Annotated in this window: 61 protein-coding genes and 2 pseudogenes (1 of these 63 only partly in view); 42 read left to right on the top strand and 21 right to left on the bottom strand. The window is 72.2% G+C overall.

The window, feature by feature from the left end:
• Nucleotides 1-305: 305 nt before the first annotated feature.
• From I8N68_RS22050 to mshC, 4 genes are all read left to right on the top strand, one after another.
• On the top strand, nt 306-1,019 hold the full coding sequence (locus I8N68_RS22050; RefSeq protein WP_200213413.1) for a histidine phosphatase family protein: 714 nt from the start codon (nt 306-308) through the stop codon (nt 1,017-1,019).
• 112 nt (nt 1,020-1,131) lie between these two features.
• Nucleotides 1,132-1,719, top strand: coding sequence for a DUF3090 domain-containing protein (locus tag I8N68_RS22045; protein WP_200213412.1), 588 nt, complete (start codon nt 1,132-1,134; stop codon nt 1,717-1,719).
• Nucleotides 1,716-2,534, top strand: a complete 819-nt coding sequence (locus tag I8N68_RS22040; RefSeq protein ID WP_200213411.1) for an SCO1664 family protein — start codon at nt 1,716-1,718, stop codon at nt 2,532-2,534. Before I8N68_RS22045 ends, I8N68_RS22040 begins: the two co-directional genes overlap by 4 nt.
• A 67-nt stretch (nt 2,535-2,601) precedes the next feature.
• Nucleotides 2,602-3,840 (top strand): cysteine--1-D-myo-inosityl 2-amino-2-deoxy-alpha-D-glucopyranoside ligase, encoded by a 1,239-nt coding sequence (gene mshC / locus I8N68_RS22035; protein ID WP_200213410.1) that lies wholly within the window; start codon nt 2,602-2,604, stop codon nt 3,838-3,840.
• 108 nt (nt 3,841-3,948) lie between these two features.
• Here the strand turns inward: mshC and I8N68_RS22030 are convergent, their stop codons facing one another.
• Together I8N68_RS22030 and I8N68_RS22025 are read right to left on the bottom strand one after the other, a co-directional pair.
• Nucleotides 3,949-4,740, bottom strand: coding sequence for a GntR family transcriptional regulator (locus tag I8N68_RS22030; protein ID WP_200213407.1), 792 nt, complete (start codon nt 4,738-4,740; stop codon nt 3,949-3,951).
• Nucleotides 4,741-4,867: 127 nt separating this feature from the next.
• A complete protein-coding gene (locus I8N68_RS22025; RefSeq protein ID WP_200213404.1) occupies nt 4,868-5,737 on the bottom strand; it encodes a PAC2 family protein in 870 nt (289 codons plus the stop codon).
• A 260-nt stretch (nt 5,738-5,997) separates the two neighbouring features.
• Between I8N68_RS22025 and metH the strand changes: the two genes are divergently transcribed.
• Nucleotides 5,998-9,513 carry a methionine synthase gene (gene metH, locus I8N68_RS22020; RefSeq protein WP_200213401.1) on the top strand — a complete coding sequence of 1,172 codons (3,516 nt, stop codon included), beginning with the start codon at nt 5,998-6,000 and terminating at the stop codon, nt 9,511-9,513.
• Nucleotides 9,514-9,590: 77 nt separating this feature from the next.
• Here the strand turns inward: metH and I8N68_RS22015 are convergent, their stop codons facing one another.
• From I8N68_RS22015 to I8N68_RS22005, 3 genes are read right to left on the bottom strand one after another with little or no spacing between them, the layout of a single operon-like run.
• Entirely contained in the window at nt 9,591-9,791 is a 201-nt protein-coding gene (locus I8N68_RS22015; RefSeq protein ID WP_200213399.1) for a hypothetical protein, read from the bottom strand.
• Nucleotides 9,792-9,835: 44 nt separating this feature from the next.
• Complete coding sequence (locus tag I8N68_RS22010) at nt 9,836-10,912, bottom strand: tyrosine-type recombinase/integrase (RefSeq protein ID WP_200213396.1); 1,077 nt, start codon at nt 10,910-10,912, stop codon at nt 9,836-9,838.
• Nucleotides 10,913-10,915: 3 nt separating this feature from the next.
• Entirely contained in the window at nt 10,916-11,587 is a 672-nt protein-coding gene (locus tag I8N68_RS22005; RefSeq protein WP_200213393.1) for a helix-turn-helix domain-containing protein, read from the bottom strand.
• A 124-nt stretch (nt 11,588-11,711) separates the two neighbouring features.
• On the opposite strand from I8N68_RS22005, the gene I8N68_RS22000 reads away from it, so the two are divergent.
• The 14 genes from I8N68_RS22000 (at nt 11,712) to I8N68_RS21940 (ending at nt 18,745) form a co-directional block, all read left to right on the top strand.
• Nucleotides 11,712-11,897 carry a helix-turn-helix transcriptional regulator gene (locus tag I8N68_RS22000; protein ID WP_200213391.1) on the top strand — a complete coding sequence of 62 codons (186 nt, stop codon included), beginning with the start codon at nt 11,712-11,714 and terminating at the stop codon, nt 11,895-11,897.
• A 97-nt stretch (nt 11,898-11,994) separates the two neighbouring features.
• A complete protein-coding gene (locus tag I8N68_RS33985) occupies nt 11,995-12,180 on the top strand; it encodes a hypothetical protein (protein ID WP_200213389.1) in 186 nt (61 codons plus the stop codon).
• Nucleotides 12,177-13,301 carry a ParB/RepB/Spo0J family partition protein gene (locus I8N68_RS21990; protein WP_200213387.1) on the top strand — a complete coding sequence of 375 codons (1,125 nt, stop codon included), beginning with the start codon at nt 12,177-12,179 and terminating at the stop codon, nt 13,299-13,301. The genes I8N68_RS33985 and I8N68_RS21990 overlap by 4 nt, the downstream gene beginning before the upstream one ends.
• A gap of 224 nt (nt 13,302-13,525) precedes the next feature.
• Nucleotides 13,526-14,896, top strand: a complete 1,371-nt coding sequence (locus I8N68_RS21985) for a YfjI family protein (protein ID WP_200213378.1) — start codon at nt 13,526-13,528, stop codon at nt 14,894-14,896.
• Nucleotides 14,893-15,102 (top strand): hypothetical protein, encoded by a 210-nt coding sequence (locus I8N68_RS21980; RefSeq protein WP_200213376.1) that lies wholly within the window; start codon nt 14,893-14,895, stop codon nt 15,100-15,102. The genes I8N68_RS21985 and I8N68_RS21980 overlap by 4 nt, the downstream gene beginning before the upstream one ends.
• Nucleotides 15,099-15,590, top strand: a complete 492-nt coding sequence (locus tag I8N68_RS21975; RefSeq protein WP_200213374.1) for a hypothetical protein — start codon at nt 15,099-15,101, stop codon at nt 15,588-15,590. The genes I8N68_RS21980 and I8N68_RS21975 overlap by 4 nt, the downstream gene beginning before the upstream one ends.
• A 26-nt stretch (nt 15,591-15,616) precedes the next feature.
• Complete coding sequence (locus I8N68_RS21970) at nt 15,617-15,952, top strand: hypothetical protein (RefSeq protein ID WP_200213371.1); 336 nt, start codon at nt 15,617-15,619, stop codon at nt 15,950-15,952.
• Nucleotides 15,949-16,083 carry a hypothetical protein gene (locus I8N68_RS33690; protein WP_267909635.1) on the top strand — a complete coding sequence of 45 codons (135 nt, stop codon included), beginning with the start codon at nt 15,949-15,951 and terminating at the stop codon, nt 16,081-16,083. Before I8N68_RS21970 ends, I8N68_RS33690 begins: the two co-directional genes overlap by 4 nt.
• A gap of 178 nt (nt 16,084-16,261) precedes the next feature.
• Complete coding sequence (locus tag I8N68_RS21965) at nt 16,262-16,513, top strand: hypothetical protein (protein ID WP_200213369.1); 252 nt, start codon at nt 16,262-16,264, stop codon at nt 16,511-16,513.
• Nucleotides 16,510-16,827 carry a helix-turn-helix domain-containing protein gene (locus tag I8N68_RS21960; protein WP_200213367.1) on the top strand — a complete coding sequence of 106 codons (318 nt, stop codon included), beginning with the start codon at nt 16,510-16,512 and terminating at the stop codon, nt 16,825-16,827. Before I8N68_RS21965 ends, I8N68_RS21960 begins: the two co-directional genes overlap by 4 nt.
• Nucleotides 16,827-17,225: a capsid cement protein gene (locus I8N68_RS21955; protein WP_200213364.1), complete on the top strand. Its 399-nt coding sequence runs from the start codon at nt 16,827-16,829 to the stop codon at nt 17,223-17,225. The genes I8N68_RS21960 and I8N68_RS21955 overlap by 1 nt, the downstream gene beginning before the upstream one ends.
• Complete coding sequence (locus I8N68_RS21950) at nt 17,222-17,431, top strand: hypothetical protein (RefSeq protein WP_200213362.1); 210 nt, start codon at nt 17,222-17,224, stop codon at nt 17,429-17,431. The genes I8N68_RS21955 and I8N68_RS21950 overlap by 4 nt, the downstream gene beginning before the upstream one ends.
• Nucleotides 17,424-18,302, top strand: coding sequence for a hypothetical protein (locus tag I8N68_RS21945; RefSeq protein ID WP_200213360.1), 879 nt, complete (start codon nt 17,424-17,426; stop codon nt 18,300-18,302). The genes I8N68_RS21950 and I8N68_RS21945 overlap by 8 nt, the downstream gene beginning before the upstream one ends.
• Nucleotides 18,302-18,745: a hypothetical protein gene (locus tag I8N68_RS21940; protein ID WP_200213358.1), complete on the top strand. Its 444-nt coding sequence runs from the start codon at nt 18,302-18,304 to the stop codon at nt 18,743-18,745. The genes I8N68_RS21945 and I8N68_RS21940 overlap by 1 nt, the downstream gene beginning before the upstream one ends.
• A 564-nt stretch (nt 18,746-19,309) precedes the next feature.
• On the opposite strand, the gene I8N68_RS21935 is transcribed toward I8N68_RS21940, so the two are convergent.
• From I8N68_RS21935 to I8N68_RS21925, 3 genes are all read right to left on the bottom strand, one after another.
• The gene (locus tag I8N68_RS21935) at nt 19,310-19,672 is read right to left on the bottom strand and encodes a hypothetical protein (RefSeq protein ID WP_200213356.1); all 363 of its coding nucleotides are present in this window, start codon (nt 19,670-19,672) and stop codon (nt 19,310-19,312) included.
• Nucleotides 19,669-20,211: a hypothetical protein gene (locus I8N68_RS21930; RefSeq protein ID WP_200213354.1), complete on the bottom strand. Its 543-nt coding sequence runs from the start codon at nt 20,209-20,211 to the stop codon at nt 19,669-19,671. The genes I8N68_RS21935 and I8N68_RS21930 overlap by 4 nt, the downstream gene beginning before the upstream one ends.
• A gap of 328 nt (nt 20,212-20,539) precedes the next feature.
• Nucleotides 20,540-21,454 carry an arylamine N-acetyltransferase family protein gene (locus I8N68_RS21925; RefSeq protein WP_200213352.1) on the bottom strand — a complete coding sequence of 305 codons (915 nt, stop codon included), beginning with the start codon at nt 21,452-21,454 and terminating at the stop codon, nt 20,540-20,542.
• A gap of 226 nt (nt 21,455-21,680) precedes the next feature.
• Between I8N68_RS21925 and I8N68_RS21920 the strand changes: the two genes are divergently transcribed.
• On the top strand, nt 21,681-22,163 hold the full coding sequence (locus tag I8N68_RS21920; RefSeq protein ID WP_200213350.1) for a hypothetical protein: 483 nt from the start codon (nt 21,681-21,683) through the stop codon (nt 22,161-22,163).
• 359 nt (nt 22,164-22,522) lie between these two features.
• On the opposite strand, the gene I8N68_RS21915 is transcribed toward I8N68_RS21920, so the two are convergent.
• Both I8N68_RS21915 and I8N68_RS21910 read right to left on the bottom strand, forming a co-directional pair.
• On the bottom strand, nt 22,523-23,299 hold the full coding sequence (locus tag I8N68_RS21915) for an SDR family NAD(P)-dependent oxidoreductase (RefSeq protein WP_200213348.1): 777 nt from the start codon (nt 23,297-23,299) through the stop codon (nt 22,523-22,525).
• 12 nt (nt 23,300-23,311) lie between these two features.
• Nucleotides 23,312-23,512: an NADPH-dependent FMN reductase gene (locus tag I8N68_RS21910; protein ID WP_234040329.1), complete on the bottom strand. Its 201-nt coding sequence runs from the start codon at nt 23,510-23,512 to the stop codon at nt 23,312-23,314.
• Nucleotides 23,513-23,529: 17 nt separating this feature from the next.
• Between I8N68_RS21910 and I8N68_RS21905 the strand changes: the two genes are divergently transcribed.
• On the top strand, nt 23,530-24,066 hold the full coding sequence (locus tag I8N68_RS21905; protein WP_200213347.1) for a MarR family winged helix-turn-helix transcriptional regulator: 537 nt from the start codon (nt 23,530-23,532) through the stop codon (nt 24,064-24,066).
• Nucleotides 24,067-24,172: 106 nt separating this feature from the next.
• The gene (gene mug / locus I8N68_RS21900) at nt 24,173-24,781 is read left to right on the top strand and encodes a G/U mismatch-specific DNA glycosylase (protein WP_307812921.1); all 609 of its coding nucleotides are present in this window, start codon (nt 24,173-24,175) and stop codon (nt 24,779-24,781) included.
• A gap of 254 nt (nt 24,782-25,035) precedes the next feature.
• On the opposite strand, the gene I8N68_RS21895 is transcribed toward mug, so the two are convergent.
• Nucleotides 25,036-25,851, bottom strand: a complete 816-nt coding sequence (locus I8N68_RS21895) for a class I SAM-dependent methyltransferase (RefSeq protein WP_200213345.1) — start codon at nt 25,849-25,851, stop codon at nt 25,036-25,038.
• 73 nt (nt 25,852-25,924) lie between these two features.
• Between I8N68_RS21895 and I8N68_RS21890 the strand changes: the two genes are divergently transcribed.
• The 3 genes from I8N68_RS21890 (at nt 25,925) to I8N68_RS21880 (ending at nt 27,826) form a co-directional block, all read left to right on the top strand.
• On the top strand, nt 25,925-26,137 hold the full coding sequence (locus tag I8N68_RS21890) for a hypothetical protein (RefSeq protein WP_234040328.1): 213 nt from the start codon (nt 25,925-25,927) through the stop codon (nt 26,135-26,137).
• A gap of 166 nt (nt 26,138-26,303) precedes the next feature.
• Nucleotides 26,304-27,053: a neutral zinc metallopeptidase gene (locus tag I8N68_RS21885; RefSeq protein WP_307812920.1), complete on the top strand. Its 750-nt coding sequence runs from the start codon at nt 26,304-26,306 to the stop codon at nt 27,051-27,053.
• 125 nt (nt 27,054-27,178) lie between these two features.
• Nucleotides 27,179-27,826, top strand: coding sequence for an HAD family hydrolase (locus tag I8N68_RS21880; protein ID WP_200213344.1), 648 nt, complete (start codon nt 27,179-27,181; stop codon nt 27,824-27,826).
• A 56-nt stretch (nt 27,827-27,882) separates the two neighbouring features.
• Here the strand turns inward: I8N68_RS21880 and I8N68_RS21875 are convergent, their stop codons facing one another.
• From I8N68_RS21875 to I8N68_RS21865, 3 genes and pseudogenes are all read right to left on the bottom strand, one after another.
• Nucleotides 27,883-30,438, bottom strand: coding sequence for an ABC transporter permease (locus I8N68_RS21875; RefSeq protein WP_200213343.1), 2,556 nt, complete (start codon nt 30,436-30,438; stop codon nt 27,883-27,885).
• The gene (locus I8N68_RS21870; protein WP_200213341.1) at nt 30,438-31,205 is read right to left on the bottom strand and encodes an ABC transporter ATP-binding protein; all 768 of its coding nucleotides are present in this window, start codon (nt 31,203-31,205) and stop codon (nt 30,438-30,440) included. The genes I8N68_RS21875 and I8N68_RS21870 overlap by 1 nt, the downstream gene beginning before the upstream one ends.
• Nucleotides 31,206-31,689: 484 nt before the next feature.
• Nucleotides 31,690-31,995 (bottom strand): annotated as a pseudogene (locus tag I8N68_RS21865) (glycogen debranching N-terminal domain-containing protein); the annotation flags it as partial.
• Here I8N68_RS21865 and I8N68_RS33050 point away from each other — a divergent pair.
• Nucleotides 31,995-32,348, top strand: a pseudogene (locus tag I8N68_RS33050) (glycogen debranching N-terminal domain-containing protein); the annotation flags it as partial. The pseudogenes I8N68_RS21865 and I8N68_RS33050 overlap by 1 nt on opposite strands.
• 53 nt (nt 32,349-32,401) lie before the next feature.
• On the opposite strand, the gene I8N68_RS21855 reads toward I8N68_RS33050, so the two are convergent.
• From I8N68_RS21855 to I8N68_RS21845, 3 genes are all read right to left on the bottom strand, one after another.
• Complete coding sequence (locus I8N68_RS21855) at nt 32,402-33,088, bottom strand: response regulator (protein WP_200213337.1); 687 nt, start codon at nt 33,086-33,088, stop codon at nt 32,402-32,404.
• Between the two features lie 93 nt (nt 33,089-33,181).
• The gene (locus I8N68_RS21850) at nt 33,182-33,361 is read right to left on the bottom strand and encodes an ATP-binding protein (protein ID WP_200213335.1); all 180 of its coding nucleotides are present in this window, start codon (nt 33,359-33,361) and stop codon (nt 33,182-33,184) included.
• A gap of 100 nt (nt 33,362-33,461) precedes the next feature.
• On the bottom strand, nt 33,462-34,376 hold the full coding sequence (locus I8N68_RS21845; protein ID WP_200213333.1) for a RecB family exonuclease: 915 nt from the start codon (nt 34,374-34,376) through the stop codon (nt 33,462-33,464).
• Nucleotides 34,377-34,457: 81 nt separating this feature from the next.
• Between I8N68_RS21845 and I8N68_RS21840 the strand changes: the two genes are divergently transcribed.
• From I8N68_RS21840 to I8N68_RS21830, 3 genes are all read left to right on the top strand, one after another.
• A complete protein-coding gene (locus I8N68_RS21840; protein WP_372433789.1) occupies nt 34,458-35,612 on the top strand; it encodes a site-2 protease family protein in 1,155 nt (384 codons plus the stop codon).
• Complete coding sequence (locus I8N68_RS21835; protein WP_200213330.1) at nt 35,609-36,613, top strand: tRNA (adenine-N1)-methyltransferase; 1,005 nt, start codon at nt 35,609-35,611, stop codon at nt 36,611-36,613. Before I8N68_RS21840 ends, I8N68_RS21835 begins: the two co-directional genes overlap by 4 nt.
• Before the next feature lie 200 nt (nt 36,614-36,813).
• Nucleotides 36,814-37,386, top strand: coding sequence for a hypothetical protein (locus I8N68_RS21830; protein WP_200213328.1), 573 nt, complete (start codon nt 36,814-36,816; stop codon nt 37,384-37,386).
• Between the two features lie 73 nt (nt 37,387-37,459).
• Here the strand turns inward: I8N68_RS21830 and I8N68_RS21825 are convergent, their stop codons facing one another.
• Nucleotides 37,460-37,756: a ferredoxin gene (locus I8N68_RS21825; RefSeq protein WP_200213326.1), complete on the bottom strand. Its 297-nt coding sequence runs from the start codon at nt 37,754-37,756 to the stop codon at nt 37,460-37,462.
• 177 nt (nt 37,757-37,933) lie between these two features.
• Between I8N68_RS21825 and arc the strand changes: the two genes are divergently transcribed.
• The 3 genes from arc to I8N68_RS21810 all read left to right on the top strand — a co-directional run bounded on the left by arc (nt 37,934) and on the right by I8N68_RS21810 (nt 41,732).
• Nucleotides 37,934-39,715, top strand: coding sequence for a proteasome ATPase (gene arc / locus I8N68_RS21820; protein ID WP_200213324.1), 1,782 nt, complete (start codon nt 37,934-37,936; stop codon nt 39,713-39,715).
• A gap of 180 nt (nt 39,716-39,895) precedes the next feature.
• Entirely contained in the window at nt 39,896-41,413 is a 1,518-nt protein-coding gene (gene dop / locus I8N68_RS21815; RefSeq protein WP_346118877.1) for a depupylase/deamidase Dop, read from the top strand.
• A 106-nt stretch (nt 41,414-41,519) separates the two neighbouring features.
• Nucleotides 41,520-41,732, top strand: a complete 213-nt coding sequence (locus I8N68_RS21810) for a ubiquitin-like protein Pup (RefSeq protein ID WP_200213315.1) — start codon at nt 41,520-41,522, stop codon at nt 41,730-41,732.
• Nucleotides 41,733-41,784: 52 nt separating this feature from the next.
• Here I8N68_RS21810 and I8N68_RS33045 read toward each other — a convergent pair whose 3' ends face one another.
• On the bottom strand, nt 41,785-42,246 hold the full coding sequence (locus I8N68_RS33045) for a hypothetical protein (protein ID WP_234040370.1): 462 nt from the start codon (nt 42,244-42,246) through the stop codon (nt 41,785-41,787).
• On the opposite strand from I8N68_RS33045, the gene I8N68_RS33040 reads away from it, so the two are divergent.
• The 6 genes from I8N68_RS33040 (at nt 42,133) to I8N68_RS21780 (ending at nt 46,694) form a co-directional block, all read left to right on the top strand.
• Nucleotides 42,133-42,441 carry an endonuclease VII domain-containing protein gene (locus tag I8N68_RS33040; protein ID WP_234040356.1) on the top strand — a complete coding sequence of 103 codons (309 nt, stop codon included), beginning with the start codon at nt 42,133-42,135 and terminating at the stop codon, nt 42,439-42,441. The genes I8N68_RS33045 and I8N68_RS33040 overlap by 114 nt on opposite strands.
• Nucleotides 42,360-43,199: a proteasome subunit beta gene (gene prcB, locus I8N68_RS21800; protein ID WP_200213313.1), complete on the top strand. Its 840-nt coding sequence runs from the start codon at nt 42,360-42,362 to the stop codon at nt 43,197-43,199. The genes I8N68_RS33040 and prcB overlap by 82 nt, the downstream gene beginning before the upstream one ends.
• 61 nt (nt 43,200-43,260) lie before the next feature.
• The gene (gene prcA / locus I8N68_RS21795; RefSeq protein ID WP_200213311.1) at nt 43,261-44,094 is read left to right on the top strand and encodes a proteasome subunit alpha; all 834 of its coding nucleotides are present in this window, start codon (nt 43,261-43,263) and stop codon (nt 44,092-44,094) included.
• 304 nt (nt 44,095-44,398) lie between these two features.
• A complete protein-coding gene (gene pafA, locus I8N68_RS21790; RefSeq protein WP_200213309.1) occupies nt 44,399-45,757 on the top strand; it encodes a Pup--protein ligase in 1,359 nt (452 codons plus the stop codon).
• Nucleotides 45,758-45,815: 58 nt separating this feature from the next.
• On the top strand, nt 45,816-46,010 hold the full coding sequence (locus I8N68_RS21785; protein WP_200213307.1) for a hypothetical protein: 195 nt from the start codon (nt 45,816-45,818) through the stop codon (nt 46,008-46,010).
• Nucleotides 46,011-46,145: 135 nt separating this feature from the next.
• Nucleotides 46,146-46,694 carry a carboxymuconolactone decarboxylase family protein gene (locus I8N68_RS21780; protein ID WP_200213429.1) on the top strand — a complete coding sequence of 183 codons (549 nt, stop codon included), beginning with the start codon at nt 46,146-46,148 and terminating at the stop codon, nt 46,692-46,694.
• Nucleotides 46,695-46,703: 9 nt separating this feature from the next.
• Here I8N68_RS21780 and I8N68_RS21775 read toward each other — a convergent pair whose 3' ends face one another.
• Nucleotides 46,704-47,789, bottom strand: a complete 1,086-nt coding sequence (locus I8N68_RS21775; protein WP_200213305.1) for a DUF3866 family protein — start codon at nt 47,787-47,789, stop codon at nt 46,704-46,706.
• Nucleotides 47,790-47,832: 43 nt separating this feature from the next.
• The gene (locus I8N68_RS21770; RefSeq protein ID WP_200213303.1) at nt 47,833-48,834 is read right to left on the bottom strand and encodes a cation diffusion facilitator family transporter; all 1,002 of its coding nucleotides are present in this window, start codon (nt 48,832-48,834) and stop codon (nt 47,833-47,835) included.
• 151 nt (nt 48,835-48,985) lie between these two features.
• Here I8N68_RS21770 and I8N68_RS21765 point away from each other — a divergent pair, with 151 nt between their 5' ends.
• From I8N68_RS21765 to tatA, 4 genes are all read left to right on the top strand, one after another.
• Entirely contained in the window at nt 48,986-49,984 is a 999-nt protein-coding gene (locus tag I8N68_RS21765; protein WP_200213301.1) for a helix-turn-helix transcriptional regulator, read from the top strand.
• Complete coding sequence (locus I8N68_RS21760; protein ID WP_200213299.1) at nt 49,981-50,988, top strand: helix-turn-helix transcriptional regulator; 1,008 nt, start codon at nt 49,981-49,983, stop codon at nt 50,986-50,988. The genes I8N68_RS21765 and I8N68_RS21760 overlap by 4 nt, the downstream gene beginning before the upstream one ends.
• Nucleotides 50,989-50,998: 10 nt before the next feature.
• Nucleotides 50,999-51,247, top strand: coding sequence for a hypothetical protein (locus I8N68_RS21755; RefSeq protein ID WP_200213298.1), 249 nt, complete (start codon nt 50,999-51,001; stop codon nt 51,245-51,247).
• Nucleotides 51,248-51,462: 215 nt separating this feature from the next.
• A protein-coding gene (gene tatA / locus I8N68_RS21750) for a Sec-independent protein translocase subunit TatA (protein WP_200213296.1) crosses the window boundary here: on the top strand, nt 51,463-51,566 show its beginning. Its footprint extends 226 nt past the window's final position; only the first 104 of its 330 coding nucleotides appear in the window; its start codon is at nt 51,463-51,465; the stop codon falls past the right edge of the window.

The raw sequence follows: 51,566 nt of genomic DNA, 5'->3' as shown, positions 1-51,566 counted from the left end.
GAAACCGGACATCCGACGCACAGGGCTGTCCGCTGGTCCGCCGGACCGGACAGCCGGCACCGGATCGACGATCTGCCGGTAGCCACGGCCGATTGGCCCCGTACCCCCGGAATCAACCTGGCGCGCACGGACGAACCCGGACCAGGTCAGGGCTGGGGGCGACCGTCCCCGGCGTAGGGATCAAGCCTGACCGCCCGAAGCCGGGGACGGTCGCCCCCAGCCCCCCACCGCAACCACAACCACAAACGCCACCGCAAACCCACGAAACGCACCGCAACCGCAACCGCGCCCCCGCACGCCCTAGGGTGGTCACCGTGGCGACCCTTCTCCTTCTGCGACACGGCCGGACCACCGCGAACGCCGACGGCGGCCTGGCCGGCCGGCAGCCGGTCGAGCTGGACGAGACCGGTCGCGCCCAGGCCACCGCGGTGGGGGAGCGCCTGCGTGGTCTTCCCCTCGCGGCGGTGGTGACCAGCCCGCTGATCCGTTGCCGGCAGACGCTCGGGCTGGCGCTGCCCGAGGCGGAGCCGGTGGTGGAGGAGGGGCTGATCGAATGCGGGTACGGCAGCTGGGAGGGGCAGCCGCTGAAGAAGCTGGTTAAGGAGCCGCTCTGGCCGGTGGTGCAGCAGCATCCGAGCGCGGCGGTCTTCCCGGCGGGGGAGTCGATGGCCGCCATGTCGGCCCGGGCGGTGGGAGCGGTGCGGGCGTGGGACGCCCGGGTCAGCGCCGAGCACGGGCCGGAGGCGGTCTGGCTGGCGTGCAGCCACGGCGACGTGATCAAGGCCATCGTGGCGGACGCGCTGGGCGTACACCTGGACCTTTTCCAGCGGATCGTGGCCGACCCGGCGTCGGTGACCGCGATCCGGTACACGCCGTTGCGGCCGTTCCTGGTCCGGTTGAACGACACCGGCGGGGACCTGGCCGGGTTGGTGCCGCCGCCGCGCAAGCGGCGCCGGCGGGCCACCCGGGCGACGGAATCCGACGCCGCGGTGGGCGGCGGCGCGGGGGCCGCCCGGTGAGCCCCGCCGCCACGCCCGGCGCGGCGCCGCGCCGCTGGCGGCGTTTCGCCCTCGGCGGAACCACCTGCGGTGCGGTGCGCGACGCTTCCACGCGCCGGATAGGGTCGTGGGTATGACCCACCAGGTGCACGCCTTCGAGCCGCCCGAGCGGTTCGTCGCCGGGACCGTCGGCCCGCCGGGGGAGCGCACGTTCTTCCTCCAGGCGCGCGGCGGTGGCCGGCTGGTCAGCGTCGCGCTGGAGAAGGTCCAGGTGTCCCTGCTCGCCGAGAAGCTGGAGGAGTTGCTCTCCGAGGCGCAGCGCCGGTTCGGCGTGGAGCTGCCGGAGGCGACACCGACGATCGTCGGCGACAACGACCCGCTGGACACCCCGGTCGACGAGGAGTTCCGGGTCGGCACCCTGGGCCTGGCCTTCGACGTGGACACCGCCACCGTGGTGATCGAGGCGATCGCCGTCGGCGAGACGGAGGCCGAGGTCGAGCTGGGTGACGTGGCGGACGACGAGGACGACGACGAGGAGCCGGAGGAGCCGGACGAGGATCTCGACCGGCTCCGGGTACGGCTGACCCCGGAGGCCACCCGCGCGTTCATCGAGCGGGCCCGCCGGGTCGTCAACGCGGGCCGTCCGCCCTGCCCGCTCTGCGGTCAGCCGCTGGATCCGGCCGGCCATCTCTGTCCGCGGCACAACGGTTACCACCGGTGACCTCGTCGGAACTCCAGCCCCGACAGGACGGCGCCACCGCTCTCCGCCTGCTCGTCGACGGTGAGCTGGACCTGGAGGGGCGGTTGGTCGACGCCTCCAACACCACCCTGCGCGGCATCCTCGCCCTCGATGGGATGACGGTCCGCTGCGTCTACAAGCCGGTGCGCGGCGAGCGGCCGCTGTGGGACTTCCCGGACGGCACGCTCGCCGGCCGGGAGGTCGCCGCCTACCTGGTCTCCCGGGCCACCGGATGGGACCTGGTGCCGCCGACGGTGCTGCGGGACGGCCCGTTCGGTCCTGGCTCCTGCCAGCTCTGGATCGACGAGCCGGAGGACGCCGAGCCGCTGGTCGGCTTCGTGCCGGCCGCCGCGGTGCCGCCGCGCTGGTTCCCGGTCGCCGCGGCCCGCGACGACGACGGCGCCGCGTACGCGCTGGCGCACGCCGACGACCCCCGGCTGGCCCGGCTCGCCGTCCTCGACGCGGTGCTGAACAATGCCGACCGCAAGGGCGGCCACGTGCTGGTCGGTCCGGAAGACCGGATCTACGGGGTGGACCACGGGGTGTGCTTCCACGTCGAGGAGAAGCTGCGCACGGTGCTCTGGGGCTGGGCCGGCCGGGAGTTGCCGCCGGACGCGATGGAGATGCTCGACGGGCTGGCCGGTCAGGTTGCCGGCCCGCTCGGTGCCGAGTTGGCCGACCACCTGACGATCAGCGAGGTCGCCGAGCTGGCCGCCCGGGTCGACCGGCTGCGGGAGACCCGGCGGTTCCCGCTGCCGCCGGAGGAGTGGCCGGCGATGCCCTGGCCACCCATGTGAGCCGTTGTCGCGTTGATCACTCCCGGGGCGGCTTCGGGCGGGTGGGCGGCTCGTTAGGCTGATGGTCATGGAGTCTTGGGCGGGACACGAGGTGCCACGGCTGCCGGGCGAGGGCGTGCCACTGAACTTGTACGACTCGGCGCGGCAGGGCGTCGAGGTGAGCCAACCCGCCGGCACCGCCTCGATGTACGTCTGCGGCATCACCCCGTACGACGCCACCCACCTCGGGCACGCCGCCACCATGATCACGTTTGACCTGGTGCAGCGGATGTGGCGGGACGCCGGCGTGACCGTGCGCTACGTGCAGAACGTCACCGACATCGACGACCCGCTGCTGGAGCGCGCCAACCGCGACGGCGAGGACTGGAAGGTCCTGGCGATGCGGGAGACCGCGCTGTTCCGGGAGGACATGGAGGCGCTGCGGATCATCCCGCCGGCGCACTACGTCGGCGCGGTCGAGTCGATCCCGGACATCGCGGAGAAGGTTCTCGTCCTGCTCAAGGAGGGTGCCGCGTACCGGCTGGACGACGGCACCGGCGACGTCTACTTCGACACCAGCGCCGCCCCGCGGTTCGGCTACGAGTCCAACCTGTCCCGCGAGCAGATGCTGGAGATCTTCCCGGAGCGCGGCGGCGATCCGGACCGGGCCGGCAAGCGGGATCCGCTCGACCCGTTGCTGTGGCGGGGCGTCCGGGAGGGTGAGCCGTCCTGGCCGGGCGGCGAGTTGGGCGCCGGGCGTCCCGGCTGGCACATCGAGTGCGCGGTGATCGCGCTGAACCTGCTCGGCGAGCGGATCGACGTGCAGGGCGGCGGCAACGACCTGATCTTCCCGCACCATGAGTTCTCCGCCGCGCACGCGGAGCGGCTCACCGGCCAGGCGCCCTTCGCCGACCACTACACGCACGCCGGCATGATCGGCCTGAACGGCGAGAAGATGTCGAAGTCCAAGGGCAACCTGGTCTTCGTCTCCCGGCTGCGCGCCGACAAGGTGGACCCGATGGCGGTCCGGCTGGCCCTGATCAGCGGCCACTACCGCGCCGACCGGTCGTGGACCGATGACCTGCTCACGGCCGCGCAGGAGCGCCTGGCCCGCTGGCGGCGGGCCGCCGCCGCCCCCGCCGGGCCGTCCGGGGCCGAGCTGCTGGCCGGGGTACGCGCCCGCCTGGCCGACGACCTCGACACCCCCGGCGCCCTCGCGGTCGCCGACGCCTGGGCCACCCAGGCCCTCGCCGGCGTCGCCGACGACGCCGAGGCCCCCGCCCTCTTCGCCAGCACCGTGGACGCCCTCCTCGGCATCCACCTCTGACCGACCTACCCGCCGCCCCGTTCGCGGCGACCATGGACTTGGCGCAGTCGGTTCGGGCGGCGTGCGGCTTCCGTCCGGTGCCACAACTACATGGCCGACCGTGGGGGGTCAGCCGAGGATGAGACCGGGGTCGGGGTCCGGGTCGGCCGCGGGGGCGGGGATCTTGTACTCCTCGGTGAGGGTGGTCATCGGGCCGGGCCAGGTGGCCTGGGCCACCTCGATCGGCTTGCGGTGGGTGTCGTAGGCGACGTGCAGCAGGTGCAGCACGGGGGTGTCGGGGCGGATCTGCAGGATCTCCGCCTCCTCCCGGCTGGGCTGCCGGGCGCTGATGGTGTCGGTGGCCGTGGCGTACCGGCGGCCGGTGACCTCCTCGGCCTCCTGGTAGAGCGGCCGGCCGAACGCCTCGGCCCGCTCCAGGGAGGTGCCGGCGGTGTCGGCCGGCAGGAACCAGGAGGCACCCACCTCCACCGGGGAGTCCTCGGTACGCACCAGGTGGCGCCGGCAGAGCAGTTCGGTGCCGTCGGAGACCCCGAACGCGTCGGCCACCTCCGGCGGGGCCGGGGCGCGGCCGACCGAGACGAGCTGCTGCTTGTACCGGGCGGCCAGGTCGGTGTGGTAGCCGCGGAAGCCGCCGTACCGGCCGCGGGAGAGCCGGTTGAGCCGGCGCCGGGTGCCCCGGACGTACGTACCGGAGCCGGGTTTGGTGATCAGGATGCCCTCGACCCGCAGCTGGTCGACGGCGCGCTGCACGGTCTGCTTCGCGACGCCGAACATCTCGGCGATGGCCGGGATGGACGGCAGCCGCTCGCCCGGCCCCCAGTCGCCGCGGCGGACCTGGGCCTTGAGCTGCGCGGCGATCTGCCGGTGCGGGAACTCGGCCGCGCCGGGGTTGATCTGCATACCCGCCTCCTCATGACAGCTAGGTTCCTAGGATGCCCTAGCGGAGGTGACGCCGCACCCCGGACACGCGCACGAAAAAGCCGGGCCCGGACAGCTGTCCGGGCCCGGCTACGTCGGGGGAGGGGCGCTACCAGGAGCCGGCGGTCGGGCCGGCCGAGCCGCCGCGGCGGCGCAGGTACTTCTCGAACTCCTGGGCGATCTCGTCGCCGGTCAGCGGGGTGATGCCGGCGTCGCCGACCCGCTCCTCGAGCTCACGGACGTACTCGCCCAGCTCGGCGTCCTGCTCGGCGGCACTGCGCACCCGCTGCTCCCACTCGGCGGCCTCCTCGGCCAGGTCGGACATCGGCACCGGCAGGTCGAGTACGTCCTCGACCCGGTGCAGCAGCGCGAGGGTCGCCTTCGGGCAGGGCGGGTTGTTCGCGTAGTGCGGCACGTGCACCCAGAACGACACCGCGTCGACCTCGGCCCGGGTGCAGGCGTCGTGCAGCACCCCGACGATGCCGGTCGGCCCGTCGTACCGGGTGGGGGTGAGCTGGTAGCGCTGGGCGGCCTCGGCGTCGGACGCGCTGCCGCTGATCGGCAACGGCCGGGTGTACGGCACGTCGGCCAGCAGGGCGCCGAGCAGCACGACGCGCTCGACCTCCAGGCTGTGGCAGATCTCCAGCACCTGCTCGCAGAAGGTCCGCCAGCGCATGCTCGGCTCGATGCCGCGGATCAGCACCACGTCGCGCTCGGTGCCCTCCGGGCTGGCCACCATGAACCGGGTCGTGGGCCACTCCACCCGGCGGGTCTCGCCCTCGGCCATGGTGATGGTCGGCCGGCTCACCTGGAAGTCGTAGAAGTCCTCCGGGTCCAGCTCGGTCACCTGCCGGGCCTGCCAGACCTGCTCCAGGTGCTCCACGGCGGCGGTGGACGCGTCGGCGGCGTCGTTCCAGCCCTCGAAGGCCGCGATGGCGACCGGGGACCGCAGCACCGGCAGCCCGTCGAACTCGGTCACGCCGTCACCTCACCCTGCTCGTCCGGAGCGGCGTCGGGCCGTTGCCCCGACGTCCGCCCGCCGGGCACGGTGGTGTCCCTGATGTCCTTCACGTCCGTCAGCCTACGTGCCGGTGCGGGATGCGGCCCGCCGGCCGCGCCGGTCGACGATCGGACCAGCCGCCCGAAACGGCCAGAGCGGGTGGGGTGATCCGCCTGACAGTATGTGGGAAGGCCAGCATGGCTCGACCAGCGCGCGAGACGTCGCACTAACCTGGCTCTGTGCGGACTTCGTTGCTCGATGTGCTGGCCGACCGGATCCTCATTGCCGACGGGGCGATGGGGACGATGCTCCAGGCTGCCGACCTGACCCTCGACGACTTCGAGGGCCTGGAGGGCTGCAACGAGATCCTCAACGTGAGCCGCCCGGACGTGGTGCGCGGCGTGCACGAGGCGTACCTGGCGGCCGGCGCGGACTGCGTGGAGACCAACACCTTCGGCACCAACCTGCCCAACCTCAGCGAGTACGGCATCGCGCACCGGATCCGGGAGCTGGCCGAGGCCGGGGCCCGGATCGCCCGGGAGGCCGCCGACGCGTACGGCACGCCGGAGCGGCCCCGGTTCGTGCTCGGCTCCATCGGGCCGGGCACCAAGCTGCCCACGCTCGGGCACGCCGCGTACGCGAGCCTGCGGGACGCGTACCAGGAGAACGCCGCCGGCCTGATCGCCGGCGGGGCCGACGCGCTGATCATCGAGACGTCCCAGGACCTGCTCCAGGTCAAGGCGGCGGTCGTCGGGTCGAAGCGGGCGATGACCGAGCTGGACCGGCGGGTGCCGATCATCTGCCAGGTGGCCGTCGAGACCACCGGCACCATGCTGCTCGGCAGCGAGATCGGCGCCGCGCTGACCGCGATCGAGCCGCTCGGGGTCGACCTGATCGGCCTCAACTGCTCCACCGGCCCGGCCGAGATGGGTGAGCACCTGCGCTACCTGTCCCAGCAGTCCCGGGTCCCGCTGTCGGTGATGCCGAACGCCGGCCTGCCGGTGCTGACCGCCGACGGGGCGTACTTCCCGCTGAGCCCGGTCGAACTGGCCGACGCCCTGGAGCAGTTCGTCACCGACTACGGGGTCTCCCTGGTGGGCGGCTGCTGCGGCACCACCCCGGAGCACATCCGGGTGCTGGTCGAGCGGCTGCACGGCGCCACCCCGGTCGCCCGCGAGCCGCGGCACGAGGCCGGCGTCTCCTCGATCTACCACCCGGTGCCGTTCGCCCAGGACGCCTCGGTGCTGATGGTGGGGGAGCGGACCAACGCCAACGGCTCGAAGGCGTTCCGCGAGGCGATGCTCGCCGCCGACTGGCAGGCCTGTGTGGAGATCGCCCGCAGCCAGGCCCGGGACGGCTCACACCTGCTGGACCTCTGCGTCGACTACGTCGGTCGGGACGGCACGCGGGACATGCGGGAGCTGGCCGGCCGGTTCGCCACCGCCTCCACCCTGCCGATCATGCTGGACTCGACCGAGCCGGCGGTGATCGAGGCCGGGCTGGAGATGCTCGGCGGGCGCTGCGTGGTCAACTCGGTCAACTTCGAGGACGGCGACGGTCCCGAGTCGCGCTACGCCCGCGTGATGCCGGTGGTCGCGGAGCACGGCGCCGCGGTGGTCGCGCTGCTCATCGACGAGGAGGGCCAGGCCCGCACCAGGGACTGGAAGGTACGCGTCGCCGCCCGGCTGATCGACGACCTGACCGGCCGGTGGGGGATGGACCGGTCGGACATCCTGATCGACGCGCTGACCTTCCCGATCGCCACCGGTCAGGAGGAGACCCGCCGCGACGGCATCGAGACGATCGAGGCGATCCGGGAGATCGCCGCCCGCTACCCGGGGGTCAACTTCACCCTGGGTATCTCGAACGTCTCCTTCGGGCTCAACCCGGCCGCCCGACAGGTGCTCAACTCGGTCTTCCTGCACGAGTGCGTGCGGGCCGGCCTGACTTCCGCGATCGTGCACGCCAGCAAGATCCTGCCGATGTCGAAGATCCCGGACGAGCAGCGCGAAATCGCCCTCGACCTGGTCTACGACCGTCGCCGCGAGGGCTACGACCCGGTGCAGCGGTTCATCGAGATCTTCGAGGGGGTGGACGCCGCCTCGGCCCGCGCCACCCGGGCGGAGGAGCTGGCCGGGCTGCCGCTGGACGAGCGGCTCAAGCGTCGCATCATCGACGGCGAGCGCAACGGCCTGGAGGCGGACCTCGATGCGGCGATGGCCGGTGGGCGGGCCCCGCTGTCGATCATCAACGACATCCTGCTGGACGGGATGAAGGTCGTCGGCGAGCTGTTCGGGTCCGGGCAGATGCAGCTGCCGTTCGTGTTGCAGTCGGCCGAGGTGATGAAGACGGCGGTGGCCTACCTGGAACCGCACATGGAGACCGCCGAGGACGGCGGCAAGGGCCGCATCGTGCTCGCCACCGTCAAGGGCGACGTGCACGACATCGGCAAGAACCTGGTCGACATCATCCTGTCCAACAACGGCTACGAGGTCGTCAACATCGGCATCAAGCAGCCGATCAACGCGATCCTGGACGCCGCCGAGGAGCATCGGGCCGACGCGATCGGCATGTCCGGCCTGCTGGTCAAGAGCACGGTCATCATGAAGGAGAACCTGGCCGAGATGGCCAGTCGCGGGGTCGCGGAGCGCTGGCCCGTCCTGCTCGGTGGGGCGGCGCTGACCCGCGCGTACGTCGAGGACGACCTGCGGTCGGTGTTCCCGGGGCAGGTGCACTACGCCCGGGACGCGTTCGAGGGGCTGTCCCTGATGGACCGGGTGATGACGGCCAAGCGCGGCGGCGCGCCCGTGGTGGACCCGGAGCGGGAGGCGGCCCTGGCTGCCCGGCGCGCGCGGCGGGAGAAGCAGCGCGCGATGGTCAGCGACGTGCTGCCGGAGCTGGACGACGCCACCGTGCGCTCCGACGTGGCCGCCGACGTGGCGGTGCCCACCCCGCCGTTCTTCGGCACCCGGGTGGTCAAGGGCGTGCCGCTGGCCGACTACGCGGCGCTGCTCGACGAGCGGGCCACCTTCCTCGGCCAGTGGGGGCTGCGCGGCGCCCGCGGCGGCCAGGGACCGTCGTACGAGGAGCTGGTGGAGACGGAGGGTCGGCCGCGGCTGCGATACTGGCTGGACCGGCTGATCGCCGACCAGGTCCTCGAGGCCGCGGTGGTGTACGGCTACTTCCCGGCGTACTCCGAGGGCAACGACCTGGTGGTGCTGGACGAGAACGGCAACGCGGAGCGGGCCCGGTTCTCCTTCCCCCGGCAGCGGCAGGAGCGGCGGCTGTGCCTGGCCGACTTCTTCCGTCCGAAGGGCGACGAGCTGGACGTGGTGGCGTTGCAGCTGGTCACCGTCGGGCAGCCGATCAGCGAGTACACGGCGAAGATGTTCGCCGCCAACTCCTACCGCGACTATCTGGAGGTGCACGGGCTCTCGGTGCAGCTCACCGAGGCCCTGGCGGAGTACTGGCACCGGCGGATCCGCACCGAGCTGACCCTGCCGGGTGGGCGGACGGTGGCCGAGGACGACCCGGCGGACCTGGCCGGCCTGCTGCGCACCGACTACCGGGGCTGCCGGTACGCGTTCGGCTATCCGGCCTGCCCGGATCTGGAGGACCGGGCGAAGATCGTGAAGCTGCTGGGCGCCGAGCGGATCGGCGTGCAGCTGTCCGAGGAGTTCCAGCTGGTGCCGGAGCAGGCGACCGACGCGATCGTGGTGCACCACCCGGAGGCGAACTACTTCAACGCCAAATAGGCGCTGCGGGCGGCGGACGTGCTCTGACCTGCATCATCGGAGATCACGCTCCCTAGCTTGGGCACCTGGTGGGCACATCAGCGGTTGAGGTGCGTCTCGATCTCGTCGAGGGTCATCCCCTGCTCGGGGGTCTGCATCGCGGTCGTGTTGGCGTCGGCGAGCCAGTACTTGCCGTAGTCGACGGCCCGCGGGTCGCGCCGGCGCGACTTCGTGAGGGTGAGCCCCTGCCGCTCCGCCATCCGCCGGAGCCGATTCTCCCGGACTTTGTCATCGGTCATGCTGCAAAGTGTACCGCAAGTGATGCCAGAGTCAATGCCGGAAGCTATGCGCTACGCCGGAACACGTCGTCGATCGCCTGCCGGGTCCGATCCTCATCGCTGGGCCACATGTGGCTGTAGACGTTGAGCGTCATCGCCGCGTTGGCGTGGCCGAGCCGGTCGGCTACCGCCTTCGGGTTGTGGCCGGCGCCGATCAGGACGCTGGCGTAGAAGTGCCTCAGGTCGTGGCAGGTCGCGTCGGGTAGCCCGGCCGCGGCCCGGGCCGGCGCCCAGACGTCCCGGTTGAACCGGTTCCGGTGCAGTGGGCGGCCGTCATCGTCGCGGAACACGTACGCGTCCCGCCCGGCCGGGTAGGCCTCGAGGTGCGCCGCCAGGGCGTCGACGACGACCCGGCCGACGGGCAGCGTTCGGTAGCTCGACCGGTTCTTCAGCGGCCCCGGCTCGACCGCCCCGCCCGGGCCCGGTTGCACCTGCCGCTCAACGGTCAGCGTGCGGCGTAGGAAATCGACGTCGGCGACCTGGACGCCGAAGAGCTCACCCTGCCGCAGTCCGGTCGCCGCCCCGACGACGACCAGGGCGCGGTACCGGGGCGGCGTCGCCCCGGCCAGCTGGTCGACCTGCTCCACGGTCAGCGGCGTGATCTGCTTACGGGGTAGCTCGGGAAGCTTGATCCGGTCGCACGGGTCGTACGGGATCAGCCGGTCGCGCACGGCGGCCGACAGGATCGCCCGCACGGTTGCCCACAGCGGCCGGACCGACCCGGGGGACAGCGGCAGGCCGGTCACGAACGCCTGCAGCTCGCTGGCCCGTATCTGCGCCAGCTGCCGGGCGCCCAGCGCCGGGTAGACGTGGTGGGTCAGCTGTGACCGGGTGCGCGCCGCGGTGTTCGGCCGGTGCGGCTGCATCGCCCGCCAGCGCTCGGCGTACGCCTCGAAGGTGGTCCGCCCCGCGGCCGGGTCGATGTAGGTGCCGCTGTGCAGCTTGTGCTCGACCTCGGCGCGGAACCTGTCAGCGTCAACTTTGCGGCCGAACCCGCGCTTGCGCTGCTTGCCGGCCTCGTCGCGCCAGCGGACCACGTACGGCGTCTTGCGCCGGGTCGGATCCTTCTCCACGGTGGCCACGGCTCAGCCCTCCGTCGGCTCGAAGATCACGAGGCGGTCCGGGTACTTCGACATCTCCAGCTCGCGGATCGTCTCGACCCACTTGCGTGGCATGCCGGGCGGCGTGACGTCGTTGACAACCATGTCGTCAAGCGCGCCAGCGAGATCGCGTAGCGCATCGGCGTGCGCCGCCCGCGCGGCAGTGATGGCGGCCTCGTCGCCGGCGTATTCCGCAGCCCGGAGGTCGCTGCTCGCGCGGGTCACAGCCTCAGCGCGGCGCTGCTCATGCTGGTACAGGAACACGGCGGTTCGTGCGCGCTCGTACTCGGTGACCCGGGTTACCACGGTCTCGCCCTGCTGGGTGCGCACCAGCGGCGGTTCCTGCCCGGTGACCCACCGCCACACCAGCCAGGGATGCAGCTCGACCATCGGCGCAACAGCGACGTCGGCCCCTGACTCCAGATCAACGAGCAGCAGCGGCGGCGGCACGGCTAGGGCGTGGGCCAGCTGTAGCCACTCGTCGAGACTGACGCCCCGGTCACCGTTCTCAATCTTGGAGATGGCGACCCGGCTCAGCGTGCCGCCGATCTCGGCAATCCGGTTGGCAAGGCCCTGCGCCGACAAGTTGCCGCGGCGCTCTCGCCATTTCCGGACCTGCTGTCCGAGCACCTCGCTCGGCCGCTTCCCATCGCTCACTACGGCGCTCCCTGTTCGAATTTAGAGCAACGGTAGCAGGGGTTGTTGCAAGACGCTAGGCGATCGCATAAGGTCACGTCAGTTGTTCGGTTCTCTACGCCGAATGTTCGGAATCGGAGCAGTAATGACACGTAGACCGCTCGCCTCTGCGGATGAGGTTGCCGAGTTCCTCGGCGTGCCGGTGGCGACCCTCTACCAGTGGAGGCACCGGGGCGTCGGCCCGCGCGGTGCGCGGATCGGGCGGCACCTGCGGTACCGCTGGGATGACGTCGAGAAGTTCTTCGACGACCAGGCCAAGGCGGCTGCCTGAGATGACCGAGACGCAGAACCGCCCCCGGGGGACGCACCCGGGGGCGACTCAAGAGGCCGGCGAAGCCATCAGCAGAAAGCCTACTCATCGGGCCCGCGTGATCGCCATAGGGCGACACCGCCGGCACTGCCGGGCGTTCGACCGGTGGGCGCTGGACTACTACGGCGAAGAGCTGTGCGCGCAGTACGGCATCACCGCCGACGCGCGGAATCCGGAGCCGTACGCGGCCGGCGGCATGACCCTCGGAGTGGCGGAGCGCGAGTTGGCGGGGGTGGCAGCGTGAGCACCGATGTGTCACGTGACACGGTTCCGGTCGCGCTGATCGACCCGGACCCCGACCAGCCGCGTCGGCATTTCGATCCGGCGGGCATTGCCGAGCTCGCGGAGTCGATGCGGACCACCGGGCTCGCCGAGCGGATCCTGGTCCGCCCGGCCAGCGAGCGGTACGTGATCGTTTGCGGCGAGCGACGGTGGCGGGCCGCCCGGTCTCTCGGTTGGGTAACCATCCCGGCCGACGTCCGTGACGTCGACCCGGCCGACGTGCCGTACCTGCAGCTCGCGGAGAACATCACCCGGTCGTCGCTGTCCCCGATGGAGGAGGCCCGGTCGTTCCGGGTGCTGCTGGACCGGGGCGACACTCAGCAGTCCCTCGCCGCCCGGATCGGCAAGGACCGGTCCTACGTCGCGCAGAAACTTCGCCTGCTCGACCTGCCGGCGCCCCTGGCGCTGCTCGTCGACCGGGGCGCCCTGTCGGAAGGGCATGTGCGGCAACTGCTGCGCATCCGCGGGATGTACAAGAGGCACACGATCGGCGGCCCGGTCACCGCGACCGGCTCTTGGGCGTCGCTGTGGGCCGAGACGACCACACTCGAGGCCCGGCGCGCTCTCGGTTTCCAGCTGCTCCGCGCCGCGCGTCCGGTCGACTGGCCGGCCGGCTACCCGTTCGAACCGCGCACGGAGGTCGTGTTCGACGCGATCAACAGCCTGTGCACCGAGGTGGAGCGGGTTGGACCGGACTATCCGCGGTGGGTGCTGCCGGCGTTCTACTTCGCCGTGCTGACCGTGGAGGCCAAGGTGTCGGTGGCCAACCTCGACCGGTTGGTCGACTGCTGGATTGACATGATCCACGCGGCGCTGATCTACGTGCGGGACCTCCACGCGGAGGAGCCCGTCGGTGGGTCCACCCACGGGGCGCGGGCCCGGCTGCTCTGGTGGGGACACCGGGCTGACCTACGGCACGCCGGGCTGCTCGACGACAACGTGCATATCTCGCTCGCCGACACGCTGCCCGCGATGAAGGGCGGCACCATCGCGCTGCCGTCGGAATGCCAGCCAGGCGGCCCGCAGGAGCAGGCGTACGCGGATCTCACCGCGCGGATCATCGAGCTGGGCGGTGGAGAGTGACCCACCCCGACTGCCCCCGGTGCGGCGTGACGCTCGACCCCGACGGGTCCTGCTTCAACTGCGCCACCGACCCACCGGGACCACCGGCCGGGCTTCTCCGCGGCGCCGCGGAAAAGTCGCCACCCTCGGATTGCCCCGGCTGGCCGACCCCGGAACGCATCGCCAATAACGCCAAAACTCCGCTTCCGGCTTCCGTCGGCCGGGGGCCAGCCCGGCTCTGGGCGATGGTCGACGCCGTCGCCGAGGCCTACCAGGTCCCGCGGGACCTGCCGCTCCTGCTGGTTCTGGCAATATTGGCAGCCTCCGTCGGGGGTCGCAGACGCGTACGAGTCGCCCCGGACTGGATCGAGGTCCTGTCGATCTACTCCGCCGCCGCTGTGCCGTCCGGCGAGCGGAAGTCACCCGTCCTGGCCGTGCTGTCGGCGCCGCTGCTGGCCGTCGAGCGGGACCTGGCCGAGAAGATGGCACCGGAGGTCGCCACCCAACGCGCGCTCCGCGACCTGCGCGCCGCAGCCGTGGAGAAGATCAAGCGCAAGGGCGACACCTCCGCCTCCGCGATCGCCGACCTCGAGGCCGCGGTCCAGGAGCTGGAGACCACGGTGGTGCCGGCGATCCCGCGACTGCTCGCCGACGACTCGACGCCGGAGGCGATGGCCCGGCTGATGGCGGAGCAGGGTGGCCGGCTCGGCGTGCTGTCCGCCGAGGGCGGTCTCTTCTCGACGCTCGCCGGCCGGTACTCCAGCGGCATCCCCAACCTGGACCTCGTGCTCAAGTCTTGGTCTGGTGACTTCTGCCGGGTGGACCGGATCAGCCGGGAAACCATCACCCTGACGGAGCCGGTGCTGTCCATCGGGCTGGCGGTGCAGCCGGACATCCTCGCCACCCTGGCCGAGGGCAAGAACTTCCGCGGCTCCGGCCTGCTGGCCCGGTTCCTGTACGCCATCCCGCACTCGCTGGTCGGTAGCCGCAACGTCGACCCGGCCCCGCTGCCGGAGCAGGTGGCAGCCGACTACGCCGCCGCCGTGGACCGGCTCGCCCGGACCGTGCACGGCGGCGGGACCGTCGACATGAAGCTGACCGAGCCGGCCCGCGCGGTGCTCAACCGGCTCCGGCAGCACCTCGAACCGCGGCTGCACCCCGACTACGGGGACCTCGCCAATATCGCCGATTGGTCGAACAAGCTGCCCGGCCAACTGGTCCGCGTCGCCGCGCTGCTCACCCTGTTCTCCGACCCCGACGCGGTGGAGGTCGGCGAGCAGCAGATGCAGGAAGCGGCCACCCTCGCTCCCTACCTGATCTCGCACGCGCTGGCCGCGTTCGATCTCATGAGCGGACGCCGTAGCCCACTAGAGCCGGCCCGCGCGGTGCTGCGCTGGATCGGCAAGAAACGGCTGAGCACCTTCTCGGTCCGGCAGGCGTGGCGGGACCTGTCCGGCCAGACGTGGGCCACCGACACGGACGCGATCCGCGACGCCATCGTCGACCTGGTCGACCTCGGCTGGCTACGCCTCGCCGACTCGCCGGAACCCCGCGGCCCCGGCCGCCCGAGCGAGCGCTACGAAGTCCACCCCCTGGCCGTGAAGGAGACCCCGTGAGCAACCGGAAGAAGATCCGACCCACCAACCCCGCCTCGGCGCTGATCCGTGCCCAGGACGGCGCCCGCGTCCCCGGCGGGTGCAACACCTGCGACGCCTACCAGGTCGTCCGGGCCGACCACTACGGACCCGACATGCACAGCATCGCCATTCACCACGACGACTGGTGCCCCACCTACCGAGCCATGGAGGGGCGGACCCGATGACGACCACTTGCTGCGGCCAGCGGATCCCCGGTACCGCCGGCGGCCCGCTGGTCCTCGCCTGCCAGCTCTGCCCGCACTCGCCGACGTACTGGAGAGGTCCCGACGCCCGCCAGCCAGTGCCGCCCGCCGACGAGCGGCCCGCAGTCCCCGCCGCAGAGCAGCCCGCCCGTGTGCTGCCCGCTGCGCCCAACCCGCCTGCCGTCCAGCCGGGCCGATGCGGTGCCGGAGTCACCCCGTGCGGCACCGCTCCCGCGCGGCTCTACCCGTGCGGCTGGCGCTGTGAAGAGCACCGGCCGAGCAACCCGCGACCCGAGAAGGTGCCGCCCTGCTGTCGGGGCGCTGAGGACGGCGCGTGCGAGCAGCACCGCCAGCAGGCCCGGGTGCTCGGCCACCGTGGACTCCGGCGCCGCGCGCCCGCCCAGGGCAACGTGGTGCTCGGCGACCCGGGCACGGCCAAGCCGGCGGCGGACGGGCCGGAGGCGGCGTGACTCACAAGGACGGAGCTACCACGCGCATGCCTGACGCCCTGGACCTCAGCGACTCAGAGCTGATCGAACGTGCCGCTGACCTGCTCTACGAAGCGGCGGACCCACGGGCGACCCCGTGGCCGGACCCAATGACGCTGGGGCGTCTCCGTAGCCGGCTGCGCGGGCTCGCCGATCACCTGGCCAGCGGGCACACCCTGATTCGCGCCACCGAGCTGACCGCCGCTCTCGCCAAGCTGACGCCGTGCGCGGACTGCGCCGGTGGTCTCGGTGTCCACGTCGAGCCGGACGGCGAGTGGACCGCGGTGGTGCTGCACAGCGTGCCCTGCCCGGTCACCGCCACCGACACGCCGGTGACGTCGTGACCCCGGCCGCCGGACTCGCGGACTCGGTGCGGCAGCTGCGCGCCGACCTGGCCGCCGTCCGCCGCGATCTCGACGCGGCGCTGACCCGACTTCGCGACGCCCGGGCCCTGCTCTCCGGAGTGACCCGATGATCGCCAGAAAATCCAGCCGGGCGGAGAGCCGGACCCCCGACGCCCCTGACTTTTTGCCGTGGCACCAAGGACCCCTTTTTTTCGGGGCCGCCGAATCTTCGGCAGGGCCGACCGCTGGGACCCCCGACGCAGGGGTCTCGCAGGATGTACGGGTTCCACATTTCAGAGGAGAGCAACCATGACCGACTCCACGAACAACGACGAGACCACGGCGGTCATGCGGGCCGCGCTCGGCGCTGCGGCGGAAATCACGCTCGGCGATTCCGACCCGGACGTCATCGCCGCCTTCGCCGAAACGGTCCCGGCGCACCGTCGGGAGGCGTTCAATCTGTTGGTCGCGACCTTTCGTGACAACTTCAAGCTGCACGGGCCGGAGTACCTCCGGCGGCAGGGCCTGGCTACGGCCCGGCGGGAGGCAGGGTTGCCGTGAGCACGGTCTCGCCCCGCACCGCCGAGTTGTGCACGATTGCGCTGCGGAAGGTGCTCACCCTGGCCGCGCCGCGGCGCAACGGCCGGCCGCTACCGGAAGACATCGTCCAGGCGTTCGCCGAGCTGGACGCCGCCTGTTCCGCAAACGGCACCAAAGTAGACACTCCGGTGCCCGCGCTGGGACGGTACGAGTGCGTCGCCGATGCCGCGCAGAGGCTGGGAATCACGCCCCGCGCAGTGCGCAAACGGTGCGCGGCCGGCACCCTGCCGGCTCGCCACGTCGGCCGCGTCTGGCTCATCGAGAAAGGTGCCTGATGCCCGTTGCCTCCGCGTGGATCGTCCGCCACGCCAACCATCTGCACGAGGGCGTCGAGAACGTCTACTCGGGTCTGACCGCCTCGGCGACAATCACCGCCGACCAAGTCCTGGCGGTCACCGGCAGCGGCACCGTCGGCCCGGCCGGCGCGGCCAGCGCGGCCGTCGTCGGCATCGCGATCAGCGGCGCGGCCAGCGGCGCGCCGGTAACCATGTTCGCCCCCGGTGGCGTCTGGTCGAGCACGGCGTCGGGTGGCATCACCGCTGGCACCAAGCTCGTCTCCGGCGCCGCAGGCACCGTGGCCACGATCGGCGCCAACACCTTTGAGAAGATCATCGGTACGGCGCTGGACACCGTGTCGAACGGCCAGACCGTGCGGTGGACGGTGACGCTATGAGCGACACCACGCCCAAGCGCTACCGGGTGATCAAGCCGATGGTGAACGTCCGCGTCGCCGGGAACATGTTCCCGAACGCCCGCGGGCGCGCATCCGCCTGGACCCAGTTCGGCTACTACGAGAACGCTGTCCTGCCCACGGACGTGCACCCCGACGACATCGAGCGCCTGCTCGCCGAAGGCTTCCTAGAGGTCGTCGATGGCTGACCTGCCCGGCGTCGAGCTGGCCCGCCCCGGCACCTGGCCGCTGGCGACCGGCAAGACGGAGTTCACCGTCGACCACCTCAAGGACGCGGCGCAGTTCTTCGCCGCCACCGGAGAGCAGGCCATCCCGGTCAAGCTCGGCCACCGGGACGACCGGTTCTCCGGAGAGCCGAGTTTCGGGAGCGTGCGGAACATCCGCTACGCCGAAGACGACCGCGGCCCGGTGCTGCTCGGCGACCTGACCGACATGCCGCAATGGCTCGCCGCCGCCGCGCCGAAACGCTGGCCGAACCGCTCCATCGAGGGCTGGTCGAACTTCGAGCACGACGGGAAGACGTACCAGCTGGTCCTGACCGGGCTTGCGCTGCTCGGCGTCGCCCCGCCGGCCGTGCGCAACATCCGCAGCCTGCGTGACCTGAAGGTGGCGCTCGCGGCGTCGGCCGCGCAACGCATCATCGCCACCGCCCCAGGGGCGGACGAACCAGTGGAAGGGGTCGACGTGGACCCGGAAGACACCCAGCAGACGCCCGAGCCGGAGGAGGCGCCCAGCTCGATCACCATCGACGCCGCCACCTGGGCCGAGCACCAGGAGCGGATGCAGTTCCTCGAAGCTCAGGCCGCGACAGCAGTCACCGCAGAGCGGGATCAGTTCCTGGCCCAGGCCGTGAAGGACGGCCGGATCTCGCCGGCGCAGAAGCCGAACCTGGCGCGACTGTGGGACCTGGACCCGTCCGGCACCCGGTCGGCGATCCTCGCGCTGGCGAAGAACACGATCCCGGTGATGGCCTCCGGCTACGACACGGGCGCCGAAGACGAGGAGCGGGACGAGTACGCCGGTCTGTTCCCGCCCACCTACGGCCGGCGGAGGCGATGATGGCTGACAACTTCCTACTGCCCGGCGAAGACTGGATCGGCTGGGCTGTGCGTACCGGCCGCTTCCGCCCCGAACGGGCCGAGCACTGGCGCGGCAAGCTGGACCGCGAACGGCAGCACATCGAGGCATCCGGGGGCGACACGGCGCAGAGCCGGGTGGTGGAGGAGATCCGACAACTGCACCCGGTCTACGCCTCAGCCCAGCAGGCCCCGCCCGGCACGGTGCCTACCCGTGCCGCTGCTGCCGCCGCTGCCACATCCGGCACGCCGCGCACCGACGCCCTGCTGCGTGCGGTCTACGGGCCGACCCGCGAGCAGGTCTACGCCGAGCAGGACGCCGCGCTCGAGGCCCGGCTAGCGGAGCAGGCAGAGCAGGAGCCCATCGCCGCCAGCGCCGGTCTCCTGACCGACGACGAGTACCGCTCGCTGTTCGGCGACGAGTAAGGGCGCCGGCCCGGTGCAGTGCGCGTCAACGTCACCCAGGCCCTGCCGGTTCGGCACCACAGGGCGATGCGAGCTGGGGACGAAGCCGGGGAGCGGTCCCTTCCTTTCGCCGCCCTGATCCGAGCTGCGCCACCGCACCGGGCCGATGGCCCTCACCGTGACGTGACGTGACCGGGAGCGTGACCGGCCATGATCAAAAATCCAGGCCGGGAGGCAGCTTGACCCCCGCGCCGGTCAGGGCGCCTCTCCCCGAGAGCTCAGGTCACGCTAATTCCGGAATTCCAGTTCCGGTATCAGGGGGTATGTCACCCAGCGTGACCCCCACCCCGCCCGGCGGGGGGAGATGCCCCTGATGGCGGCGGGGGGCAAGATCCCCGCCGGGTTGATCTTTTTCCGGTCACTTACCGTGACCCACCCGAGAGGATGTGAGCCGGTGCGGCACCCCGGCCAGCCACGCCCAGGCGGACCGCCGGCACCGACCGGGCCGGCCGGGCCGCGACCACGGCGCTGAGACGCGAGAAGGGGCGACCGGTGGGCAAGCACCGGTCGCCCCTTCGGCTTCGGTCAGTCCTGCTCGCCGCGCAGGAACCTCTCGACCTCGTCGACCAGCTGCTCAGGGTCGGCGACCGGTAGCGGCGTCGCCCCGGCCTCGTCAGCCAGGTCGAGCAGGTCATCGGCCCGCGACTGCCGGGTGAGTTCTTGCATCGGGCCCGGGTCGCCGTCGTCCGCCGCCCTGACCGCCTCGACAAGCCGCTGCAACCCGTCATGGAGGAGTTCCTGCCGCTTGCGCTCGGCGACCTGGCCGCACTCGTACGCGACGTCGAACGTCTGGTCGAGCTCCTTGTCGGTGTACATCCGCCGGGCACGGGCCCGCTGCGCCGGGCGGCGGGTGGTCGGCGGACGCCACCAGCGCTCCGGGCGGCTCACCGGTGGCCGCCCTTGCTCGCGTCGATCAGGGTCGCCAGCCGGTATCGCAGCGTCCGAGCCTGGCCGATGCTCAGCAGCAGGTGCACCGCGACCGGCTCGGCCGCCCCGGCGCCGTCGATCCCGGTCAAGCTGATCTGCGGCTCGGCCGCCGGGTGGACGTTCTGCACCAGGGCGACGTCGACGATGACCGCCTCGGGTGAGCCGGTGTCGACGTTGCGGGCCGGCGACCGGTGCTCGCCCCGGCGCTCGCAGTCCTTCCGGTCGCACCAGCGCGGGTGCCGGTCGTCGCTGGCCAGGTTGCCCGTCGGGTAGATGTGAATGCTTCCGCACGCCCGGTCGATGTCGGGCGCCATCGGCACGACGTGCGCCTCCATGTCGGCCGCCTCGATGGCCGTCACGGCGTCCGGGGCGTGGTCGGTGCAGCTGTAGATCGAGGCGTCGAGAGAGCCCTGCTGCGGGCCGGCGACGATGGTGAAGGCCTCGATGCGCACGGCGGCCGGCCGGCCGCACTCGGGAAGCCTGAACGGTAGATTCGTCATGGGTCAGGACTCGCTTCCTGATCAAGGGCCCGGCCGGAGCTGCAATCTCCGAGTCCGGGCCCGCCTACGTTGGCGGGTCGGTGGGCACATCTTGGGCACATGCCACCGAGAAACGCCGAAAGTTGCTGAAAGTCAGTGAGCGCCGTTTGTGCTGCTCACAGGCCCTATGCGGGCCATCGCCGCAGGTCCCGGACTTGCCGGGTTCTCTTCAACGCCAAGTGATCGCCGCAGGTGCTCTGACCTGCGGTGGAGCACCCGGAAGGGCCCTGTTTCGCATGATCATGCCGTCTCCACGCTCATGTGGCTCGCATGACCGGCAGGGCAGGGCCTACGCAACCTGATCTGTCTGAGCGGCCACCCACTGCTCGTGCGCGGCGCTCACCCGGACCCACAGCCGGGCGCGCGCGTCCCGGTCCACGTCCGGCAGCCGCAGCCCAAAAACGTCCGCGAGCACAGCGAACCACTCGCCCTGGCTGTCGAGGATCCTCGGGGTCCGCCCGGCCGCGTCGAGTCGCTCGAGCACCCGCCCGCGCAGCATGTCGACGCCGCGCTCGTCCTGCCGCCCGAATGTCAGCTTCCGCACGAACCCGGAATCGGGCGAGGTGGAAAGGTGCCGGTGTGCGGCGGCGAACGCCTCGATGCTCACCGGTTCCGGCGCGAACACCATCGACGAGAACACTCCGCGCACGTCGTGGACGAACCGCCAGCCTCCCGCTCGCGCCGCCCACGGCTCGAGTCGGTAGGTGAACGGGCCCTGCTGGCTCACCGCTGCACGCAGCGGCATCGGCTCGTGCGGCGCGTCGACCAGGCCCAGGTCCACGAACCAGGTCTCGCCCTCGCAGCGCACCACCAGCACCTGATGGTTGATATCCAACCCCGGTGCGTCCTCGTCGGGGCCGGGCCCGCGCACGTCGCCGATATGCCGGGTCACCTCGTACCCGAGGCAGGCCAGCAGCGTGCCGAATGCGCCGTTGAGATGGAAGCAGTATCCGCCGCCACCACGGACAATCCGGGCGATCGACTCGACCGGATCCACGGTGGTCGGCCGTTCCAGATGGATCTCGAGAGTGTCGTAGGGGATGCGCTCCCGGTGCGCACGGTGAGCGGCGAACAGCCACGCCACGTCGGGGCGCGCGGGCCGCTCAAGCCCGAGCCGGCCCAGATACCCGGCGACGTCCGCGCGTGGATCGGCAGGGACGGTCAGGGCCGGGATCGGGGTCGAGGTCGGGGAGATCACGGTCATGTGCCGAGGTTATAGCAGCGCGCCGTTGACGGCCGCCGCCGCGATACTGACCGCGGGCCCTGCGCCGGGGACCTTCTGATCGCATCAAAGGCAAGGGCAGCCTGCGCCAAACAAGCGTTCCCCAAGGCTCGAACACAGCCTTCGGCAGCAGGCGTGCCGGGTCTGGTGCGAAGATGTCCTCCGCCTGGCGGAGGACAGCGGGTGGCGGGTTGGAAGGGGTGCGGGAGTGAGATACGTCAGCGTGGAGCGCACCCGGGACGGGATAACCCTCGACCCTGCAAAGTACCTGCGGCGGCTGCCGTCGTTGGCTGACTCGTTGCCGGAGGGGGCCAGGAAGTTCGCCACTGACGCGGACCACTACGACTTCTTCTGTCAGCGGTGCGTCAAGGACCTCAAGCCCGCTCGACTAATGTCCGGCCAGACGGGTGGGAGCCGCTGGCTCGAGCTGCATCTGCGGCACAACTGCTGGAAGCACGAGGAAGACCTGACGATCCGCTACAGCGGCGTGCAGAGCCTGACGGTCGAGCCCGCCGATGGTGGGCTGGGCGTAGCCCAGCTCCAGGACGTGATGTTGGACGAAGTGCTGCCGGACAAACTCGGGTGGCGGCACGAGATTGTCTGCCTCGCCGGGTCGCTGATCGTGACGAGTCAGGATCTGACCGCTACCTGGTTACCCGCCAACTGCCCGGAGCGCGAGCCGAGTCGATGAAAGGCCCCCGCCGACGTCCCCCGCCGGTCGGGCCCGCGCGTAGTTTTCGGGGTGCCGGAAGGGCAGCCGCAAGAGACAGGACTGTTGACTGGCGAGGGGCGGCCCGGCACCAGGAGAGGCATCCTGGTCCCGGGCCGGGATCGGGGCTGAACAGTCCGTCGCCCGGATTCCGGACGTCGAACTCGATCGGTACGTCGCCCGGCTGGAGGCGAAGCCGTAGGGCTGGTCGTGAGTCTCGCGCAGCTTCCTGAGCCGTCCCGCCTGTTCTGACCGTCGTGATCGATGCGCAGGGGTGAGAGCGGCGCTGGCGTATGGACGCGGGGAGCGGGCGTTCGGAGCGAGCGTGCGCCCGGTGGGGATCAGGTGAAGCTGGCGCCGCCGTCGACGAGCAGCGACTGGCCGTTGATGTAGGCGCCGTCGTCGGAGAAGAGGAACGCCACCATGGCGGCGAGGTCCTCCGGCTTGCCCAGCCGCGGCGAGCGTACCGTCGCGAGAGTTTGCGCCCGGTACTCCTCGGTGGTGGCGCTGAGGGCGGCGCCGGTGAGGATCACGCCGGGCGACACGAGGTTCGTGCGGACGCCGTGCTTACCGCCCACGGTCGCGGTGTGGCGGGTCAGACCGATCAGCCCACTCTTGGCGGCCTGGTAGGCGACCTTGTCGGCCTCGCCCAGCCACACCGCGCTCGACATCGTGTTGATGATGGAGCCGGAGCCCTGCTTGATCATGATCGGCAGGGCGTGCCGGACACCGTACATGTAGCCGGTGAGGGTGACGTCGATCGTGTGCTGCCAGACGTCGAGCGGCAGCGAGGTGACGTCACTGTCGCTGTCCCGCCCGATGGTGTTCGGCGAGAGATCTGCGGCCACGTTGAACAGGCCGTGCAGGCCACCGAACCGCTCGACGGTGAAGGTGATCAGCTCCCGGTAGGACTGCTCGTCGGAGATGTCGAAGCCCCGCGCCACGGCTGTTCCGCCGGCCGAGGCGATGCCGTCGACCACGGCCTGGGCGGCGGCCTCGTTCAGATCCGCCGCAACGACCAGCATGCCTTCCTCGGCGAGGCGGATCGCTGTCGCGCCGCCGATGTTGCCCGGCGCCGCACCGGCGACGATGGCAACCTTGTCCCTGAGTCCACGCATTGTCGTCTTCCCTTACTTGTCGAGTTCAGTTGGGCCCTGGCGGGCCGGCGGATACACCTCGTCCAGGTGCGGCAGCTTGTAGTCGACGAGTTCGAACTCGTTAGCCGTGCGCTGCTTGGCGACCTCGTACACCCACTGAGCCACGGCCGCGCCGTTACGTCCCGGCCGGGTGCTGCCGATGATGATTCCGATCCTGGTCACTTGCTTGGACAAGCAAGTAAAGTAGGGTTATGTCCACCATCACATCGAACTCGACGCCGACCCCGGAAGGGGTGAAACCGCTCAACCCGGACGAAGAGGCCGTCGTCCGGTCCCTCAATCGCGTCATGTACGCCCTGCCCCGGGCCATCGACGCCGAGATGATCCGCGAGCAGCGGCTCCCGATCATCGAGTACCTGGCCCTGATGCACCTCTCCGAGGCCCCCAACCGGCAGTTGCGAATGAGCGAACTCGCCACCGCCTGCGAGATGTCGCTCAGTGGCATGAGCCGCGTGCTGCACCGGCTGGAAGGCCAGGGGCTCATCCAGCGGGTCAGGTGCGAAGAGGACGGCCGCGGCTGGAACGCCGTCCTCACCGACGCCGGCCTCGGCCGCCTACAACAGGCCTGGCCCACCAGTCTCGCCGCGGTGCGCCGGCACTTCCTCGACCACCTCACGGGCATCGACCTCGGACAGCTGTCCAGGGCCCTGCAGAACGTGGCCACCTCAACCAACGACGCGCCACGCCCAAGCGGTAACGGCCCGTCGCCCGGACAGTCCGCCGACTAGCCGCACCAGCCAGGCGATGCCTGACAGAGCAGCACCGGCGCGGACCCCACCGTCGACTTCAGGGCCAGGACATCCCAGCCGGACCGCGTACGGCAGGATCGGTGGCGTGGACGCCGACGGCCTCAGCGGTCCGCCGCCGGGCGCCGTTCCGGCGGCGGGACCGTTCCGGCGACCCACCCGGGCGGAGGTGGCGGCGGCGGTCGGCCGGGGGCTGGTCGACGTGATCGGCCCGGGGCTGACGGTGTTGTTCTGCGGGTTCAACCCGGGCCTCTACTCAGCCGCCGTGGGGGAGCACTTCGCGCGGCGGGGCAGCCGGTTCTGGCCGGCCCTGCACGGCTCCGGTTTCACCGATCGCCAGGTGCACCCGTGGGAGCGCGACGAGTTGCTGCGGCAGGGCATCGGCATCACCAGCCTGAGCAACCGGGCCACCGCCCGCGCCGACGAGCTGACGGCGGTGGAACTGGTGGCCGGGGTGGTACGGCTGGCGGCCAAGGCCGAGCGGTACGCGCCGCGCTGGGTGGCCATCCTCGGGGTGACCGCGTACCGGATCGCCTTTGAGCGACCACGAGCCGTGCTGGGCCCGCAGCCGGACCGGCTGGGCCCGGCCCGGGTGTGGGTGCTGCCCAACCCCAGCGGGCTGAACGCGCACTTCCCGCTGCCGGCGCTGACCGCCGAGTTCGCCGCGCTGCACCGCGAGGCGACGCGACCGCGGTAGACGGCGCACGCCGGTGACGATCTGAGGTCGGTGGCGGGCGGCCCCGACGGTCAGGGGCTGGGCGGCCGCCAGCGCGGCCGTCCGGACCGCGTCGCGGTGGTGGATCTCGCCGGGCCGGCCGGACATGGCGTCGTAGTCGCGCTGGGTGCCGTACAGCATGATCAGGTACCTGACGATCGCTCCTCTCGGCCGGCGTCCGTCGGGAACGTCGGTGCCGAGGAGCCGCACCGGACATCCCCGAGACGAGGCGGCGTTCAGGCCACCCGGGCGGAGGCCAGCAGCGCGGCGGTGGGCAGCGCGAGCTGCCCGTCGGCGTCGCGGTACCGGGCGGCGAGCCGGTCGTACTCGCGGCGGATCCGGGCCCGGACCGCTGCGGGCTGCCGCTCCAGCAGCAGCCCGATCGTGGCGATGCCGTTCGCCGGCCCGGCCCACCAGTCCTCGGGGTCGGGGTGGTGCACCCAGGTCACCGTCGTGCACCGCACGTCGGTCAGCCCGGCGCCCGCCAACAGTGCGGTCAGCCCTTCCTCCGTACGCGGGAAGTCCCGCTCGGGCGCCAGCCGCGGCAGGTCCGGCGGCGGGGTCACCTCGGCGGCCGCGATGATCTCACCCCAGAGTCGTTGCAGCGGCGGGTGCGGGGACGGCCAGATGGTGACCGCGACCCGCCCACCGGGCCGCACCACCCGGCGCAGCTCCGCCGCCGCGGCGGCCGGGTCCCCGACGTGGTTGAGCACGAAGTTCGCCACGGCACAGTCGAAGCCGCCGGCCGGGAACGGCAGGTCCGGCAGGGTGCCCTGGCGGACCTCCGCGCCGCGGGCGTGGCGCTGGGCCGCGTCCAGCATGGTCGGTTCGGCGTCGACCGCCACCACCTCGGCGCCGCGCCGCAGCGCCCGCGCCGCGACGGTGCCCGGCCCGGTGCCGACGTCGAGCATTCGCCGTCCGGCCCGCACCGCCGCCGCGTCCAGCAGGCTGTCCGCCGGGTACGCGCACAGCCGGCCGAAACTCCGCTCGTACGCCGCCGTCCGCCCGGCCCACCGGGACCGCTCGTGCGAGTCGAAGTCGTTGTCGATCATGGCGGACACGGTAGCCGCCCGGGTCCGGTTCGGTCGTCCCCGCGACGGGCGGCCCTGTTCTACCGTTGGTGCGATGACGACCGTCCTGGTGGTTCTCGTGGTGGTGGCGGTGCTGGTCGTGGCGATGCTCGGGTACGTCGCCTGGCGCGACCGTGGTCGGCGGATGGCCGGCGACGACCCGGCGCGCGTGCGGGACGCCGAGGTCCGCCGCCACCGGTACGAGGCCGAGCGGCACGGTTCGCAGGGCGACCTCTGGCAGCGCGGCCACCAGGACTCCTCACCCTGAACGGAGCCGGTCCCGGTCGCTGGCGACCCGGCCACGGCCGCGGCTGCACCGGCCGTTGTCGGTGGCCGGGTGAACGATGGCCCGTCGTAGCGCGTGATCAACGGATGGCATTAGCGGTGCGCCGTCGGGGTACTGCGCACGCAGGGACGAGGCCCGGGAGGCAACCGTGGGGGAGAGCACGCGACGTCGGCAGCGGAGCCTGCTCGCCGGTCTGCTGGTGGCGGTGGTGGTGGCGGCCGGCTGCATGGGCGGCGGGCTGGACCAGGGCGAGCCGCAGCAACCGGGCCCGGAACAGACCGGCGCGCCCGCCTCGCCGGGCGCGCCGACCACCCGGGCGGAGGGCACCACCAGCGTCGCCGAATTCAAACAGGACTTCAGCGACGCCGTCGGCAGCGCCGCGAGCTACTGGACCGCCCAGTTCCGGGCCTCCGGCAAGCGGTTCCAGCCGGTCCGGCGGGTCGTCCCGTACACCCGGGACGGGGAGGTCTCCTGCGGCGGGCAGCCGCTGCCGCGCAACAACGCCGTCTACTGCTCGGCGGGGGACTTCATCGCCTACGACGTGAACTGGTCGGTGGGGGCGTTCCGGCAGATCGGCGATGCGTTCCTGTTCTACCTGCTCGGTCACGAGTACGCCCACGGCGTGCAGGTCCGCCTCGGGATCCGCTACAACTTCACCATTCAGCAGGAGCTGCAGGCCGACTGCATGGCCGGGGCGTACCTGGGCGACTCGGTGCGGAGCGATGCGTTGACCCTGCAGGAGGGCGACCTGGAGGAGTTCCGGGAGGGGCTGCTCGCGGTCGGCGACGACCCGGACCAGCCGTGGTTCGCCGAGGGCTCGCACGGCACCGCCGAGCAGCGCACCGACTCGTTCTTCCGCGGCTACGAGAAGTCCCTGGGCGCCTGCGGCCTGAGCTGACCGTGATGATGCCGCAGGTCACGCCGGGCGGTACGGCGCGCGGCGGGTGCGGCCCGGCTGAGAGGATCGGTCGGTAGGTCCCACCCGTTCAGGAGGCTCCGCTGAGCAGCAAGCATCCCGCCGCCGTGCTCTTCGACATGGACGGCACCCTCGTCGACAGCGAGAAGCTGTGGGACGTCGCGTTGCAGGAGCTCGCGGCGGTGTACGGCGGCAGCATGTCCGACGCGGCGCGCAGGGCGATCATCGGCACCAGCATGGCGGACTCCATGCGGATCCTGCACGGCGACCTCGGCCAGCCGGAGCGCGATCCGGAGGTGAGCGCGGCCTGGATCAACGCCCGGATCCTGGAGCTGTTCCGCACCGGTCTGCGGTGGCGGCCGGGCGCGATGGCGCTGCTGCGGGCGGTGCGGGCGGCGGGCATCCCGACCGCCCTGGTCACGTCCAGCGGCCGACCGCTGGTCGAGGTGGCCCTCGACACGCTGGGCCGGGACAGCTTCGACGCGGTGGTCTGCGGCGACGAGGTGGACGCGGCAAAGCCGCACCCGGAGCCGTACCTGACCGCCGCTCGGCTGCTGGGCGTGCCGATCGGCCGCTGCGTGGCGATCGAGGACTCGCCGACCGGGGTGGCCAGCGCCCTCGCGGCGGGGGCCGCCGTGCTGGCCGTACCGGCGGAGGTGCCGCTGCCGCCGACGGACGGCGTACACCAGTTGGAAAGCCTGACCGCGGCGGACCTGGAGCTGCTGGCGGCGCTGCTCGGCGAACCGCCCGCCTGACCGTGCCGCGAAGGGGGCCCCGCCGACCGGCGAGGCCCCCTTCATCGTGTGCGGGGTCAGTCGTGGGCGATGGCGCCCAGCACGTTGATCCGCGCGGCGCGCACCGCGGGCAGCACCGCGGCGATCACGCCGATGATCGCGGCCAGGACGAGGAAGACCGCCATCTGGCCCCAGGGCAGGATCAGGTCGGTGATGCCCTCGTCCTTGAGCGCCCGGACCACCGCGGCGCCCAGGCCGGTGCCGACCACCACGCCCAGCAGCGCCCCGAAGATCGAGATCACCACCGCCTCGACGGTGATCATGCGCATGGTCTGCGCCCGGCGCAGCCCGATCGCCCGGAGCAGGCCCAGCTCGCGGGTCCGCTCCAGCACCGACAGGGCCAGGGTGTTGATGATGCCGAGCACCGCGATCACGATGGCCAGCGCCAGCAGGATCTGGATCATCCGCAGCGGGGTGTCCAGCTGGCTGGTCTGCTGTTTGATGAACGCGTCCCGGTCGGCCACCGACACCTCGGGGCTGTCGGCCAGCAGCGTCTCCACCCGCGGCTGCACGTCGGCGACCTTCGCGCCGGGCGCGAGCTGCACGAAGCCCTGGATGGGCTGCGGGATGGCGAAGTCGGCGGCCGCCTGCGGCGGCAGCAGCACCGGGTTGGTCAGCTCGGAACTCTCGTAGATGCCGCTGACCGTGTACGTCCGGGCCTCGCCTCGGGACAGCTGCACCGTGACCTGGGAGCCGACGGACACGTTGCGCGACTTGGCGGTGTCGGAGCTGAACAGCATCTGGTCGGGGCCGAGCCGGCTGATGTCACCGGCGGTGGCCTTCGCGCCGAAGATCCGCTGCAGCGCGGCGACGTTGCTCGATGCCGCCACCCAGGTACGGGTGCCGTTGACCGTGCCCATGTCGCCGTACTCGCCGTCGACCAGCTGCACGCCCGGGATCGCCGCGGCCTGCTCCAGCACCGCCGGGTCGAAGCTCGGCGGGCGCGGCCCGCTCTGCGCCCCGGAGATCACCAGTTCGGCCTTGATGGTGTCCGCGGCCAGCTTGCTGATGCTGCCCTTGGCCGAGTCGAGGATCACCGTCACCCCGGTCACCAGGGCGATGCCGACCATCAGCGCGGCCGCGGTGATCGCGGTGCGGCGCGGGTTGCGGCCCGAGTTGAGCCGGCCCAGCTTGCCCGGCACCGACCAGGAGAAGAGCGCGCCGAGCAGGGAGACCACCGGGCGGCTGATCAGCGGGGTCAGCAGCGCCACCCCGATGAAGGCGAAGAGCACGCCGCCGAGGATGGTGGCCAGGGTGTTGTCGCCGGCGTGACCGTCCAGGCCGAGGAAGAGCAGGGTTGCCCCGATCGCGGTGACGATCCCGCCGGCCACCGTGACCTTGGTCAGCGGGCGGTCCGGGGTGGCCACGTCCTGCATCGCGGCGATCGGCGGGATCCGGGACGCCCGCAGCGCGGGCAGCAGCGCCGCCACCACGGTGATCACCAGGCCGACGCCGAAGGCGCCGATCACCGCCGCCGGTGGCACGCCGAGCCCGGCCAGGCTCAGCCCGCCGGCCAGCTTGCCGAACAGGTACGCCAGCAGCGCGCCCACGCCGATGCCGGCGGCCAGCCCCAGTACGGAGGCGATCAGGCCGACCGCGATGGCCTCCAGCACCACCGAGCCGATGATCTGCCGCCCGCTCGCCCCGATGGCCCGCATCAGGGCCAGCTCCCGGGTGCGCTGGGCGACGATGATCGAGAAGGTGTTGAGGATCAGGAAGGTGCCGACCAGCAGCGCCACCGCGGCGAAGCCGAGCAGCACTTTGTTGAAGAAGGAGAGGGCCTCCTTCAGGCTGGCCGCCTGGTCGGCGGCGGCCTGCTCGCCGGTCTTCACCTCGTAGCCGGCGCCCAGGGCGGCCGACACGTCGTCGCGCAGCCGCTCGGCCGACACGCCGTCCGCGGCCTGCACGCTGACGCTGCTGAACGTGTCCGGCTTGCCCAGCATCAGCCGCTGCGCCACCGGGGTGGTGAAGACGACCTCGTTCACCCCGCCCATCGAGTCCCGGCCACCGCTGTAGCCGAAGACGCCGACGATGGTGAACTCCTTCTTCGGCTCCAGGGTCAGCACGCCGACCCGGTCACCGACCTTGACCTTCGCCGCGTCCGCGAGGGCCTGGTTGATGACGATCTCGTCGTCGGCCCGGGGCTCCCGGCTGCCGTCGCGGAGCTGGATCAGGTCGTTCTCGCCGACCCAGTTCTCGCCCAGCTGCGGCGGACCGAACGAGGTCACCACCTTGCCGTTGCTGCCGATCAGCCGGGCGCCGTCGGCGTTGACCAGGCCGGTGACGTCCGTCGCGGCCGGCACCTTCGCCTTCACCTGGTCGACCACGGACGCCGGCACCGGGGCGGCGACCTGCTCGCCCTCGGCCTCGCTGAGCTCGACCTTCGGCTTCGCCGAGACGATCACGTCGATGTTCGAGTACCCGTCGGCGAAGACCGCGTCGAACGAGCGGCCCAGGGTGTCGGTCAGCACGAACGCGCCGGAGACGAACATGACGCCCAGCACGACGGCCAGGCCGGACAGCAGGAGGCGCACCTTGCGCGCCAGCAGGCTCTTCCACGTGGCGCGGAACATCAGCGCGCCACCTCGGTGGGAGTGTCGAGCTTCTTCATGGTGTCCAGCACCGTGTCGGCGGTCGGCTCCACCAGCTCGGAGACGATCTGCCCGTCGGCCAGGAAGATCACCCGGTCGGCGTACGCGGCGGCGGTCGGGTCGTGGGTGACCATCACGATGGTCTGGCCGTGCTCGCGGACCGAGTTGCGCAGGAAGTTGAGCACCTCCGCACCGGAACGGGAGTCCAGGTTGCCGGTCGGCTCGTCGGCGAAGATCACCTCGGGGCGGGCGACCAGGGCCCGCGCGCAGGCCACCCGCTGCTGCTGGCCGCCGGAGAGCTGCGCCGGCCGGTGCTTCAGCCGGTCCCGCAGGCCGACCGTGTCGATCACCGTGTCGTACCAGGCCGGGTCCGGCTTGCGGCCGGCGATCGACAGCGGCAGCAGGATGTTCTCCTGGGCGGTGAGCGTGGGCAGCAGATTGAACTGCTGGAAGATGAAGCCGACCTTGTCCCGGCGCAGCTTGGTCAACCCGGAGTCGCCGAGCCCGGTGACCGTCGTCTCGCCGATCGAGACGGTGCCCCGGGTCACCGAGTCCAGGCCCGCCAGACAGTGCATCAGCGTCGACTTGCCCGAGCCGGACGGCCCCATGATCGCGGTGAACCGGCCGCGCTCGAACTCCGCGGTCACCCCCCGCAGCGCGGCGACCTGCGCCTCGCCGCTGCCGTACAGCTTCCACACGTCGTTGGCCTGGGCCGCGGCCTGCGCCTGCGGACCCACCGTCGCGGTCACGTCATTTACCTCTTCCGTCTGCCTGCTCTGTCCGCACCGCCCCCGCTGGTCGGTGCGGCCGTTCCCATCTTCGGCGCTGCGGACGGCCGTTTCGTCCACCCCCGGACGTATCCGGTGCCGGAGATCCTGCTGCGGGTCGGCCCCGATGCCCGCTCAGGGTTGCCCCTGACCCGCCGGCCGGTCGATCGACTTCCCGGCCGGCGGGACACCGTCGCCGCCGACGCTAGGACCTGACGTCGCGTCATGGTCAACCGCGCCAGGCCGCCCGTGGTCACGGTAGGTGACGACCGCAACAGCGCCGTCGTCCCGCGGCGCGGACTGCGGTACCGGTCGTGCCACCCCCCGCGGCGCGTCGGGGGTGGTTACGGCGAGTGCCGCTGGGGAGACGCCGACAGCGTGCTCTGGTGGACGCGGGGGAGCCAGGTACGCCGTGGGGCTGCGCCGGACGGGCCACCGGACGGAACACGCGGCCGGTGACCCGCCATCATCTCGGAGCGGTCAGTTTCGGGTGGGCGCGCCCGAGGGCGCCGGCCCGGCCCCACCGTCCGGGGATGTCGAGCAGCTCGATGCGGCCAATGCTCAAAGGCACGGCCGGCCTGGTCACCAGGTGGTTCCCGCGGGGCTCCATGCCGAGCATGGTCCGCAGCAGCAACAGGGGGGTGCCCGTGGACCACGCCTGCGGACTGCACGCCGTGGGGTACAGCACGGGATAGCGGGTCAGCGTCCGGTCGTATCCGCCGAAGGCCTCCGGCAGCCGGCCCTGGAAGAACTCGGCGGCGTCGATGATGCCTTCGCCGCTACGGCTTCACCGACGAGGCCGGACGCATCGCCGAGGGCATCATCGACGCGTCCCGGCACTTCCAGGGGAGCCTGCCGGAGGCCTTCGGCGGCTACGACCGTGAGCTGATCAGGCTCCCCGTCACGTATCCCGCAGCGAGCAGCCCGCAGGCCATGGCCACCGGAGCGCCCCTGCTGATGGTCCGCACCCTGCTCGGGCTCGAGCCGTACGGGGAGGATCTGGTGGTCGCGCCGGCGCGGCCCGAACGGTTCGGCCGAATCGAACTGCTCGACATTCCAGGGCGGTGGGGGCGGGTCGACGCCCTCGGAAGCGTGGATCCCGAACGGAGTAACCAGGCCGGATGATGAGCCAGACGGCATCACGCTGACCACTGCGGATGACCCGGGGCGAGGAAGCCTCACTGCCGGGGACGCACCAGCCCCGACTCGTACGCCAGCACCACGGCCTGCACCCGGTCGCGCAGCCCCAGCTTGGTCAGCACGTGACCGACGTGGGTCTTGATGGTGGTCTCGCTGACCGACAGCGCCCGGGCGATCTCCGCGTTGGACAGCCCTCGGGCGACCTGCACCAGGACCTCCCGCTCCCGCTCGGTCAGCGCGCTCAGCGCCTTCGGCGCTCTAGCCGCCGGGTCCGGCAGCACGTCGGCGAACCGGTCCAGCAGCCGCCGGAGGATCCGCGGCGTCACCGCGGCCTCCCCGGCGGCCACCGTGCGGATCGCCGCGACCAGGTCCTCGGCCGGCACGTCCTTGGCGAGGAAGCCGCTCGCCCCGGCGCGCAGCGCGCCGACCACGTACTCGTCGAGGTCGAACGTGGTGAGGATCAGCACCCGCACCGGCAGCCGGGCGTCGACGATGGCCCGGGTCGCCGCCACGCCGTCCATCCGCGGCATCCGGATGTCCATCAGCACGACGTCCGGCAGCAGCCGCCGGGACAGTTCCACCGCCTCGAGGCCGTCCCCGGCCTCCGCGACGACGTCCAGGTCGTCCTGCGTGCCGAGCACCATCCGGAACCCGCTACGCAGCAGCGGCTGGTCGTCGGCGAGCAGGATCCGCACCGGCCGTGCCGGCGTCGCGCTGTCGGTCATCGGATCTCCCGTCGTGCTGCTCGTGCCGCTCCGGCCCGCCGTGGCGGTGCCGCGGTCCCCGCGACCGGGCGCGTGCGGCGCGTGCTCGGCCGGTCACGCGGACACCGCCCCGACCTGCTTCACCGGGATGCTCGCAGAGACCCGGAAGCCGCCGCCCGGCCGCGGACCGGCCCGCAGGATCCCACCGTAGAGGGCGACCCGCCCCCGCATGTCGACCAGTCCGTGCCCGATCCGGTCGGGCGCCGGGGCCGGGCGCCGGGTTGCCGTGCCCACGGCCGTCAGCCCGATCCGGTCACACCGGAGCGCCGGCCGCCGCCCGGCGGGACCCGTCGTCGCCGCTGCCGAACCCGCCCCTCCTCCCGGGGAGGGAGACTCACTCGTCCGCGCCCGGGGCGACCGGCCCGGAGCGGGCGTCGCGCAGCGGGTCGGTGGTGGCGGTGACCGGGAAAGGCGGCGGGGTGCCGCCGAAGCTCGGGCAGTGCGCCTGATGGCTGCACCAGTCGCAGAGCCGGCTGGGCCGGGGCCGGAAATCCTGGCGCGCGGTGGCCTGCTCGATGGCCTGCCAGAGCGCCACCACCGTGCGCTCGAAGCGCAGCAGCTCCTCCGCGTCCGGTGTGTAGTCGCAGATCTCGGCGTCCTTGAGGTAGAGCAGCCGCAGCACCCGCGGCACCACCCCCCGGGTGCGCCACAGCACCAGGGCGTAGAACTTGAGCTGGAACAGCGCCCGCGCCTCGAACGCCTCCCGGGGCGCGCCGCCGGTCTTGTAGTCGACCACCCGCAGCGCCCCGTCCGGGGCGACGTCGAGCCGGTCCAGGTAGCCCCGGATCAGCAACTCGTCGTCGACCACCGCGGAGATCAACGCCTCCCGCTCGGCCGGCTCGAGCCGGCGCGGGTCCTCCACCGCGAAGTAGCCCTGCAGCAGCCCGGCGGCCGAGCGGAGGAACTCCGCGACGCCCGCGGCGTCGCCCTCGGCGAACAGGCCCGCCAGCTCCGGCTCCTCGGTGACCAGCCGGTCCCACTGCGGGGCCACCAGGTCGCCCGCCGACTCGGGCGTGCGGGCCGCCGCCGGCAAATCGAACAGCCGCTCCAGCACGGCGTGCACCAGCGTGCCCCGGGCCTGCTCCACCGTGGGCCGCTCGGGCAGTCGGTCGATGCTGCGGAACCGGTAGAGCAGGGGGCAGGTCTTGAAGTCCGCCGCCCGTGACGGCGACAGCGACGCCCGCACCGTGGGCGGCACCACCGCCGGGGCCGGGGGGTCCTGCGTGTCGATCACCGGTTCCGCCGTCATGTCCGGAAGGTTAGGGCACCGGTGTGACAGGGCGGCCGTCGCCGCACCGGCGCATGATCGCCGCCGCGTAGCATCGGTGCGGTGCAGCAGCCGTCCCGACCACCACGCCGGCGCGGGCGCCGACCCGGGCTGACCGTGGGCCGGGTGTTCGGGGTGCCGCTGCACCTGGACGCCTCGATGCTCCTGCTCACCCTGGTGGTGACCGTCGCGTACGCGGCGCTGGTCCGCCGCCAGCTCGACCTCGGCCCGGTCGCCGGCTATCTCGTCGGTGCCGGTTTCGTCGTCTCCCTGCTCGGCTCGGTGCTGCTGCACGAGCTGGGGCACGCGCTGACCGCCCGTCGGTACGGCATCGGTGTGCGCGGGATCACCCTGGAGCTGCTCGGCGGATACACCGAGCTGGACCGGGACGCGCCCAGCCCCCGGGTGGAGCTGCTGGTCTCGCTCGCCGGCCCGGCGGTCTCCGCGGTGCTCGGCGTCGCCGCCGTCGCGGCCACCCTCGCCCTGCCCGACGGCACCCTGGCCGACCAGCTCGCCTTCCAGGTCGCGGCGAGCAACGTGGTGGTGGCGATCTTCAACAGCCTGCCCGGGCTCCCGCTCGATGGCGGCCGCGCGCTGCGGGCAGCGGTCTGGGCGCTCACCGGGGACCAGCACCGGGGCACCGAGGTGGCCGGCTGGGTGGGCCGCGCGGTCGCCCTCGGCACCCTGGCCGTGGTCGTGCTGCTCACCCTGCGGCGGGCCCTGCCCCCGCTGCTGCTGCCGTTGCTGCTGCTGGTGGCGTTCACCCTGTGGCGGGGCGCCGGCCAGTCGATCCGGCTGGCCCGGATCAGCCGCCGCCTGCCGCTGATCGACCTGGCCCGGCTGGCCCGGCCGGTGCTGCCGGTGCCCAGCGGCACCCCGCTGGCCGAGGCCGAGCGCCGCCGCGCCGAGGGTCCGGCCCCCGGCGCCGCGCTGGCCGTCGTCGACTCCGCCGGCCGGCCGGTCGCCCTGGTCGACCCGGCCCGCGCCGACGCCGTACCCCCGGAACGCCGGCCCTGGCTCGCGGTGGACGCGGTGGCCCTCGGCCTGGATACGCTCCCGACGCTGCCGGCCGGCGCGGACGGGGAGCGGGTGATGCGCACCGTACGGACCCACCCGGGCGCACAGTACGTCGTGACGGCAGGCGAAGATGTCGTCGGCGTTCTGCACATCGCGGATCTGGCGCAGCTCCTGGAACCCAAACGGAAGATGAACACGTGACCGCACAGCCCTCCACCGTCCCGGCCGATCCCGCCGTCCCGGCGCTGCCCCCCGTTCACCGGGGGCCGTTCCGCCCCGGCGACCGGGTGCAGCTGACCGACCCGAAGGGGCGGATGCACACCGTGACGCTGGAGCCCGGCAAGGAGTTCCACACCCACCGCGGGATCCTCAAGCACGACACACTGATCGGCCTGCCCGACGGCAGCGTCGTCACCACCACCGGCGGCGGTACCGCCTTCCTGGCGCTGCGCCCGCTGCTGTCGGACTACGTGCTCTCGATGCCGCGCGGCGCCCAGGTGATCTACCCGAAGGACTCCGCGCAGATCGTCGCGATGGGCGACATCTTCCCCGGTGCGAAGGTGCTCGAGGCCGGCGCCGGCTCCGGCGCGCTGTCCTGCTCGCTGCTGCGGGCCGTCGGCACCGAAGGTGAGCTGCACTCCTTCGAGGTGCGCGACGACTTCGCCCAGATCGCCAAGCGCAACGTCGAGGCGTTCTTCAACGGGCCGCACCCGGCCTGGCGCCTGCACGTCGGCGACGTCGCCGAGTGCCAGGAGACCGGCTTCGACCGGATCATCCTGGACATGCTCACCCCGTGGGAGACCCTCGACATGGTCGAGCGGGCGCTGGTGCCCGGCGGCGTCTTCATCGGCTACGTGGCCACCACCCCCCAGCTGTCGGAGCTGGTCGAGGCGCTGCGCGAGCGCGGTGGCTGGACCGAGCCGCGGGCCTGGGAGTCGCTGGTGCGCGACTGGCACGCCGAGGGCCTCGCCGTCCGCCCGGACCACCGCATGATCGCGCACACCGCGTTCCTGGTCTCCGCGCGCAAGCTCGCCCCCGGGGTCACCGCGCCACCGCGCCGTCGCAAGCCGAGCAAGGGCACCGAGGCGTACGTCCAGCGCCGGGACGCGCTGCGCGCGGCCGAGGCGGCCCGCCAGGCGGCGACCGCCCAGGTCACCGGCGTCGAGCCGACCGGCCCGGTGGAGGAGCTGGACCAACCGTGACGGGGTGGTGGGGCGACCCGGCATGAGGCAGGCGATCATGTGTCGCGGCGCGGACCGGCGCCGGGACGACACCGAACGGGCGGAGACGGTGGCATGAGCGAGCGGATCGGGGCGTGCGGCCGGGCCCGGCCCCGCGCGGGCCTCGGCGGCGGTGACGACCGGCGTGGTCGGCCGCCCGGCGCGTGGCCGGGAGCGGCGGCATGAGCAGCCCGAGCTTCGGCAACGGCGACCTGCCCGCGGTGTTTCCCGACTGGTCGCCGTACACCGACCTCGAGTCGGCGGCGCGGGCCTACCTGCGCGACCCCGACGTGGCCCTGGAGGCGCTCGGCGGGGTGCTGCGCGGCGCCTCGGTGCTCGGCTTCACCCTGGAACGCTTCGTCAACGAGGTCAACGGGGTGTGGCAGGAGGTCGTCGTCTGCGACGGCAGCCGACTCGTGCTGTGGCACGGCGAGGACGTCCCGCCCGGGGAGGGGCCGCCCGGGTCGATGACCTCGTCGCTGCGGGTGGTGCCGGTCTCCACGGTCACCGAGGTCGGCTGCCGGCGGCGGCTGACCCGGTCCGACACCGGCGAGATCCGGGTCGACAGCATCGACGTCTACCTGCTGCTGACCTCGCTGGACGAGGCGCCGCCCGGGGACGAGATGGTCGGCGGGCCGAGGCACGACGCGCTGCGTTTCGGCAAGACCCTCGACGACGGCGGCGCCGGACAGATCGCCCGGCTGGAGGAGTTCGCCCGGCTGGTCGCGTCGGTGGTCGGCCGCCCGATGCTCTGAGCTGGCGGCCCGCGGTCGGGGCGCCTGCTCAGGTCCCGCGCACCCGCCGGCCCGTCGCGGCCGGGCGGGCCGCTCAGTCCTCCTCGGCGTCCGGGCCGGCGACCTCGACGCCGTCGCTGCCGCGCACCACGTGGATGCACTCGCCCGGGCACTCCCTGGCCGAGTCGATCACCTCGAGGCGCAGGTGCTCCGGCACGTCCACCCGGCTGCCCGGGGCCAGCCGCAGCTCACCGTCGGCGCCCTTGACGTAGGCCAGGCCGTCGACGTCGAATTCGAAGACCTCCGGCGCGTACTGCACGCAGAGCCCGTCGCCCGTGCAGAGGTCCTGGTCCACCCAGACCTGAAGCTGGTCCGTCGCGACCTGCGTCATCGTGCACCCCTCATGTTCTCCTGTGCCACGCTCCGACGGTACCCGAACGCCCGTACCCGCCCCCCGACCAGCCCTTGGCGATCAAGCTTCGGTGACGAGCGCGTTGCGCGGGACCGAATCGGGCTCATAGCGGCTAGTGTTAGGTCAGAACGTTCAAGCCCCCCGGGGAGGTGGGACGTGGCACGCAGCGACGACGCGGACTCGCGCGCCGCACGGTGGGAGAAGGAGGCCCACGATCTCTCCACGCAGGTCGCGTTCCTTCAAGAGGAACTCGCTCTGGTGCGGCGCAAGTTGACCGAAAGCCCCCGACACGTCCGGCAGCTCGAAGAGCGGCTGGCGGCCACCCAGGCACAGTTGGCGCGGCTGACCGAGAACAACGAACGGCTCGTGAGCACCCTCAAGGAGGCTCGCGCGCAGATCGTGACGCTCAAGGAGGAGATCGACCGCCTCGCGCAGCCACCCAGTGGCTACGGCGTCTTCCTGGCGAAGCACGACGACGGCACGGTGGACGTGTTCACCGGTGGGCGCAAGCTCCGGGTCGCCGTCTCGCCCTCGCTGGAGGTCGACGAGCTCCGGCGCGGCCAGGAGGTCCTGCTCAACGACGCGCTCAACATCGTCGACGCGTTCGGGTACGAGCGGGTCGGTGAGGTCGTGATGCTCAAGGAGATCCTGGCGGGTCCCGACGGCGCCCCGGGCGACCGGGCGCTGGTGGTCTCGCACTCCGACGAGGAGCGGATCGTGCACCTCGCCGAGACCCTGATCGGTTCGCCGATCCGGGCCGGCGACTCGCTGATGATCGAGCCCCGCTCGGCGTACGCGTACGAGCGGATCCCGAAGAGCGAGGTCGAGGAGCTGGTCCTCGAGGAGGTGCCCGACGTCGACTACACCGACATCGGCGGCCTCCACTCGCAGATCGAGCAGATCCGCGACGCGGTGGAACTGCCCTTCCTGCACGCCGACCTGTTCCGTGAGCATCAGCTCCGGCCGCCGAAGGGCATCCTGCTCTACGGCCCGCCGGGCTGCGGCAAGACGCTGATCGCCAAGGCGGTGGCCAACTCGCTGGCCAAGAAGATCGCCGAGCGGCAGGGCAAGGAGCGGCACACCAGCTTCTTCCTCAACATCAAGGGCCCCGAGCTGCTCAACAAGTACGTCGGCGAGACCGAGCGGCACATCCGGCTGATCTTCCAGCGAGCCCGGGAGAAGGCCGGCGAGGGCACTCCGGTGATCGTGTTCTTCGACGAGATGGACTCGGTCTTCCGTACCCGCGGTTCCGGCGTCTCCTCGGACGTGGAGAACACCATCGTTCCGCAGCTGCTCAGCGAGATCGACGGCGTGGAGGGCCTGGAGAACGTCATCGTCATCGGCGCCTCCAACCGGGAAGACATGATCGACCCGGCGATCCTGCGCCCGGGCCGGCTCGACGTCAAGATCAAGATCGAGCGGCCGGACGCCGAGGCGGCCAAGGACATCTTCTCCAAGTACATCCTCTCCGGGCTGCCCCTGCACCCGGACGACCTGACCGAGCACGGCGGCGACCCGCAGGCCACCGTGGCGGCGATGATCGACGCGGTCGTCCTGCGGATGTACTCGGAGACCGAGGAGAACCGCTTCCTCGAGGTCACCTACGCCAACGGCGACAAGGAAGTCCTGTACTTCAAGGACTTCAACTCCGGCGCGATGATCCAGAACATCGTCGACCGGGGCAAGAAGATGGCCATCAAGGAGTTCCTCACCTCCGGACGCAAGGGGCTGCGGCTGCAGCACCTGCTCGACGCCTGCGTCGACGAGTTCCGGGAGAACGAGGACCTGCCCAACACCACCAACCCCGACGACTGGGCCCGCATCTCCGGCAAGAAGGGCGAGCGGATCGTCTACATCCGCACGCTCGTCTCCGGCGGCAAGGGTGCGGAGGCCGGCCGGTCGATAGAGACCGCCAGCAACACCGGCCAGTACCTGTAGGCCCGAGCAGCACGACGGAGGCCCGTGGCGCGCCGCGCCGCGGGCCTCCACGCGTCCGTACCGGTCGTCCGCGCGCCGCCACACCGCAAGCCCGGACCGCGCCGCGCCCCCTTCCCGGGTACCGGCGACTACGCTCGACCTGACGGGGGACCGGGACGGGCGAGCGGGAGCGGGCAGTCGATGAGCGTAAGACGGATCATGGGCACCGAGGTCGAGTACGGCATCTCCGTGCCCGGCCAGGCCGGGGCCAACCCGATGGTCACCTCCTCGCAGGTGGTGAACGCCTACGGGGCGCGCCCGGAACTCAACCGCGGTGGCCGGGCCCGCTGGGACTACGAGGAGGAGTCGCCGCTGCGCGACGCCCGCGGCTTCACCTACTCCGGCGCGGCCTACGACCCGGCCGAGGCCCTCGCCGACGAGGACCTCGGGCTGGCCAACGTCATACTCACCAACGGCGCCCGACTCTACGTCGACCACGCACACCCGGAGTACTCCACTCCCGAGGTGACCAACCCCCTCGACATCGTGCGCTGGGACAAGGCGGGGGAGCGGGTGATGGCCGAGGCGTCCCGCCGCGCCGCCACCATCCCGGGCACCCACCCCATCCACCTGTACAAGAACAACACCGACAACAAGGGCGCCAGCTACGGCGCCCACGAGAACTACCTGATGCGGCGGCAGACCCCGTTCGCCGACATCGTGGCGTACCTGACGCCGTTCTTCGTCACCCGGCAGATCGTCTGCGGCGCCGGCCGGGTCGGCATCGGCCAGGACGGCGCGCAGAGCGGCTTCCAGATCTCCCAGCGCGCCGACTTCTTCGAGGTCGAGGTGGGGCTGGAGACGACCCTCAAGCGGCCGATCATCAACACCCGCGACGAGCCGCACGCGGACGCCGACAAGTACCGCCGGCTGCACGTCATCATCGGCGACGCCAACCTGTCGGAGATCTCCACCTACCTGAAGGTCGGCACCACCGCGCTGATCCTCACCATGATCGAGGAGAAGGCGCTCGGCGCCGACCTGGGCATCGCCGACCCGGTCAGCGAGCTGCGCGCGGTCAGCCACGACCCGTCGCTGAAGCACCTGATGCGGCTGCGCGACGGCCGCAAGCTGACCGCCCTGGACGTGCAGTGGGCGTACCTGGATCGGGTCCGGTCCTTCGTGGACGACCGGTACGGCAGCGACGTCGACGAGCAGACCGCGGACGTGCTGGACCGCTGGGAGAGCGTGCTGGACCGGCTCGGCCGCGACGCGTTCCTCTGCGCCGACGAGCTGGACTGGGTGGCGAAGCTCCGGCTGCTGGAGGGCTACCGGGAGCGGGAGAAGCTGGCCTGGGGCTCGCACAAGCTCCAGCTGGTCGACCTGCAGTACTCCGACGTCCGGCCGGAGAAGGGGCTCTACCACCGGCTGGTCTCGCGGGGGTCGATGAAGACGCTGCTGACCGACGAGCAGACCCGGACCGCGATGACCGAGCCGCCGGAGGACACCAGGGCCTACTTCCGCGGTCGCTGCCTGGCCCAGTACGCCTCCGAGGTGGTCGCGGCGAGCTGGGACTCGGTGATCTTCGACGTGGGCCGGGAGTCCCTGGTCCGGGTGCCGATGATGGAGCCCGAGCGGGGCACCCGCAAGCACGTCGGTGCGCTCTTCGACCGGTGCGACACCGCCAAGGACCTGCTGGAGACTCTCACCGGCGGCTGAGGCCGTCGTACGCGAGCCCGTCGCGCGCCGGAAGCCGGCGCGCGACGGGCTTTTCGTCGCTCCAGCGAGGTAAGTTCATCGCAGACGATCGTGGAGGAGGCACCTGATGGCTACGCAAGAAGGCGGCCAGACCCAGTCCGGCAAGTCGACCCAGGGCGAGGAGATCGAGGACGTCGCCGCGCAGGCCAACCCGGAGGTTGCTGAGCGCCACGCCGAGATCACCGAGGACGTCGACGACCTGCTCGACGAGATCGACTCCGTCCTCGAGGAGAACGCAGAGGAGTTCGTCAGGGGCTATGTGCAGAAAGGGGGCCAATAGGGCATAGAGGGGCAATTCGGACATGCCTCTCCCGCTCGATGATCAGGCTGGACTACGTCGCTGCCGCGACTGCGAGGAGTGGAAGCCGCTCGATGAGTTCTGCGCGAGCAGCAAACGCCCCTCGGGTCGAGGTAGCTACTGCAAGACATGCTTCAACGCGCGCTCCCGAGCCAGCTACGCCAAGCGACTGCGCGAGAAGCATGGGCGCGAGGTAAAGCAGCTCCCTCTGGCCCCTGATGGACATCGGCGCTGTCCCGACTGCGGTGACACCAAGCCGCTGGACGACTTTCCCCGTAACCGCTCTGGTCGGGGTGGCTACGGCCGATACTGCAAGCCTTGCCACAACGAGAAGGGCAAGGAGAGCAAGCTCCGCCTGCATGGCGGGTTCCGCGAATATGATCTGCGGCGGCGCTACGGCATAGGGGAGAAGGAGTTTCAGGAGCTTCTCGCCGAGCAGGGCGGCGTCTGCGCAATCTGTGACGGCGAAGATCCGCAACACCTGGACCACGATCATCGCACCGGGTGGGTGCGCGGGATACTCTGCTTCAACTGCAACGGTGGTCTTGGCCAGTTCCGTGACAGTCCCGCGAGGCTGGCCAGGGCGATCACGTACCTGAGAGGAACCACGTGGCAGCGGGTTTTGATCCATCCGGGCGTCTTCCAGATGTGTTCACCAACGCGGGGACGTCCTCCTTCACGGCGTTCCTGAGCAAGGTGGCCCCCGAGATGCTGCCCGGCCGACGGCCGCTGCCGCCGGGTATGGCCGCCGATCTGGCGCCGCACGCGACCACCATCGTGGCCATCGCCGCCGCCGGCGGTGTGGTGATGGCCGGCGACCGGCGCGCCACGATGGGCAACCTGATCGCCCAGCGGGACATCGAGAAGGTGCACCCGGCCGACGCGTACTCCCTCGTCGGCATCGCGGGCACCGCCGGCATCGGCATCGAGCTGATGCGACTGTTCCAGGTGGAGCTGGAGCACTACGAGAAGATCGAGGGCGCGATGCTCTCGCTCGACGGCAAGGCCAACCGGCTGGCCTCGATGATCCGCGGCAACCTGGGCGCGGCGATGCAGGGCCTCGCGGTGATCCCGCTCTTCGCCGGCTTCGACCTGGCCGCCAGCGACCCGACGCGGGCCGGTCGGATCTTCAGCTTCGACGTCACCGGCGGCCCGTACGAGGAGACCGGCTACGACGCGATCGGCTCCGGCTCGCTCTTCGCCAAGTCGGCGCTGAAGAAGCGGTTCCGCGCCGGGCTGTCCGTCGACGACGCGGTGCGGCTGGCGGTCGAGGCGCTCTACGACGCGGCCGACGACGACACGGCGACCGGTGGCCCGGATCTGACCCGCCGGATCTACCCGGTGGTGATGGCGGCGACGGCGGAGGGCACCCACCGGCTCACCGACGCCGAGACGGCGACGATCGCGGAGAGCGTCGTCTCCGGCCGGATGGAGAACCCGGGCGGCTGACCCCGCTCCCACCTGACCAGTCAGCAGTCCCCAGCACAGCGCCCGAAGGAGAACCGCCGCCGTGGCCATGCAGTTCTACGCCTCGCCCGAGCAGATCATGCGCGACCGCTCCGAGTTGGCCCGCAAGGGCATCGCCCGGGGTCGCAGCGCGGTGGTCCTGAGTTACGAGGGTGGGGTGCTCTTCGTCGCGGAGAACCTCTCCAGCACCCTGCACAAGGTCAGCGAGATCTACGACCGGATCGGCTTCGCCGCGGTGGGCCGGTACAACGAGTTCGAGAACCTGCGCCGCGCCGGGGTGCGGATGGCCGACCTGAACGGCCTGAGCTACGACCGGCGGGACGTCAACGGCCTGGCCCTGGCGAACGCGTACGCGCAGACCCTCGGTGCGATCTTCACCGAGCAGTCGAAGCCGTTCGAGGTGGAGATCTGCGTGGCCGAGGTGGGCGCGACGCCGGAGGACGACGCGCTCTACCGGCTGACCTACGACGGCTCGGTCAACGACGAGCCGGGCCGGATGGCGATGGGCGGCCAGGCCGAGTCGATCTCCGGGGTGCTCAAGGCGCAGCACCGGCCGGAGATGTCGCTCAGCGAGGCGGTCCGGGTGGCCATGCAGGCGCTGAGCAGCGTCGGCGGGGAGGGCGGAGCGTCGCGGACGATCGCCGCCAACCAGCTCGAGGTGGCGGTCCTGGACCGGCGCCGGGTGGGGCGGACGTTCCGCCGGATCACCGGGGCGGCGCTGACGGCGCTGCTGGACGGCGACGCCTCGGCGGGCGCCGCGCCGGCACCCGGTCGGGCGCAGACCCCGACGATGCCGACGGAGGAGGCGAACAAGCCGATCACGTCGGCCGGTTCCGCCGATCTGGAGGGCCAGCAGAGCGAGCAGCCGGAGGGCTGACCGTCCAGGCATGGCCGGCGCCGTACCGGCCGGCGGCGGTGATGGGGCGGGGTCGGCTGCGTGCGTCCGCCGTCCACGTCGGGGGTGACGGGGGCGGCGTCGAGCGGGGTCCGGCCGCCGACCACCACGCTGGTGGCGAGGACAGCGGCGCCTGCGCGGGACCGGTCCATCTGCGATCCAGGGGCCGCACCCGGTGCCGGCGTGGATGGCCGCGTGGGGCGCGTCGGGGTGGACGCGGCGCCGCGGGTGATGTACGCCGATGAGACGCTGCCCATCCGGGGCCCCGGGCGGCTAATGTCACATCATGGAGCGGCGAATCTTCGGCCTCGAGACCGAGTACGGCGTCACCTGCACCTATCGCGGGCAGCGCCGGCTTTCCCCCGACGAGGTCGCGCGGTACCTGTTCCGGCGGGTGGTGTCGTGGGGCCGGTCGAGCAATGTGTTCCTGCGCAACGGAGCCCGCCTCTACCTGGACGTGGGCTCGCACCCCGAGTACGCGACGCCGGAGTGCGACTCGGTCACCGACCTGGTCGCCCACGACCGGGCCGGTGAGCGGATCCTCGAAGGGCTGCTCATCGACGCGGAGAAGCGGCTGCACGACGAGGGCATCGCGGGTGAGATCTACCTGTTCAAGAACAACACCGATTCGGCCGGCAACTCGTACGGGTGCCACGAGAACTACCTGGTCTCCCGGCACGGCGAGTTCGGCCGGCTCGCCGACGTGCTGATCCCGTTCCTGGTGACCCGGCAGTTGATCTGCGGGGCGGGGAAGGTCCTGCAGACCCCGCGAGGCGCGGTGTACTGCCTGTCCCAGCGGGCGGAGCACATCTGGGAGGGCGTCTCCTCGGCGACCACCCGGAGCCGGCCGATCATCAACACCCGGGACGAGCCGCACGCGGACGCGGAGCGGTACCGGCGGCTGCACGTGATCGTCGGCGACTCGAACATGAACGAAGTGACCACGCTGCTGAAGGTGGGCACCGCCGACGTCGTGCTGCGGATGATCGAGGCCGGGGTGGTGATGCGGGACCTGTCGCTGGAGAACCCGATCCGGGCGATCCGCGAGGTGTCTCACGACATCACCGGCCGGCGCAAGGTGCGGCTGGCCTCCGGCAAGGAGGTCAGCGCGCTGGACATCCAGCAGGAGTACCTGGCCAAGGCGACCGAGTTCGTGGAGCGGCGGGGCGGCGACCAGACCGCGAAGCGGGTGGTGGAGCTGTGGGGCCGGGTGCTGCGGGCGGTGGAGACCGGCGACCTGGACCCGGTGGCCCGGGAGATCGACTGGGTGTCGAAGCTGCGGCTGATCGAGCGGTACCAGCGCAAGAACGACCTGCCGCTGTCGCATCCGCGGGTGGCGCAGATGGACCTGGCGTACCACGACCTGCGGCGTGGCCGGGGCCTGTACGGGCTGCTGGAGCGGCGCGGCGAGGTGGACCGGGTGGCCACCGACCCGGAGATCTTCGAGGCGAAGGAGACGCCGCCGCAGACCACCCGGGCCCGGCTGCGCGGGGAGTTCATCCGGCACGCGCAGGAGAAGCGGCGGGACTTCACCGTCGACTGGGTGCACCTGAAGCTCAACGACCAGGCGCAGCGGACCGTGCTCTGCAAGGACCCGTTCCGGGCGTACGACGAGCGGGTGGAGCGGCTGATCGCCAGCATGTGACGGGTGGGCGGCCGGTGCCGGGCACCGGCCGCCGCCGCACCGGTACGCTGGCGTCGCGATGAACACTTCCGAACCCTCCGGCCGGGACAATGGCGCCGAGAAGCTGAACTGGGTCGACCGTCGCCGGGAGAAGATCCGCGCCGAGATCGAGCGGAACCGGCGCGGCGAGTACACGGTGCCGACCTGGGTGCTGGCGGTGGCGCTGATCCTGATCGTCGGCGCCTGGCTGGGCCTGATTCTCTTCGCTGGCTGACCGGTCCGCCGGTCGCCGCGCGGCCGCTCACCGTCACCCGCTCCGAGCGGCCCGCGGGTGCGGTACGGCTGCTGCTTGACACCCGCCGACCCGCATGATCGCCTATGGGTTCCGCCGGAACCGGAGGGTGACGTCATCGCGCACATCGATCTGGGCCTCGACGAACATCGGCATCCCGGCATCCGGGGCCTGACCCGGTTCCGCCCGGAGACCGCCGGGCCGCTCAACGCCCTGGCGGAGACGCTGCTGCGGGCGCCGCACCCGACCCTGAGCCCCGGCGAGCGGGAGCTGATCGCCGCCTACGTGTCCGGGCTCAACGACTGCGGGTTCTGCTCCGCGTCGCACTCGGCGACCGCGGCGGCGCAGCTACCGGCGGGAATGCCACTGGTCGAGCAGGTGCGCGCCGACCTGGACGCGGCGCCGATCGACCCGAAGTTGCGTGCCCTGCTCCGGATCGCCGCCGCCGTGCGGCGCAGCGGGCGGGACGTGACGCCGGAACTGGTCGAGGCGGCCCGGGCGGCGGGCGCCACCGACCTGGAGCTGCACGACGTGGTGCTGATCGCCGCGGCGTTCTGCATGTACAACCGGTACGTCGACGGGTTGGCGGCCTTCACGCCGGACGACCCGCGGGCGTACGAGATGGGCGCGCGGCACCTGGTGGCGCACGGCTACGCGGCGGGCTGAGCCCGCCGGTCAGCGGGGCAGCCGGGCGGCGTGCCGGCCGGCTGCGGCGGCGGCGAGGAAGTAGGCGTGGTCGGCGTCGAGGCCGCGACCCATGGTGGACAGGGCCACCGGGGCGGCGCGCAGCGCCGCGTCGAGCCCGTCGGTGGGAACGGTGACGATCCGGTGCCGCCCGGCGAGCGGGGTCAGCGCCGCGCCGACCTCGGTCGCGAGCGCCGGGTCCAGGCCGTCGGGCACCACCAGGTCCGCCGGGGCGAGCGCCACCCGGCCGTACGCGGTGAGGCTGTGGTGGGAGACGCCGCGGTGCCGGGGGCGCGGGTCGGCGGCGGAGATCCGCAGCGAGCCGACCGGCCGGCCGCCGAGGGTGGCGACGGCGTTGACCGCCTCGCCGACGGCGACGCCGGAGAAGCCCCAGCGGGTGCCGGTGCCGAGGTTGCCCGGCCCCTGGGCGACGATGGCGACGTCGGCGCGGAGCACGTGCCGGGCGGCGAGCAGCCCGCTGTGCAGGGTGCTGGCCTCCAGGTCGCCGCCGAACGCCTGGCCGACGCTGACCGTGCCGACGAGGTGATCGGCGAGGCCGGCGAGGGTGCGGGAGAACCAGGCGGGCAGCGCCCCGCCGTCGGTGAGCAGGTACGCGACCCGGGCGTCGGGGGCGTCGGCGTGGATCCCGGCGAGGATCGCCGGTAGCGCGGAGTGCAGGTCGGCGGTGACCACCGGCATCCCGTCCAGGCTCTCGGCGGCGGCGAGCAGCTCGTGGTGCGGGGAGGCCTCCTCGTCCACGCCGAGCAGGATCGGTTGCAGCGGGGTGTAGCGGGCCTTGACCAGGTGGCCGGCGGCGCGGGTGTCGACGGCCTGCGGCGGGTCCGGCGGCAGCCGGTCGGGCAGGGCGACGACCAGGGCGTACCCGCCGGTGCCGAGGCCCATCAGCAGGGCGCCGGCGTTGAGCAGCACCCGGTCGCCGGGCTCCGGGTCGCCGACCAGCGCCGGGTAGGCCAGGGCGCGCATCGGGGTGCCGTCGGGCAGGGCCACGTCGAGTTCCGTCGCGCCGGACCAGCGCCGCCGTACCGCCGTGACCGTCGCGGTCCGCCATCGCACCATGCCCGGCACGGTATCGGCGTGCCCGCGGGTCGTCGTGCGCGGGTCAGGAACGGTGGGCCTGTTCGTCGACCGGCCGGTCGTCCTCGTCCTGGGTACGGCGGGCCCGACCGTCGGTGTGCGGCATCGACCGGGTGGGGTCGAGGAAGACGTACCCGATCTCCGGGTAGCGGTCGGTGAGCCGGCGCTCGGCCTCGTCCGCGGCGGCCTCGATGTCCGCGCCGGTGGCGTCGTCGTGGAAGTCGACCTTGGCGGCGACCAGGATCTGCTCCGGGCCGAGGAGCATGGTCATCAGCGTGTCGATCCGGTCCACCGTCGGCAGCCCGGTCAGCTCCCGCTCGATCTCCCGGTGCACGCGGTCGGAGACGGCGCGGCCCACCAGCAGCGAGATGTTGCTCCGGGCCAGGATGGTGGCGACCACCAGCAGCAGCACGCCGATGAGGATCGAGGCGATCCCGTCGTAGAGCTCGTCGCCGGTGAGGTGGGAGAGCCCGAGGCCGGCGCCGGCGAGCAGCAGGCCGGTCAGTGCCGCGCTGTCCTCCAGAAAGACCGCCTTGACGGTGGTGTCGGCGGTCAGCCGGAGGTAGCGGCGCGGGCTGGCCCGCCAGCGGCGGGACTCGCTGCGGACCTGCCGGAGCGCCCGGGCCAGCGAGACCGACTCGATCGCGAAGGAGATCGCCAGCACGACGTACGACGCGAGGTAGTCGCCGGTGTGCCGGTGCACGAGGATGGTGGTCACCCCGTGGGTGATGGCGAATCCGGCGCCGGCGACGAAGGTGAACAGCGCGGCGAGGAACGCCCAGACGTAGCTCTCCTTGCCGTACCCGAAGGGGTGGCGGGTGTCGGCGGGCCGCGCGCCCCGGCGCAGCGCCAGGTAGAGCAGGACCTCGGTGGTGGTGTCGGCGACGGAGTGGGCGGCCTCGGAGAGCATCGCGGCCGACCCGGAGATCAGCCCCGCGACCAGCTTCGCGATGGCGATGGCGAGGTTCGCCGCACCGGCGACGACGACCGTGCCGACGCTCTCGGCCTTGACTTCCGCTTCCGCCATGGGTTCACCCTATGGCTGGCCTCGGCCGGCCGCCCGAGGAGCGCGGCCGGGTCGGGAGGGTGTGGCGTGGCTCGCCCCGGGGTGCGACGTTGCTCGCGCCGCGCCCGCGCGGGTGCACGCCCGCGCCGCGCAGGCTGCTAGCGTTCGGTACGTGTCGCGGACCCGCACCGAACGCCTGGTCAACCTGGTGATCTGCCTACTGTCCACGCGACGGTTCCTGACCGCCGCGCAGATCGCCGCGACCGTGCCCGGTTACGAGCACGATCCGGACGACGCGAAGGACCACGAGGCGTTCCAGCGCAAGTTCGAACGGGACAAGGCGGAGCTGCGCGAGCTGGGGGTGCCGCTGGAGACCGGCACGGCCAGCGTCTTCGACGCCGAGCCCGGCTACCGGATCGCCCACCGCGAGTACGCGCTGCCGGACATCCCCCTGGAGCCGGACGAGGCCGCCGCCGTGGGCATCGCCGCGCGGCTGTGGCAGCACGCCGGTCTGGCCGCGGCCGCCTCCTCCGGGCTGGCCAAGCTGCGCGCCGCCGGGGTGGACGTGGACCCGCAGGCCACCCTGGGTATGGAGCCGATGGTCACCGTCGACCCGGCGTTCGCCCCGCTGACCGCCGCCGCCCGGGACCGGCGGGAGGTCAACTTCGACTACCGGGTGCCGGACCGGGACGCGTCGAGCCGCCGTCGGCTGCAGCCGTGGGGCGTGGTCTGCTGGCGCGGCCGCTGGTACGTGGTCGGCCACGACCTGGACCGGGACGCCACCCGCTGCTTCCGCCTGTCCCGCGTGGTCGGCGCGGTCCGGGTCACCGGCCAGCCGGGGGCTTACGAGCCGCCCGCCGGGGTCGACCTGATCAGCCACGTGGCCCGCTGGTCGGGGCCGGTGGAGCGGACCGGGCGGGCCACCGTGGCCGTCGCCCCGGGCCGGGCCGCCGGGCTGCGCCGCTGGGCGGTGGAGACCACCACCGGCCCGGACGGCGACCGGCTGGTCCTGCCGTACGCCGACCCGGATTCCCTGGCCGGTCAGCTCGTCGGGTACGGCCCGGACGTGCGGGTGCTGGACCCGCCGGAGGTGCGCGAGGCGGTCATCCAGCGGCTCAAGGAGATCGCCGCCCGGCACGACGAGCTCGCGGTGGCCGGGGGTGCCCGGTGACCCGGCCGGCGGCCCGCGGTGGCCGCGCGTCGGCGGACCGGCTGGCCCGACTGCTCAACCTGGTGCCCTACCTGCTGGCCCGGCCCGGGATCGAGATCGCCGAGGCGGCCGGTGACCTGGGGGTGACCGAGCGGCAGCTGCGCGAGGACCTGGAGCTGCTCTGGGTGTGCGGGCTGCCCGGGTACGGCCCGGGTGACCTGATCGACATGGCGTTCGACGGTGACCGGGTCACCATCACCTACGACGCGGGGATCGACCGGCCGCTGCGGCTCACCCCAGACGAGGCGCTCGCCCTGGTGGTGGCGCTGCGGATGCTCGCCGAGACCCCGGGAGTGGCGAACCGGGAGGCTGTCGAGCGGGCCCTGGCCAAGATCGAGAACGCGGCGGGTGACCTGGTGGCCGCCCCGGTGGAGGTCCGGCTGCCCGGGGACACCGCCCGGGTGCGGGAGCTGCGGGCCGCGGTGGAGCGCGGCCGGGCGCTGCGGATCACCTACTACACCGCCGCCCGGGACGAGAGCACGGAGCGGACCATCGACCCGCTGCGGATGCTGATGGTCGGCGGCCGGGCGTACGTCGAGGCGTGGTGCCGGCGGGCCGAGGCGGTCCGGCTGTTCCGGGCCGACCGGATCGACGCGGTCGCCGAGCTGGACGAGCCGGCGGTGGTGCCGCCGCAGGCCCGCCCGCACGACCTGTCCGACGGGGTGTTCCGCCCCTCGCCGGACCTGCCACTGATCACCCTGCGGATCGGGCGCGGCGAGCGGTGGATCACCGAGTACTACCCGTGCGAGCGGGTCGAGGCCGACGGCGAGCAGTGGCTGGTGTCACTGCGGGTCACCGACCTGGGCTGGGCCCGCCGCTTCGTGCTCGGGCTCGGGCCGGACGTCACGGTGGTCGCCCCGGCGGAGCTGGCCGAGCAGGTCCGCGCCCAGGCCGCAGCCGCGCTGGACGCGTACGCGACCCCGGTGGCGCCCGTCGACCCGGCGGCGGCCGGGGCGACCCAGTAGGCTGGCCGCCGTGGTGACCTGGATCGTGCTCGCGGTGGTGCTCTTCGCGCTGGTCGTGCTGGCCCTGGCGGTGCGGCCGGTGCTGGTCCGGCTGCCCCGGCTGCGCCGGGCGGCGGTGGCGCTGCAGCGGCGCCAGGCCGAGGCGGAAGGGCTGCGGTCCGCCGCCGAGGCGCTCCAGGTGCGGGCCGAGGCGTTGCAGAGCCGCGCCGCCACCGCCCAGGAGCGGGTCGGGTTGATCAAGGCGAAGCGCGGCAAGTGATCGATCCCGGTCGGTTCGCCGCGCGGTAGCTGCGCGTTCCGGGGGGTTGCGCGCACGAACGCGCCGCCGCAGACGGTTGACGGGACACCGCGGGTTGGTCGAGACTTCACCGGCCGGGCCTGCACCGACCGACCCGGCGGGGTGGCAACCGCTCTCGGCGCACGTACGATGGGCTGCGACCGCCCCTCACCGACACAGAGCGACTGGAGCTTCCCATGGGTGCCCTCAAGCCGTGGCACATCGCCGTACTCGTGGTCGTGCTGATCCTGCTGTTCGGCGCGAAGCGGCTCCCCGACGCGGCCCGCTCGCTGGGCCGCTC

The organism is Micromonospora coerulea, from assembly GCF_016598485.1.
Lineage (GTDB): Bacteria > Actinomycetota > Actinomycetes > Mycobacteriales > Micromonosporaceae > Micromonospora > Micromonospora coerulea.
The sequence above is the reverse complement of the archived record's forward strand: the minus strand, read 5'-3'. Positions and strand labels throughout refer to the sequence as shown.

Bases quoted from the DNA above. Each gene is read 5' to 3' on its own strand.
- I8N68_RS22045 (WP_200213412.1), top strand. From the start codon at position 1,132: ATGACCCACCAGGTGCACGCCTTCGAGCCGCCCGAGCGGTTCGTCGCC.
- mshC (WP_200213410.1), top strand. From the start codon at position 2,602: ATGGAGTCTTGGGCGGGACACGAGGTGCCACGGCTGCCGGGCGAGGGC.
- I8N68_RS22030 (WP_200213407.1), bottom strand. From the start codon at position 4,740: ATGCAGATCAACCCCGGCGCGGCCGAGTTCCCGCACCGGCAGATCGCC.
- I8N68_RS22015 (WP_200213399.1), bottom strand. From the start codon at position 9,791: ATGACCGATGACAAAGTCCGGGAGAATCGGCTCCGGCGGATGGCGGAG.
- I8N68_RS22000 (WP_200213391.1), top strand. From the start codon at position 11,712: ATGACACGTAGACCGCTCGCCTCTGCGGATGAGGTTGCCGAGTTCCTC.
- I8N68_RS21985 (WP_200213378.1), top strand. From the start codon at position 13,526: ATGGTCGACGCCGTCGCCGAGGCCTACCAGGTCCCGCGGGACCTGCCG.
- I8N68_RS21975 (WP_200213374.1), top strand. From the start codon at position 15,099: ATGACGACCACTTGCTGCGGCCAGCGGATCCCCGGTACCGCCGGCGGC.
- I8N68_RS21970 (WP_200213371.1), top strand. From the start codon at position 15,617: ATGCCTGACGCCCTGGACCTCAGCGACTCAGAGCTGATCGAACGTGCC.
- I8N68_RS21965 (WP_200213369.1), top strand. From the start codon at position 16,262: ATGACCGACTCCACGAACAACGACGAGACCACGGCGGTCATGCGGGCC.
- I8N68_RS21955 (WP_200213364.1), top strand. From the start codon at position 16,827: ATGCCCGTTGCCTCCGCGTGGATCGTCCGCCACGCCAACCATCTGCAC.
- I8N68_RS21950 (WP_200213362.1), top strand. From the start codon at position 17,222: ATGAGCGACACCACGCCCAAGCGCTACCGGGTGATCAAGCCGATGGTG.
- I8N68_RS21945 (WP_200213360.1), top strand. From the start codon at position 17,424: ATGGCTGACCTGCCCGGCGTCGAGCTGGCCCGCCCCGGCACCTGGCCG.
- I8N68_RS21940 (WP_200213358.1), top strand. From the start codon at position 18,302: ATGGCTGACAACTTCCTACTGCCCGGCGAAGACTGGATCGGCTGGGCT.
- I8N68_RS21930 (WP_200213354.1), bottom strand. From the start codon at position 20,211: ATGACGAATCTACCGTTCAGGCTTCCCGAGTGCGGCCGGCCGGCCGCC.
- I8N68_RS21925 (WP_200213352.1), bottom strand. From the start codon at position 21,454: ATGACCGTGATCTCCCCGACCTCGACCCCGATCCCGGCCCTGACCGTC.
- I8N68_RS21915 (WP_200213348.1), bottom strand. From the start codon at position 23,299: ATGCGTGGACTCAGGGACAAGGTTGCCATCGTCGCCGGTGCGGCGCCG.
- I8N68_RS21905 (WP_200213347.1), top strand. From the start codon at position 23,530: ATGTCCACCATCACATCGAACTCGACGCCGACCCCGGAAGGGGTGAAA.
- I8N68_RS21895 (WP_200213345.1), bottom strand. From the start codon at position 25,851: ATGATCGACAACGACTTCGACTCGCACGAGCGGTCCCGGTGGGCCGGG.
- I8N68_RS21890 (WP_234040328.1), top strand. From the start codon at position 25,925: ATGACGACCGTCCTGGTGGTTCTCGTGGTGGTGGCGGTGCTGGTCGTG.
- I8N68_RS21875 (WP_200213343.1), bottom strand. From the start codon at position 30,438: ATGTTCCGCGCCACGTGGAAGAGCCTGCTGGCGCGCAAGGTGCGCCTC.
- I8N68_RS21855 (WP_200213337.1), bottom strand. From the start codon at position 33,088: ATGACCGACAGCGCGACGCCGGCACGGCCGGTGCGGATCCTGCTCGCC.
- I8N68_RS21845 (WP_200213333.1), bottom strand. From the start codon at position 34,376: ATGACGGCGGAACCGGTGATCGACACGCAGGACCCCCCGGCCCCGGCG.
- I8N68_RS21830 (WP_200213328.1), top strand. From the start codon at position 36,814: ATGAGCAGCCCGAGCTTCGGCAACGGCGACCTGCCCGCGGTGTTTCCC.
- I8N68_RS21825 (WP_200213326.1), bottom strand. From the start codon at position 37,756: ATGACGCAGGTCGCGACGGACCAGCTTCAGGTCTGGGTGGACCAGGAC.
- dop (WP_346118877.1), top strand. From the start codon at position 39,896: ATGAGCGTAAGACGGATCATGGGCACCGAGGTCGAGTACGGCATCTCC.
- I8N68_RS21810 (WP_200213315.1), top strand. From the start codon at position 41,520: ATGGCTACGCAAGAAGGCGGCCAGACCCAGTCCGGCAAGTCGACCCAG.
- I8N68_RS33045 (WP_234040370.1), bottom strand. From the start codon at position 42,246: ATGATCGTGGTCCAGGTGTTGCGGATCTTCGCCGTCACAGATTGCGCA.
- pafA (WP_200213309.1), top strand. From the start codon at position 44,399: ATGGAGCGGCGAATCTTCGGCCTCGAGACCGAGTACGGCGTCACCTGC.
- I8N68_RS21785 (WP_200213307.1), top strand. From the start codon at position 45,816: ATGAACACTTCCGAACCCTCCGGCCGGGACAATGGCGCCGAGAAGCTG.
- I8N68_RS21775 (WP_200213305.1), bottom strand. From the start codon at position 47,789: ATGGTGCGATGGCGGACCGCGACGGTCACGGCGGTACGGCGGCGCTGG.
- I8N68_RS21770 (WP_200213303.1), bottom strand. From the start codon at position 48,834: ATGGCGGAAGCGGAAGTCAAGGCCGAGAGCGTCGGCACGGTCGTCGTC.